The organism is Mesorhizobium sp. M0802, from assembly GCF_040320115.1.
GTDB lineage: Bacteria > Pseudomonadota > Alphaproteobacteria > Rhizobiales > Rhizobiaceae > Mesorhizobium.
The window spans coordinates 112,758-166,454 of sequence record NZ_JAMYOY010000001.1; the positions used below are offsets into that span (position 1 = coordinate 112,758).

A 53,697-nucleotide genomic window follows, 5' to 3' on the forward strand; every position below is an offset into this window, starting at 1 on the left:
CTGCGCGACAACATCAAGCTCGGCATGCCGGACGCGACCGAGGCCGAGGTGATCGCGGCGGCGAAGAAGGCCGAGGCGCACGAGTTCATATTGGGCCTGCGCGACAACCGGGACCGTACCGGCTACGAGGCTTTTGTCGGCGAGCGCGGCGTGAAACTGTCGGGCGGCCAGCGCCAGCGCGTCGCGATCGCCCGCGTCTTCCTCAAGGATGCGCCGATCCTGATCCTCGACGAGGCGACCTCGGCGCTCGATTCCGACATCGAGGCGGCGATCCAGGAGAATCTGGCCAGGCTGATGGAGAACAAGACGGTCATCGCCATAGCGCACCGGCTGTCGACCATCGCCGCGCTCGACCGTCTTGTGGTGCTGGACGGAGGCCGCATCGTCGAACAGGGCACGCATGACGAGCTGGTGGCGCTCGACGGGCTCTATGCGCGGCTGTGGAAGCGGCAGTCCGGCGGCTTCCTCTACCACGAGGAAAGCGTGCTGGAAGAGACACGGCCGGCGGAGTAGGGCATGGCAGCGTCGCCTGATATCGGCTACGTCCTCAAGCGGCTACGGCCAACCGCGCCGGCCTTCGATGCGCTGAAGGAGGAGAGCCGGCTGGAAGGCTACTGGATGCTGGTGCGGCTGGCGGATGGCTGGGCGGGCGGCCGCAACAAGTTCCTGAAACGAGGCGAGGCGCTGTTTGGTGCATGGCATGGCCGAGAACTCGCTGGTGTGTGCGGGTTGAACATCGATCCTTATTTCGAAGGCAGGGACCACGGCCGGGTCAGGCACCTGTTCGTCAGCGCGCGTCATCGCCGCAGCGGCATTGGCCGCATGCTGGTCGAGACCGTCATTGACAGGGCACGTCAGCATTTTGCCGTGCTGAACACCCGCGCGCCACAAGAAGCCTTTGGGTTCTATGAACGGCTTGGCTTCCAGCCGGTGGTGGGCGAAGAATTCGTCACGCACCGCATGATGCTCTCTCAAGACAGAAAAGGAGGCTGAGATGTCACTGCGTCCGCCATCCCTAGGCGCCTCGGCTGCCGAAGCCGCGTTCGACGCCCTCGGCCATGAGATACTGGCTGAAAAGGCCGCAGCGCTCGGCCGTGCCGGCCAACGGGTCGAGGAAACGCTGGCCAAGCTCCGTCAGAACAACGACGACGAGGAGCAGCGACTGCGGCTGCTCAAGGAGGCTGCCGCAGCGGTGCACGCCTATTTCATCCAGCGTGAACTCTGCGGCCTGCGCCGGCATGAGTCGGTCATCCGCGAATACGATATCCCAAGGGCCGTGCTGGTCAGGCTCGGTGCAAGCTAGAGGTCATCAGCCGGCAACAATCATTCCAGCCATTCGGTGATGAAGCTGCCGTTTTCGTGGATGTCGGTCGTTTCGAGCGGGCCTGGGCCGAGATTGGTGAATTTGTGCGGCGTATCAGGCGGCACGATCAGGATCTGGCCGGCCGTGGCCTCGATCTGCTGGTCGCCGATCGTGAACAGGCCGGTGCCTTGCCGGATGATGAAGATTTCACAATAGGGATGCGTGTGCAGGCGCGGGCCGCCGCCAATCTCTTCCTGATAGTTGAAAATCAGGCAGGAGTTGGAGTCGTAGGCGCCGCATTGCAGTTCGCCCTGCCAGCGGCCGGGCGTCCTGGTCCAGGTCTCGCGGTCGATGATGTGTGCCATAGCCTCTAACCCTTCGTCGGTATCCAGGGGTTGAAAAGCTTCACGCCGGTGCCTTCAAAATCCTTGGTGTTGCGGGTCACGACTGTCAAGTTTTTGACGAGCGCGGTAGCGGCTATGAGGGCGTCGCGCTCCGGCTTTGGATCGGGAACGTGAAGGTTTGCGCAACGCACGACAACAGCCTTGTCTATGCTCAATATCCGGTCGTCAAACTGTGGAATGAGTGTCTGATCCAACCACTCACGGTACATGGTGGCCTGGCGAGTATCCTTCCTCGACAAGAGCAATGTTCCGATTTCGAGTTCCAGGATCGAAATGACCGACATGAAAAAGCTGGCGATGTCGTGGGTCTCTGACCAGGCCAAAACGTTGCGATCGGCCTTGTCCCGACGACGCAGATTCGAAACGACATTGGTGTCAAGAATGAACATCAGTCGAGTTCGGGAATCTTGAAAAACGGTCCTTCCAGGCGAGGTGGTTCCCAGTCGAAATCTGCTTCGGGGCGATCATCGGCAATCGCGTCCGCGAGGCTTCTCGGCTTCTTCTCTAAACGCTGATATTCCTCCATCGACATCAGCACATGGGAGGGCTTGCCGCGGTCGGTAATGATGACCGGCCCGTTCTTGGCTGCCCGTTTGGCATGCGCCGTGTCCTGGTTGAATTCACGGCTCGACATGATGGTTATCGTCTTCGTCGAGATATTCATATCAACACCTCCATCCGGAAGATGTAGACATATTGCTACATTCGGCCAAGCTCGTCAAATTTCTCTTCGTGCGGAACGCCCGCGACAATCTGCCCTTGTGGCCTCAGCCCGCTGGACAAAAACGGGCTTCACGCATAAACCGAAATCCAAATGCCGGAGGAATTCGCTAGCTTGTTCGCCATGCGCTGTCGGGCCGGCGCGATGGAGCGGGGACAAAGCTCGGCCGCCGGCTCGGAAGAGGCGAAAGGATCAGGCACCCGTGAGCGCAACCGACACCCAGGATCCCAACCGTCGTGATTTTCTCTACGTCGCCACCGGCATGGCCGCAGTGGTTGGCGCAGGCGCCGTTGCCTGGCCCTTCATCGACCAGATGCGCCCTGATGCCTCGACGCTGGCGCTGGCCTCGGTCGAGGTTGATGTCGCCTCGCTGACGCCTGGCATGTCGCTGATCGTCAAATGGCGCGGCAAGCCGGTCGTGGTGCGCAATCGCACCGAGCAGGAGATGAAGGACGGCGAAGCCGTGAACCTTGCCGATCTCAAGGATCCTATTGCCCGCAACGCCAATCTGCCCGCCGATGCGCCGGCGACCGATGCCAACCGCACCACGCCCGGCAAGGAAGCCTGGATGGTGATGGTGCAAGTCTGCACGCATCTGGGGTGCATTCCGCTTGGCCACGAAGGCGATTTCGGCGGCTGGTTCTGCCCGTGCCACGGTTCGGTGTACGATACCGCCGGCCGCATCCGCAAAGGCCCGGCGCCGGAAAACATGGCCGTGCCGGTATTCAAGTTCATTTCCGATACCAAAATCCTTATCGGTTGAGGCAGGGGATAATTCGATGAGCGAGGGACACTCGACCTATACGCCCAAGACCGGTATCGAACGCTGGTTCGACGCCCGCATGCCGCTGCCGCGCATGATCTATGACAGCTTCATCGCTTATCCGGTGCCGCGCAACCTCAACTATGCGTGGACCTTCGGCGGCATCCTCACGATCATGCTGGTGGCGCAGATCCTGACCGGTATCGTGCTCGCCATGCACTATACCGCCGACACCAATCTCGCCTTCAATTCGGTCGAGAAGATCATGCGCGACGTCAATTCCGGTTGGCTGTTGCGCTACATGCATTCCAACGGCGCCTCGTTCTTCTTCGTCGCCGTCTACATCCACATCTTCCGCGGGCTTTATTACGGCTCCTACAAGGCGCCGCGCGAGCTGCTGTGGATCCTCGGCTGCATCATCTATCTGCTGATGATGGCGACCGGCTTCATGGGCTATGTGCTGCCCTGGGGTCAGATGAGCTTCTGGGGCGCCACCGTCATCACCGGCTTCTTCAGCGCCATTCCGCTGGTCGGAAACTGGATCCAGGAACTGCTGCTCGGCGGTTTCGCCGTCGACAACCCGACGCTCAACCGCTTCTTTGCGCTGCACTATTTGCTGCCGTTCATGATCGCCGGCGTCGTCGTGCTGCACGTCTGGGCGCTGCATGTGGTCGGCCAGTCGAACCCGACCGGCATCGAGGTGAAATCGAAAACCGACACCGTTGCCTTTACGCCCTATGCGACCATCAAGGATGCATTCGGCATGATCGTGTTCCTGTTCTTCTTCGCCTATTTCGTCTTCTACCTGCCGAACTTTCTCGGCCATCCGGACAATTACACGATCGCCAACCCGCTGAAGACGCCGGCCCACATCGTGCCGGAATGGTACTTCCTGCCGTTCTACGCGATCCTGCGCGCGATCACCTTCAACATCGGGCCGATCAACTCCAAGCTCGGTGGCGTGCTGTGCATGTTCGGCGCCATCGTCATGCTGTTCCTGGTGCCGTGGCTCGACACCTCCAAGGTGCGCTCGGCGGTCTACCGGCCCTGGTACAAGCTTTTCTTCTGGCTGTTCGTCGCCGACGCTGTCCTGCTTGGCTGGCTTGGCTCGCAGCCGGCGGAAGGTGGCGGTCTGTTGACCCTCCTGATAGGTGAGGTCTCGGGCAACTACGTTGGCTACGCTCAAGCGGCGACACTGTTCTACTTCGCCTTCTTCCTCGTCATCCTGCCGGTGCTTGGCCTGATCGAGACGCCACGCAGACTGCCGAATTCGATCACCGAGGCGGTGCTGGAGAAGAACAAGGGTGCCGGAGGGGGACATCCGGCCGGTGCGACCGCGGCGCCGGAAACCAAAGGCTGAGTGAGAATCTAAGGGGATTTGGCATGAAAAAGATTCTCACCTCGCTCGCCCTGCTAGGCGTGTTTGCCGCTGGCATCGGAGCCGTCGGCAGTGTGGCGATCGCCGCTGAAGAGGCGCACAACGCGGCGGCACCGACGCATTTCCCGATCCACGAGCCGAAGGAGATGGACTGGACTTTTGCCGGTCCGTTCGGCACCTACGACAAGGCGCAGCTGCAGCGTGGCTTGAAGGTCTACAAGGAAGTCTGCTCGGCCTGCCACTCGATGAATTTGGTGGCGTTCCGCACGCTGGAGGACCTCGGCTATTCGGAAGCGCAGATCAAGTCGCTGTCGGCTGAGTACACCATCCATGATGGACCCAACGATGCCGGCGACATGTTCGACCGCCCGGGCAAGCCGTCCGACCATTTCCCGGCGCCGTTCGCCAATGAGGAGGCGGCTGCCGCTTCCAACGGCGGCGCTGCCCCACCGGATATGTCGCTGCTGGCCAAGGCGCGCGGCGTCGAGCGCGGCTTCCCGCGCTTCGTCTTCGACATCTTCACGCAATATGCGCAGGGCGGCCCGGACTACATCCATTCGCTGCTGACCGGCTACGACGAGACGCCACCTGCCGGCATGGTGATCCCCGAAGGCACCCACTACAATCCATACTTCATGTCCGGCGTGTCGCTGAAGATGCCCAAGCCGCTCTCCGACGGCCAGGTCACCTACGATGACGGTTCGCCGCAGACGATCGACCAGTATTCGCGCGACGTCTCGGCGTTCCTGATGTGGGCGGCCGAGCCGCATATGGAAGACCGCAAGAAGACCGGCTTCCGCGTTCTGGTGTTTCTGCTTCTGTTCGGCGCGCTGATGTATCTGACCAAGCGCAAGGTGTGGGAAGGCGTGGCGCACTAAGCCGCATCTTATTCCTCGGAAATGGAAAGGGCGTCTTCGGACGCCCTTTTTGCTTGCCAAACCGGGCATGGTTCGCATCTTGGCGCAGCAGCCGTCCAGTAAGAAGTCCGTTGGCACGGCGCCATGCGATTGGTATTGCACGCGCGCCCGGCGGATCGCCGGCTAAAGGGGCATTTGGGATCGATGATGCGGCTACGCGACTGTCACAACTTTTCCGATTTCCGGCGCATGGCCCAGCAGCGGTTGCCGGGGCCAATCTTCAACTACATCGATGGCGCGGCCGACGACGAGGTCACCTACCGCCGCAACACCGAGAGCTTCGAGCGCTGCGACCTCGTTCCCAACGTGCTGCGCGGGGTAAGCGAGATCGACATGTCGGTGACGGTGATGGGCCAGAAGCTGGCCATGCCCGTCTATTGCTCGCCGACCGCCTTGCAGCGGCTGTTCCATCATCAAGGCGAGCGCGCGGTGGCCAAGGCTTCGGCCAAATTCGGCACGATGTTCGGCGTGTCCTCGCTCGGCACTGTCAGTCTTGAGGAAGCGCGCAAGATCAGCAGCAGCCCGCAGGTCTACCAGTTCTATTTCCACCGGGATCGCGGCCTCAACCGGGCGATGATGCAGCGGGCGAAAGCGGTTGGAGTCGAAGTGATGATGCTGACCGTCGACAGCATCACCGGAGGCAACCGCGAGCGCGACAAGCGCACCGGCTTTGCCATCCCCTTCAAGCTCAACCTTGCCGGCATGCTGCAGTTCGCGCTGAAGCCGGGCTGGGCGATCAACTATTTCACCCATGAGGGGTTCAAGCTGCCGCAGCTCGACGAGCATGTCGACATGGGCGGCGGCACGATGTCGATCAGCCGCTACTTCACCGAGATGCTCGATCCGTCGATGACCTGGGACGATGTTGCCGAGATGGTCAGACTGTGGGGAGGTCCGTTCTGTCTCAAGGACGTCATGTCGGTGGAGGATGCCAAGCGCGCCGTCGAGATCGGCTGCAGCGGCATTGTGCTGTCCAACCACGGCGGCCGGCAGCTGGACGGCTCGCGGGCGGCGTTCGACCAACTGGCCGAGATCGTCGATGCCGTCGGCGACAGAATAGACATCATCATGGATGGCGGCGTGCAGCGCGGCACCCATGTGCTGAAGGCGCTGTCGCTCGGCGCCAAGGCTGTTGGCGTCGGCCGCTATTATCTGTTCCCCCTGGCGGCGGCCGGACAGCCGGGCGTCGAGCGGGCGCTGGAGCAGATGCGGATCGAGATCGAGCGCGGCATGAAGCTGATGGGCTGCAGTTCGATCGAACAATTGTCGCGCAACAACCTCCGTTTCAGGTAATCTCGACCCATGAAATCCTCGCTCGAAGACACGCTGCTCGCCGCGATCCGCACCATTCCGGACTACCCCAAGCCCGGCATCCTGTTTCGCGACATCACCACTTTGCTCGGCAATGCGCGCGCCTTCCGCCGGGCCATCGACGAGCTGGTGCATCCCTATGCCGGGCAGAAGATCGACAAGATCGCCGGCATTGAGGCACGCGGCTTCATCCTCGGCGGTGCGGTCGCGCACCAGCTTTCGGCCGGTTTCGTGCCGATCCGCAAGAAGGGCAAGCTGCCTTACGAGACGGTACGCGTCGCCTACAGCCTGGAATACGGGCTGGACGAGATGGAGATGCACAAGGACGGCGTTGCGCCGGGCGAGAAGGTGATCCTGGTTGACGACCTGATCGCGACCGGCGGCACGGCGGAGGCGGCGGTCAAGCTGCTGAGGCAGATCGGCGCCGATATTCTTGCCGCGTGCTTCGTCATCGACCTGCCGGATCTCGGCGGACGGGCGAAGCTCGAAGCGCTGGGCGTGCCGGTGCGGACGTTGATCGGGTTTGAGGGGCATTAGGGAGTAGGGAGTAGGGAGTAGGGACTAGGGAGTAGGGAGTAGGGAGGGAAGCTCCGCATTCCGTGCAAGGAGCAGCACCCACTGCTGCCTAATCCCTACTGCCTAAAACCTACCCCCTACCCAGCCTTCACCAGCACCGCGCTGTCGAACTCCAGCACCTTGTCGCCCGTAGAATCGAATCCTTCCGAGCGCAGCGCGAGCAGCCGCCAGCCGGGGCGGGTGGCGAGCGGGCGGTGGGACAGGGCCGTGCGCATGAAGGTGACGGTTTCTCCGGCATAGACCGGCTTTGGCCATTTCAGGTTCCTGAAGCCGGGGGAGGGGCCGAATTCTGGTACCGGGCCGGGTCCGGTCCATTGAGAAGCGTCCATAGGATTTTTGAGATTGAGCTTCATCCAGGTGGCCGCGGTGTGCCAGCCTGAGGCGCAGAGGCGGCCGAACACGCTTTTCTTTGAGGCCTCCTCGTCGACATGAAAGACCTGTGGATCGTATTTGCAGGCGAACGCCTTGATCGCCTCGGTTTCGAATGTGTGCGAACCGAGGTTGATGGTATCGCCGATGCGGAAGAACGCGTCGAGGCTCATGCGCCGGCCTCGCGGGTCAAGAACATGACAGTGTTCTCAAGTTCGAAGACGCTTTCACCGCGCTGGTTGAACAGTTCGCTGCGCAAGGTGACGAGGCCGAGCTGAGGCCTGGATTTCGACAGGCGCCTGGCAAGCACGCTGGTGCTGCCGGCCAGTGTGTCGCCGGCCAGCACCGGCTTCTTCCATTTGACCTGGTCGATGCCGGGCGCGCCTTGCGCGGTCGAGTCGAGCAGGAAGGCGTCGCACAGCATGCGCATGAAGATCGCGCAGGTGTGCCAGCCGGAGGCGGCCAAGCCGCCAAGGATGCTGGCCTTGCCGGCGGCTTCGTCGAGATGCATCGGCTGCGGGTCGAATTCGGTGGCGAATTCGATGATTTCGGCCGCACTCACCTGCTTGGCGCCGAGGTCGATCGATGCGCCCTCGGTGAAATCCTCGTAGGCCCAGCTTTTTGCGGTCATGATCCCAATCCGGTTGTACGATCACCGGGCATCCGGATGCCGTCCGGGCGGCGTTTGGTCAAGCGAATTCTATTGGGCCTACAACCAGCCGCGGCGGCGGAAATACCAGAACGGCAGGATCGCCGACAGGATCATCAGGCCGATGGCGAAGGGATAGCCGAGCTCCCATTTCAGCTCCGGGATGACGTCGAAATTCATGCCGTAGATCGAAGCCACCAGCGTCGGCGGCAGGAAGATGACGGCGGCGACCGAGAAGATCTTGATGATGGCGTTCTGCTCGATCGAGATCATGCCGAGCGTCGCGTCGAGCAGGAACGAGATCTTCTGCGACAGGAAGGTGGCATGGTCGGCGAGCGACAGCACGTCGCGCGATACTGTCTTGATGCGGGCGCGGACGTCCTTGCTCATCTTGATCTGGGTCGCGACGTGGGCAAGGAAGCCGGTGAGGCGCTGCAGCGAGATCAGGCTGTCGCGGATCGAGGAGGCAATGTCTTCCTTGCGGCCGATGGCCTTGAGCAGTTCCTGGAAGTCGCGATTGCGCTTGTTCACCTTGGTCGACCGCGCTTCGAAGATATCGCGCGAGATCGTCTCGATGTCACGGCCAGCGCGTTCGAGAATATCGGCTAGGCGATCGACGATCGCCTCCAGCAGGCCGATCAGGATGGTGTTGCCGGTGGTGCAGCCTGTCGCCACCTTCTCGGCGCGCAGGGGAAAGGTCTTGAACGCCTTCGGCTCATGATAGCGGATGGTGACCAGTCTCGGGCCGGCAAGCACAAAGGTAACCGGTGACATCAAGGGATCATCGATCTCGGTCTGCGCCGGCAAGGTGGCGGTCATGAAGTAGGCGCCGTCCTCGATGTAGAGGCGGCTCGAAATCTCGATCTCCTCCATCTCCTCGCGCGTCGGGATGGCGACGCCGAGCCAGGTCTCGATCGCTGTTTCTTCTTCCTTGGTCGGGTTGAGAAGGTCGGCCCAGACGACGTGATCGCCATTGGCCACGAGATCGTCGGCGGGGCGCAGGCGGTCATTGTCGACGACGAAGGCCTTGATCATCGCCGCTCTCCATTGGTTGAGCCCAAGAGGTTCCGTTCGATAGCGATGGGTCTTGCACGCGCGGCAGTTCCCACGGCCACGGCCAGTCGGATGCAGAGGGCCTTAGACCCGGTGCCAAAGGCAGTCAAGCGAAGCGGCAGGCTGGCTCCTCCACTTGACGCAGCTGTGATCGGCCGCCGTCAGCGCGCGAGCCGCGAGATGCCTCGGCGTCTCAGGTGTTGAACTTGAACAGCAGCACGTCGCCGTCCTGGACGACATATTCCTTGCCTTCGTCGCGCGCCTTGCCGGCCTCCTTGGCCGCCACTTCGCCGCCCAGCGTGACGTAGTCGTTATAGGCGATGGTCTGGGCGCGGATGAAGCCGCGCTCGAAGTCGGTGTGGATGACGCCGGCGGCCTGCGGGGCCTTGTCGCCCTTGTGGATGGTCCAGGCGCGCGTCTCTTTCGGCCCGGCGGTGAAATAGGTGATGAGATGCAACAGATCATAGCCGGCGCGGATGACCTTGTTGAGGCCGGGTTCGTCGAGACCGAGCGACGACAGGAACTCCATCTCTTCTTCGTCCGAGAGCTGGGCGACTTCGGCCTCGATCGCGGCCGAGATTACGACGGTGCCGGCGCCCTGCGCTGTCGCCATCTTTTCCACGGCCTTGGTGTGCTCGTTGCCGGTGGCGGCGTCGGCTTCGGCGACGTTGCAGACATAGAGCACGGGGTGCGAGGTCAACAGGTTCAGCCCCTGCAGGATGCGCAAATCCTCGGCTGAAATGCCCTTGAGCAGGATGCGGGTCGGCTTGCCGGCCTGCAGCAGCTCGAGCGCTGCCTCCATCATCGGCAGCACGGTGGTTGCTTCCTTGTCCTTGCTGCCGGCGCGCTTGCGGAACTGCACGATGCGGCGCTCGAGGCTGTCGAGGTCGGCGAGCATCAACTCGGTCTCGACTGTATCGGCGTCGGCGACAGGGTCGATCTTGCCCTCGACATGGGTGATGTCGTCATCCTCGAAGCAGCGCAGCACGTGGACGATGGCGTCGACCTCGCGGATGTTGGCGAGGAACTGGTTGCCCAGCCCTTCGCCCTTGGAGGCGCCGCGCACCAGGCCGGCAATGTCGACGAAGGAGATGCGGGTCGGGATGATCTCTTTCGACTTGGCGATCGCGGCGATCTTCTGCAGCCGCGGGTCAGGCACTGCCACCTCGCCGGTGTTCGGTTCGATGGTGCAGAACGGATAGTTGGCGGCCTGCGCCGCCGCCGTCCTGGTCAACGCGTTGAAAAGCGTCGACTTGCCGACGTTGGGCAAGCCAACGATACCGCATTTGAAACCCATGTTCGTCCGGTCCTATCGGGAAACTAGAAATTTGATGAGGGCTATGGGCGATAGGGGTAAGGAACGTCAAGCCCTGCGGTCCCGATCCTATCGAAGCTCAGTCCTTCTTGCCGAACAGCTTCTTCAACATCGCCGCCATCGGGCCGCTTTCCGGCAGCTTGGTTGGCGCCTGCTGCGGTCGGGCCTGGCGGATGTGGCTCTGGGCTTTCGGGCTCTGCGTGTTCGGCGCCTTGGGCGGCGGGCGGTCGTCGTCGCTGGTCGGCACGAGCTTGTCGCGAAGCGCCAGCGTGATGCGGTTCATGAAGGAACTGTCTTCGCCCTTGGCCAGCAGTCCGGCATCGTCGGCGATGGTGTCGAGCAGCACGTCCAGCCACCCGCGGTCGGCCTTGGCGAAGTCGCCTAGGACATGGCCGTGCACCATTTCCGGGACACCGGGGTGGCCGACGCCGATGCGCACGCGGCGAAAGTTCTTACCGACATGCTGGTCGAGCGAGCGGATGCCGTTGTGTCCGCCGGCGCCACCGCCGACCTTGACCCGCAATTTGCCGGCCGGCAGGTCGATCTCGTCGTAAAAGACGGTCAGCGCCTCGGGGCCGAGCTTGTAGAAGCGCAGGGCTTCGCCGACCGGCTGTCCCGACAGGTTCATGAAGGTCTGCGGCTTGATCAGAAGAATCTTTTCGCCGGCAATCGTGCCTTCGGCGATCAGGCCCTGGAACTTCTTCGACCAGGGCGAAAACGAATGGCGGCGGGCAATTGCGTCCGCCGCCATGAAGCCGACATTGTGCCGGTTATCAGCGTATTTCGCGCCCGGATTGCCGAGGCCTGCAAAGACAAGCATCGTGAACTCCGGGCCCGAAAATTACTTCTCTTCGGCAGCAGGAGCCGCCGCTTCGGGGGCTGCCGCTTCCGCCGTCTCTTCCGTCTCCGGCTTCATCGCCGAGGAGCCGGCAATGGTCGCGATGGTGAAATCGCGATCGGAGATCACCGGCTTGACGCCGGCCGGCAAGGTAACCGCCGAGATGTGGATCGAATCGCCAATGTCGGCGCCGGTGAGATCGACGGTGATGAATTCCGGGATCGCATTGGCCGGGCAGTGGAACTCGACTTCGTGACGCACGATGTTGAGCACGCCGCCGCGTTTGATGCCGGGCGACTTGTCTTCATTGATGAAGTGGACGGGCACGTCGACGTTGACCTCGGTGTCCTTGCCGATGCGCAGGAAGTCGACATGGACCGGGAAATCCTTGACCGGGTCGAGCTGGAAATCCTTGGGCAGAACCTGGATTTTCTTGCCGTCGACATCGATCGTGGCGATCGTGGTCAAAAACCCGCCGCCATGGATTTTGTAGAAGACGTCCTTGTAGTTCAGCGCAATCGCCAGGGGAGGCTGTCTGTCGCCGTAGATAACTGCAGGCACTTTACCGTTGCGGCGAACTGCACGGGCGGACCCCTTACCGACCTGTTCGCGCGCTTCGGCCTTGAGCTCGTAAGTATCGTGGCTCATGGCATTTCCTTTCGCGTTTTATGGAGCGTTTGCGGTGGCAGTGTGCCTGGACCGTAAACGTCGAAAGCCGCCAGGCCTGGATGTCCGAATGCCAGAAACCGCATACGCGGAGCTTTGTTCGGGATCACAAGGGAAGGCAGCCTTCCGCCGCGTTGCCTCCAAGGGTGTCTACGCGGGTGGCGGCTCTATAGCGGAAGGCGGGCAGGCGTGCAAGCCATGGCGGGCAAGGGCGGCCGATGCCTGCGTTGGGCGCGCCGCATTGCGCTCAGGCCGGCAGGTCGGTGGGCGGATTTGATCCGTTTCCCTTGGCGCCACCCAGCGTGGACAGAGCGCTCAGCAGTTTCGTCCGGTCCTTGCCGATCATGAGCACGCCGCTGTCGGGCGCCAGCAGCGCCGAGAACGGAAGCATGGCAGCGCCGATCGAGGAGGCCTCAGGGCCGAATTGCCCCGACACGATCTCCGGCGCCACGATGCCGATTGCGCTGGCCTGGTTGAACTGGGTCTGCACCCTTGCCAGCAGTTCGAGATGGATCGGCCTGGGCAGGATCGAGTCGAGAACGATGGCCTCGATGTCGATGATGGAGGTGATGGCGATGATCGCCTCGACCAGCGCGCTCGCACAATCGTCGATCCATTCGAACAGCGGCACGCGCGCTTCGGCTGGCAACGGATCGAGTTCCCGCACACGATTGATCACCACGCCGCGCGACCTCAGGTGATTGACCAGCACATAGATCGAGGCGCGATGCAGCAGGCTCTGGTAGCGCGCAGGCTTCGCCGCCACCGAATCGAGGCTTGAGGGCGAGACCGGCAAGGGTCCGAGGGCAGCGCTGTTGCCATGCGGCCCGGTATGGACCCTGCCGCCTTGCACCAGGCCGCCGCCGACAAAAGTGTCGATCGAGATGTGCATGAAATCGCGAAAGCGGGCGCCGGCGCCCTGGACAAGTTCGGCCAGCGCCGCCGACGTGGCGTCGTTTTCCACGAACACCGGCGTCTTCGCCGGAGTGGCAAAGCAAGTCGTCAGGTCGATCGCCTCCCAGCGGCTGCCGAGATCGTCGGGAAAGCCGAGTTCCTCGCTCCAGCCGCCGAGGAAATAGGGTGAGGCAATGCCGACGCCGACGATGCTGGCATCGCCAAGCCCATCCACCAGCTTTTCGAAGGTGGCCAGCGCCATGTTGCCGGCCTTCAGCACCAAATCAGGATCGGGGAAGCGGTATTCGTGCGACTCTCTTGCGCGGATTTCACCGGCGAAGTCGACCAGAACGGCTTCAAGCGCACGCCGGCCGATCTTGATGCCGACGCTGTAGATGCGCTCCGGCGTCAGCCGGTACAGCGTGGAGGGCGAACCGCGCTGCCCGAACCTTTTTCCCACTTGCTTTACGAATCCGGAAGATTCCAGGCCGTCGACGATGGCAGCGACGGCCGCCGGCGTCAGGCTTGCCGCGCGCGCCAGATCGGACTTGGAGGCTTCCTTGAGGCGACGGATGGCGTCGAGCACGAAACGCTCATTATAGTGCCGAACTTTGACAGAATTGCTGCCTTTTCCTGACAAAACCCGCACACTCCCCAAATGTCCCGTTCCCGGCGCGAAGCCCGCAAACCACCTGCGGCCGAGCGCACCCTGCGGTGCCTATGTAGGCGGCGACAGTGCGCGTCGGAACCATGGAAGTCAATTTTGCCGTTGCGCCTTTGCGCTATTTAATATAGCAAATTGAAAAAATAACTAGTCAAGGAGGAGACGTGCTGCACTCGGGCACACAAAGCGAAGCCGACGCTGCGGTGGTGCGGGCTGTTCCTGTTGCCCTGGTTCAGGCGACGAAGGCTTTCGGCGGCACGATTGCGCTCAAGGACGCCTCCTTCGAATTGCGCTCCGGCGAGGTGCTGGCGCTGCTTGGCGAAAACGGCGCCGGCAAGAGCACCTGCGTGAAGCTTCTGGCCGGTGTGCATTCTCCCACCAGCGGTCATGTCGAGGTTGACGGCAAATCAGCCGTCTTCCATTCGCCGCATGACGCGCAGGCGGCCGGCATTGCGGTCATGCACCAGCATCCTGGCCTGTTTCCCGATCTGTCGGTGGCGGAGAACATCTATCTCGGCCACATGCCGCGCGACCGCTTTGGCGGCATCGACAATGCCGCCATGCTGGCCGGCGCCCGCAAGGTGCTGGCTACCGTCGGGCTCGACGTGCCGGCGGCAACGCGGCTGGGAACACTGCGTACCTCTGAACAACAACTGGTCGAGATCGCCCGCGCGCTGTCGCTGGATGCCCGCGTGCTGATCATGGACGAGCCCACGGCGGCGCTGTCACAGCGCGAGGTCGAGCGGCTGTTTTCCGTCGTTGCCGATCTCAGGCTGCATGGCGTGGCGATGATGTTCGTCGGCCACCGCATGGATGAAATCTTCCGCATCGCCGACCGCATCGCCGTGCTGCGTGACGGGCGCCTGATCGGCGTCAAGCCGAAGGCCGAGCTTGGCCGCGCTGCCGCCATCAGCATGATGGTCGGGCGTGAAGTCACCGACCTCTATCCCGAACGGCGCCATGCCTCAGGCGCGCTGGTGCTGGAGGGGAAGGGACTTTCGCGCGCCGGCGGGTTTGCCGGTATCGACCTCAAGCTTCACGCCGGCGAGGTGCTGGGGCTTGGCGGCCTGGTCGGCAGCGGACGCACCGAGATTGCGCGCGTGCTGTTCGGTATCGACCGGCCCGACGCCGGCGAAATCCTGATCGACGGCAAGCCCGTGCAGTTCGCCTCGGCGCGCGACGCCATGGATGCGCGCATCGCCTATGTGTCGGAAGATCGCATGGGCCAGAGCCTGGTGATGGATTTCTCCATCCTCGACAATGCGGTGCTACCTGTTCTCGACAAGGCCGCACAACGCGGTCTCTACGGCACCGACCGCGCCATCGGTCTGGTGGCGGACTGGCTGAAGCGCATGAAGCTGCGCTTTTCCGGCTACGGGCAGCCGGTGAAAGAGTTATCCGGCGGCAACCAGCAGAAGGTGGTGCTGGCCAAATGGCTGCGCACCGAGCCGCGCGTGCTCATCCTCGACGAGCCGACGCAAGGCATCGATGTCGGTACCAAGGCGGAAGTGCATGCAATGATCGCTGACCTTGCCGCGCAAGGCATGGCGATCCTGCTGATCTCGTCAGAGATGCCCGAGCTGATCGGCATGTGCGACCGCATTATCGTGCTGCGCGAAGGCCGCCAGACTGCTGAGTTTTCGCGCGGGCAAGCCACGCAGGAAAAGGTACTGGAATCGGCGACCAGGACCGATGAACGTGCCGGCCAGGCAGCGCAGATAGAACGCGCCGCCGAGGAGGAAAAGGCAAAAGGACCGTTCGATTTTCTGAAGCGGCGGGAATTCGGCCTGCTTGCGGCGATGCTCGCCGTCGCCATTCCGGTCACCATCATCAACCCGCGCATGGTGAGCGCGGCGAACCTCACCGCTGTGTCGATGGACGCGGCCTTGCTGATTGTCGCCGCACTGGCGCAGATGCTGGTGCTGATCACCCGCAACATCGACCTGTCGATCGCAGCTGTGATCGGCCTCTCCGCCTATATGGCGGCCAGCATGGTTCAGGCCTATCCCGGATTGGACATCGGCATCGGCCTGATCACCGCCTGCGCCGTCGGCGGCTTTGCCGGACTGCTCAACGGCCTTGTCGTTACCAGGGGAAAGATCCCGGCCATCGTCGTTACGCTGGCTTCGATGTCGATCTTCCGCGGTTTCAACTCGATCTGGGCGGCGGGCGACCAGGTCAGCGCCGACGAAGTCACGCAAGCCTGGCTCGACATGACCGGGCTGAAGATCGCAGGCGTGCCGCTGATCGTCATCATCGCTATTGTCATCCTGTGCGCCGGCTATGTGCTGCTCTATCGCACCGCAACCGGGCGCGAGCTGTTTGCCACCGGTTCCAACCCGGACGGCGCAAGGCTGATCGGCATTCCGGTCGACCGGCGCATCCTGCTGGCCTTCGGCATGGCCGGCCTGCTAGGCGGCCTGTGCGGCGCCCTGTGGGCTTCGCGCTACGCCACCATCGATGCCCGCGTCGCGCTCGGCTTCGAACTCACGGTGATCGCCTCTGCGGTGGTCGGCGGCGTCGCCATCCGCGGCGGCTCGGGCACGCTGCTCGGCATCATCCTTGGCGCGCTCACGCTCTTGGTCATCAAGAACGGGCTGACGCTGGTGCGTGTCGACCCGCTCTGGCTGCAGGGCGTCTATGGCCTGGTGATCCTGGTTGCCATCGGCATCGACACCTTCATCGCGCGGCGTGCCGAACAGGCAAGACAGGCGAGGGCGAGATGAAAAAGTTTATCCGCTCGATCGACTTCTGGGATCTGCTGCTGGCGACCGCCTGCCTCGCTGTCTTCGTCTATGCGGCGGTCTTCGTGCCGAATTTCGTTTCCGGCTTTAACCTTTCTCAGCTGGCGGCGAGCGCCTCGGAAAAGGCGTTGCTGATCCTGCCGATGACGCTGCTCATCATCACCCGCGAGATCGACCTGTCGATCGCCTCGGTGCTGGCGCTGACATCCGTGGTGTTTGGCCTGCTCGTCCAGGGCGGCGTGCCGACGCTGGCGGCCATTCCGCTGACGCTGGTCTTCGGCGGCCTGCTCGGCGCTTTCAATGGCTATCTGGTTTCAGGGCTGGGGCTGCAGTCGCTGGTGGTGACGCTCGGCACCATGGCGCTCTATCGGGGCATTGGCTACATCCTGCTCGGCACCGGTTCGGTCAACATATTGCCGCCGGCGGTCGTCGATTTCGGCATCAGCAATCTGCCGGGCACACAAATCCCGTGGACCATCGTGCCGTTCCTGCTGCTGGCGCCGATCTTCGCGGTGGTGCTGCAGAAGACGCCGACCGGCAAGCGCATCTATGCGCTCGGCGGCAGCCCCGAAGTGGCGCGTTATTCCGGCATCGATACGCGCAAAATGGTGCTGAAGCTGTTCGTCGTTTCGGGCATGGTCGCAGCCATCGCCGGCATCGTCTACACCGCGCGCCTCTCCAACGCCCGCGCCAACAATGCGCTCGGCATGGAGCTCGATGTCATCACCATCGTGCTGCTCGGCGGCGTCAGCGTCTTCGGTGGTAAGGGGCGGCTCACGGGGGTCATGCTGGCGCTGCTGTTGATCGCCATCATCCGAAATGTGCTGGCGCTCAACCAGATCGGCGGCGACGCTCAAGGCATGATCATCGGCCTGCTTCTGATCGGCTCGCTGCTGGTCGGCAATTACTGGCGCTCCCTGGAGGAGCGGCTGTCAAGATCGCGCGTCCTGCGCGAAACCAAGGGGTGATCTCGGGCCCCTTTCTTCAAGCCCGAATTCTGACGGAGGAGACACAATGAAAGCGTTTAGAATAGCCCTGCTCGCATCCGCGGTTCTGCTTGCGCCGGCCTCGCTGGCCTACAGCCAGGAATGCGCCAAGGAACCGGTGACCGTCGGCTTCCTGCCCAAGCTCGACACCGATCCCTACTTCAAGGTGGCTTTCGGCGGCGCCGAAGAGGCGGCGAAGGAAATTGGCGGCACCGCCACCCAGGTCGCCCCGTCGCAGGCGACGGCCGAGGCACAGATCGAATTCATCAACAGCCTTGTGTCGCAGAAGGTCGGCGTCATCGCTATCGCCGGCAACGACGCCAATGCCGTTGCGCCTGCGCTGAAGCGCGCCGTTCAGCAAGGCGTCCGGGTGATCTCGTACGATTCCGACGTCGCGGCCGATGCGCGCGCGGTGTTCGTGAACCAGGTGAAGGGCGACAGTCTGGCCGAAATGATGCTGGAAAGCGCATTCAACCTCAGCGGCGGCGAAGGCGAGTTCGCCATCCTGTCGTCGACGCCGACGGCGACCAACCAGAACGCCTGGATCGACTTCATGAAGGCGAAGATGGCGGCAGAGCCGAAATACGCCAAGATGAAACTGGTGCAGGTCGCCTATGGCGAGGAGAGCGAGCAGGTCAACCAGCAGCAGGCCTTGGCGCTGGTGCAGGCGTTTCCGGATCTCAAGGTGATCATCGTGCCGGCAGGCATAGGCCTTCCGGCGGCCGCGCGCGCACTCGAGGAAGCCGGTATGATCGGCAAGGTCAAGCTGACCGGCCTTGCGCCGGCCACTTTGATTTCGAAATACATCAAGGATGGCGCTGCCCAGGATATCTGGTGGAATGTCACCGATCTCGGCTACCTGACCTATCAGGCGGCCCAGGCGCTGGCGCAGTGCAAGATCACCGGCAAGGAAGGTGAGAAGTTCACGGCAGGCAGGCTCGGCGAGTACACGATCGGCGCCAGCGGCGAACTGATCCTTGGCCCGGCCAAGATCGTGACGCCGGAAAACCTGGCCGAGTTTAAGTTCTAAGCCTCCCAAGGCCCGGCGGGCGCCGGTTCAAGCCGGCGCCCGCTCGTTCAATTGTCAGTCGAAAAGCGTGAGGGCGACGATGAAACTCTTGCTGGCAGGCGAGACCTTCGCGGCGACGACGTCGGTCGCTGCCGGCGGCGACGTTCTGACAAGTGCGACATGGGTGAATGGCGCGACGGCCTTCAATGCCGCCCTTGCCGCAGAGCGCATAGCGGTGACGCAGATCGGTGGCGATCGCTGCGCGGCCGAATTTCCGTATGACCTCGACGCGCTGGCCGAATACCAGGCGGTGGTGATCTCCGATGTCGGCGCGCTGACCTTGCTGGTCACGCCGGAGGCCCGCGCCGGGCGCATCGGCGTCAACCGCCTCGACGTCCTCAAGGCCTATGTCGAAGGCGGTGGCGGGCTGATGCTGGCCGGCGGCTATATGGGGTTCCAGGGCATGTTCGGCACGGCGCGTTTCCACGACACCCCGGTCGAGGACATCCTGCCCGTGCGCTGCCTGCCATTCTCGGACGGGCTGGAAGTGCCGCAAGGCCTGCAGCCGTCGATCCTTCAGGCGTCGCATCCGATCCTTGCCGGTGTCGCGGGCCCGTTGCCGCCGATCCTCGGCATGAACAAACTCGATTTCAGGCGCGATGGCTCGTCCCAGCTGCTGGCGACCTGCCATTATCGTGGCACGGACTGGCCGCTGCTTGCTGCTCGCAGCGTTGGCCACGGCCGCACCGTCGCCTGGGCGACGGATATCGGCCCGCACTGGCTGTCGCAGGACTTTCTCGGCTGGCCGCTCTACGGCAAGCTGATGGGCAACGTCGTGCGCTGGCTGGCCGGCAAGGATTAAGCCTGGCGTGTTTGTAGGGCAGCTAGTCCGGCTTGCTGCTCAACGCTTCGCGCAGCGCCTGGATCCGCCGATTCAAGGCATCGAGATCAGCCATCGTCATGCCCGAGCGTTCGATCAGGGTTTCGTTGAGGCAGTTGCACTGGACGAGCAGCGCGCGGCCGGCAGGCGTCAGGTCGACCTGCACTTGGCGCTCGTCCGTCTGGCTGCGCTGGCGGGTGACGAGACCGGCCTGTTCCATGCGCTTCACCAGCGGCGTGATGGTGCTCGATTCCAAAGCGAGCCTGTGCGCAATCGAGCCGACCGACATCCCGCCGGCTTCGGCAAGTGCGTTCAGCACGAGATATTGCGGATAGGTGATGCCCATCTCGTCCAGCATGGGCTTGTAGGTGCGATTGATTGCCATGCTGGTGGCGTAAAGCGTGAAGCAGAGCTGGTTGTCCAACGGGAGAGGCACGAGGCATTCCTTTGCCGACTGAGCACATCAATATGTACCACGAAAAATGATATCGCGATACATATTTTCTGTAGACAAGGATTTGGACCTGCGCTAGTCGTATGGTTATCGCGATATTGATTATCGCGGAAGCAATCAATGGAGAGCGAGATGACCAAGCCCGGCAGCAGCACGATCACCACCAAGGACGGCACCGAAATTTTCTACAAGGATTGGGGAACGGGACAACCCATCGTCTTCCATCACGGCTGGCCGCTGAGCAGCGACGACTGGGACGCCCAGATGCTGTTCTTCCTGTCCAAGGGCTATCGCGTCATTGCCCATGACCGGCGCGGCCATGGCCGCTCCACCCAGACCGATACCGGCAACGAGATGGACACCTACGCCGCTGATGTCGCGGAGCTTGCGGCGCATCTCGACCTCAAGGACGCGATCCATGTCGGCCATTCCACCGGTGGCGGCGAAGTGGCCCGCTATGTCGCGAAGTACGGTTCCGGTGGCCGTGTCGCCAAGGCCGCACTGCTCGGCGCGGTGCCGCCGATCATGCTGAAGACGGCGGCCAATCCGGGTGGCCTGCCGATCGAGGTGTTCGATGGTTTCCGCTCCGCCCAGGCAGCCAACCGCGCCCAGTTTTTCCACGATATTGCGGCCGGCCCGTTCTACGGCTTCAACCGCCCCGGCGCCCAGGTATCGCAGGCTGTCGTCGAGAATTGGTGGCGCCAGGGCATGATGGGCGGCACCAAGGCGCATTATGATTGCATCAAGGCGTTCTCGGAAACCGACTTCACCGACGATCTGAAGGCCATCGACGTGCCGGTGCTGGTCATGCATGGCGACGACGACCAGATCGTTCCGATCACCGACTCCGCGCTGCTGGCTGTCAAGCTCCTCAAAAAGGGCGAGCTCAAGGTCTACAAGGGTTTTCCGCACGGCATGGCGACCACCCACGCCGATGTGATCAACGCCGACCTGCTGGCGTTCTTCAAGGCGTAGAATCGTTCAGTTGAATAGACATCGTCCAGTTGGATAGGCAAGGCACCCGCCGCCGGGCGGGTGCATTTGCTTTCGTCGAAATGTCAGCGGGACAGTGCCTATTTATCGAGAAAACCAGTGATCAGTTTGACGGTGTCGTCGGGGTTTTCCTCCATGATCCAGTGTCCGGAAGCGGGCACGATGCCGCCCGTGACATCGGTCGCAACAAGCCGCAGGAGATCGGCCTGCGTAGTGCCAGCGGATTTTTCACCGCCGACAGCCAGTACCGGCATGGTCAGTTTGCCGCCGGCGGCAAGCATCGCCTGGTTGTCGATCGCGTCCTGGTCAAACGCCTTGAACTGCTCGAAGGCGTCATGCATCGCATGCGGGCGGGCATAGAGTTTGGCGTAGTGCCTGCGCGTCGCCTCGTCGATCTTCTTGGGGTCAGCCGACAACTCGTTATAGAAGCGGTCGAGATAGATGCGCTCGCGCCCCGCGACCAGCCGCTCCATATCAGGGCCGCGGAAGTTGAAGTGCCAAAGCAGCGGGCTTTGCTTGATCTTTTCCCAGTCGCCTATGCCGGGCAGCGGCGCGTCGATGATAACCCATTTGGTGATGCGCTTGGGATACTGAGCGGCGAGCGCATAGCCGACCATGTTGCCGATGTCGTGGGTGACGAGATCTGCCTTGTCGATCTTCAGGGCATCCAACACGCCGGCGATGTCGACGGCCTGGTTCTTCTTGGCGTAGCCCGCTTCCGGGTGGGCCGACAGACCCATGCCGCGCAGGTCCGGCACGATGACGGTGTGGTCCTTTGCGAGGGCGATGGCCGCGGCGCCCCACATGTCTCCGGTATCGGCAAAGCCGTGCAGCAGCACGACGGCGGGACCCTTGCCGCCAACGCGCACATAGAGTTTGGTGCCGTTGGTTTCGACGGACTGCGTCTTGAAACCCGGCGGAAAGGGAACGATGCGTGCCGTCGCCGGCAAGGTAACAAGAAGCACACCCAATACGGCCAATACGATCTTGCGCATGTCATCCCCCAGAGACGTCGAAGGCCCCAAGCCTTCGTTGATGACTATCTCTAGCAGGCTTTTCAACCAGCGCATGGTGAAAGAATCACAGAGGGCGCAGCAATGCCGCGCCCTGCGTCAAATCCGCAAAATCGACCGGTTTTATCTGGCCGCCGCTTGCGCCTTCCTGGCTTCCTTCATGTTGGGCAGGAACACCGTCAGCAGGCCGAGCAGCGGCAGATACGAGCAGATCTGGAAGACGAAATCGATGCCCTTCATGTCGGCGACGACGCCGAGCACGGCGGCTGCAATGCCGCCCATGCCGAAGGCGAAGCCGAAGAAGATCCCGGCGATGGTGCCGACACGTCCCGGCACCAACTCCTGCGCAAACACGACGATGTTGGAGAAGGCCGAGGACAGGATCAGGCCGATCAGCACCGTCAGCACCATCGTCCATTCGAAATTGGCGTAGGGCAGCGCCAGCGTGAACGGCAGCACGCCGACGATCGAGAACCAGATCATCGCCTTCTGGCCGTAGCGGTCGCCGAACGGTCCGCCGAGCAGGATGCCCAGCGCCGAGGCGCCGAGGAACAGGAACAGCATGACCTGGCTCATCTGCACCGACACGCCGAACTTATGGATGGAATAAAAGGTGTAGTAGCTGGAGAGCGAGGCGATGTAGGCGTTCTTGGTCAGCACCAGCAGCGTCAGCACCGCCAGCGCTCCCATCACCTTCTTGCGCGGGAAGGGGGAGACGAAGCTTGCCGCCTTGCGATTGCCCTGCGCGGCGCGCATCCGGCTGTACCAGCCGCCGACCCGCGACAAAACGATGATGCCGATCAGAGACCCGACGGCGAACCATGAAATGCTGGTCTGGCCGAAGGGCACAACGATGAAGGCAGCGAGCAGCGGCCCCATCGACTGGCCGAAATTGCCGCCGACCTGGAACAAAGATTGCGCCAGGCCAAAGCGGCCGCCGGAGGCAAAGCGGGCAATGCGCGAGGATTCCGGATGGAAGATCGCCGAGCCGATTCCGATCAGCGAGGCGCCGACCAGAAGCAGCGCATAGTGGCCGGCATAGGCCAGAACGATCAGGCCAATCAGCGAGGACGCCATGCCGTAGGGCAGCGAATAGGGCATTGGCCGCTTGTCGGTGATCATGCCGATGACCGGCTGCAGCAGCGACGCCGTGACCTGGAAGGTGAAGGTCAGAAGACCGATCTGCCAGAAATCGAGACCGTAATTCTCTTTCAGCAGCGGATAGATCGCCGGCAGCAGCGATTGCATGATGTCGTTGATGCCGTGGCAAAAGCTCACCGCCAGAATGACGGTGAAGGCGGTCGCCTGGGCTGAAGGGAGGCTGGCGCTTGGCTGCGGTGCAATGCTGGTGGCTGTCGTATCGGTCAAGGCAGGCTCCGAGGTCTTTTTGGCGGGTGTTTGCCCGCGGGCAGGCTTGGCGGCCGCTCCCGCGGACCGCCTTAAGGACGCTCGTCTGAAGCGCTTGGGCGACGCCCCTGCGGAGCGCCTTGGGGATGGCTGCCTTATAAGCCGCTTGCGAGGCGACTTCTTTCGTGGTTTGGTCCAATAGTTTCGCAAGCGGGCCATAGCCGATGCCACATGGCAGGGACATCTTCCGCGCCGGCAATGCCGATCTCGGCCGATTGCACGAAAGCCGCTGGCAGTGGCTGGAGGAGGTTTCCGGGCCGGCGGTGGCTTTGCCGACCGAATATCCCGACGGTTACCTCGTGCCGCAACACCGCCACAGCCGCAGCCAGCTGCTGCATGCGCTGGTCGGTGTCGTGCTGGTGACGACCAGGTACGGGCGCTGGATGGTGCCGCCCGACCACGCAATGTGGATACCGGCCGGCACCGAGCATTCTGTCGAAATGCTGGGCGATGTCTCGATGCGCTCGGTCTATGTCATGCCGGGCGCTATCCCCGGCCTGCCGGAAGGTTTGCGCGTCGTCGGCATCACCGAGCTGATGCACAGCCTGATCGTCGAATCGGAAAAGCTGCCGCAAGGCGGCGAACTGGAAGGCCGCGGCGGGCTGATCATGAACCTGTTGCTGCACGAGATCCCGACCTTGCCGGAACGGCCGCTCGGGCTGCCGTTCCCGTCCGACCCGAAGCTGGCGGCGCTCTGCCGACGCTTTGTCGCGGCACCTTCGCCGCACGCCACGATCGACGAGTGGGCGGATGCCGCAGGCATGAGCCGCCGTTCGTTCACCCGCGCCTTCCAGCGCCAGACCGGACTGTCCTTGTCGACTTGGCGCCAGCAGGCCTGCCTGTTTGCGGCCCTGCCCAGGCTCGCCGATGGCGAGCCGATCACCAGGGTGGCGCTCGACCTCGGTTATGACAGCGTGCCGGCATTCATAACCATGTTCAAGCGCATGCTCGGCGCCTCGCCGCGCGGCTATATGCGCGGCGCCCGCGACGAAGGCATGCGGCGGGCTCAGCCTCGACTTGAGGCCCCGGCGCCGTAGCGCCAGGAAAAAGCCCGCAGCACTTTGTCGTAGGCCCTAGTCCAGCTGAACGCCGCTGGCCTTGACGATCGGTTCCCATTTGGCGAGTTCGGCCTTCACATGCGCTCCAAGCTCTTCCGGGGTGGAGGCCACTATCGAGGCGCTGAACTGGGCCATGCGGGCGATCACATCAGGGTCTTTCAGGGCTTCAACTGCCGCCTTCTGAAGAACGGCGACGACCTCCGGCGGCGTGCCTGCGGGCGCGAACAGAGCGTTCCAGCTGTAGGTTTCATAGCCGGGAATGGTTTCGGCAATGGCCGGTATGTCGGGGAAGGAGGGAACGCGCTCCTTGGTGGTGACGCCAAGCGCTCTCAGCGTCCCGCTCTTGATATGGCCCGATGAAGAGGGGAGGTTGTCGAACATCATCGGCACCTGATTGCCGATAACGTCGTTCAAGGCCGGTCCGGCGCCCTTGTAGGGAATGTGCTGCATACTGACGCCGGCCATCGTCTTGAAAAGCTCGCCGGAGAGATGCAGCGGGGTGCCATTGCCTGATGAGGCGTAGGCATATTTGTCCGGGTCCTTCTTCAGCATCTCGATCAGTTCCTTGACGTCCTTGGCGGGGAATTCAGGGTTTACGACCAGGACGTTTGGCACCAGCACGAGCAACGATATCGGCGCAAAATCCTTCTCCGCGTCGTAGGGCTTTGTCTTCAGGATCAGCGGGTTGAGCGCGTGGGTTGCGACCGTGCCCATCAGGATCGTGTAGCCGTCCGGTTCGGCTCGGGCGACCTGGGCAGCGCCGATGCTGCCCCCGGCGCCGCCGACATTTTCGACGACAATCTGCTGGCCCAGCTTTTCGGACATCTTGTTGGCGACTAGGCGCGCGACCAGATCCGTCGAGCCACCGGCGGAAAAGGGGACAACCATGGTGATGGTCCGGTCCGGAAAATCGGCGGCCCAGGCCGCCGGTGCTGAAAGGGTGGCTGCGATGGAAACCGCGAGCCCGAGCAAAGTCCTACGCCGCATCTGCTACTCCTCCGTTGATTGGAGGGGCAGTATGGCCATGGTGAACTCCTCGCACAATGCAACCATGGACTGACTGCCCGCCTCAGGAGATCGGGCTTGACACCGATGCTTCGGTTGGCGTGCGCGAGAACGCCTCACCCCTCAGTTCAATCAGCCTTGGTCCAGCTGAAAACAAGCCATTTGTATCGTGACGTCTCTTCAGGCTCGGCCGTGTAGGTCATCTGCATGTCGCCGCCCTCGGCGTAGATGTCGAGCCTGGGCGCCGTGTCCAGTTCGAGCCACAGGGATTCGTTCTTGAACGACCATGTCCCGCACCAGACGCAAGGCCCCGATGCCGGGTCACCCGGTTGGTGAAAATCGTAGCGGCCGTCCGCCGTGATCTCCAGATAGTCGAAGGCGCCATAAAAGGCGGTCACAGTCTGCTGAAATTCGGTCGCAGCCGCTTCCTGGTCGGGCTTCGCCGGCTCTTTCAGATCACGCGGTGGCCGGATTGCGGACCCTGCGATGCTCCATTTGCCGATGAAATCCTTTTCGGTGGGAAGATATTCCGTTTGCGCCTGCGCGGTCGAAACCGGAGCGATTGTCGGCGCATAGGCCGCGCTCGCGATGCCGATTGCGAGAAGCATTCCTGCGATGCCTGCAGCCTTGATTCGATTGCGCATCAGTTGCGCTCCTTTCACGACGGTTTGGGGCAGATTCCAAAACGAGATTACCCCCGAGCTAGGCCCGTGGGCACGCTTTTGGGCAACATGGATTAATCGAACAGGCTCGACACGGACTCTTCGGTCGCTGTGCGCGAAATCGCCTCGCCCATCAGGTCGGCGATGGAGATGACGCGGATATTCGGGGCGTCGAGCACGCCTTGCGTCGGCTGGATGGAATCGGTGATCACCAGTTCCTGCAGCTTCGAGCCGCTGATCCGGGCGACCGCACCGCCCGACAGCACGCCGTGGGTGATATAGGCGGTGACGCTGGTAGCGCCGTTGGCGAGCAGCGCATCGGCGGCGTTGCACAGCGTGCCGCCGGAATCGACGATGTCGTCGATCAGCAGGCAATCCTTGCCGGCGACCGCGCCGATGATGTTCATCACTTCGGATTCACCGGGACGTTCGCGGCGCTTGTCGACGATGGCCAGTTGTGCGTCGAAGCGTTTGGCGAGCGCGCGGGCGCGCACCACGCCGCCAATATCGGGCGAGACGACGACGACATTGGCAAGCTGTTTGTATTTTGCCTTCACGTCGCGGGCCATCACCGGCACCGAGAACAGATTGTCGGTCGGAATGTCGAAAAAACCCTGGATCTGGCCGGCATGGAGGTCGAGCGTCAAAACGCGGTCGACGCCAGCGCGGGTGATCATGTTGGCGACCAGCTTGGCCGAGATCGGTGTGCGGCCCGAGGCCCGGCGATCCTGCCTGGCGTAACCGAAATAGGGGATGACCGCGGTGATGCGCTTGGCCGAGGAGCGCATGAAGGCATCGATCATGATGAGCAGTTCCATCAGATGATCGTTGGTCGGGAACGAGGTCGACTGCAGGATGAAGACATCCTCGCCGCGCACGTTTTCCTGGATTTCGACGAAGATTTCCTGATCGGCGAAGCGTCTGACGCTGGCCTTGCCCAGCGGGACATTGAGATAGCGGGCGACCGCTTCGGCCAGCACCCGGTTGGAATTGCCCGCGAAAAGCTTCATGCACCGTTCCTGGCGAAGGATGGGGAGGTCCTCTTAATCGGGCTTGTAGCGAGCCGTGCCGGTATTGCAAGCCTCGTTGACGGGAATCCGCCGGCTAATCTCAAAAACATCAACAGTGAACGGAAGCCGGTAACAGGCGGATCAGCCGGCGCTGCCGCCGAGCCAGGCCGCGAACTGGTCGATCGTCTGGTCGGCGATCGCCTGCATGGTAGCGGGTGCAACCGCGGGCCAGCCTTCGGCGGCATTGACCGAGGGCGCCTTCTGCTGGCCATTGATGCGGTGTAGCCGGTTGCCAGCGGGGTCATAGACGTCCCAGACATAGATAACGGTGGTATCCTTGCCTTCCGTCATGGTCGAGAAGTAGCCCTTCAGCACATGGGTGGCGGCCTGGTCGGCGCTGCCGGCAAGGGTGATGCCGCGCTGCTTGGCGCGTGTCTGCAGTTCGGCCGTCAGCGGCGTTGCCGCTTCCACGGAGGCGCCGACGATCGGCGCGATCTGCAGCCGGGTCTTCGACAAAGCGGCGGCGCTCTGCGCGGGGTTGGCGGGTGTCGTGGCGCCGACGGCCGGCGCTGGTGTGGCGGCGGGCGCGATGCCCGGGGCAGCCAAGGGCTGAGCCGGTTGGGCCGAGGCTGCCGGCGGCGTGATGGCGGACGGCTCAAGGACGTCCTTGGCATTGGTGCAAGCGGCCAGCACAAGCGCTGCGAGCAATGACACGGTCGTCACATGCGATCGTCTCATCTGCCCGAAAACTCCTTAGTCGCGAACGCCCCCGCGTGGACCAACCATTATGGATTCACTGTACGATCAAGTCGAGATCATGGCGTGAAAGCGGCTTCGGCTGGGATTCGGTGGTCAGGTAGGTGCGGCCAAGCGTCATCGCCGTCTCGGTTTCGGAGTCCATGATGATCATGTGCGCGAACAATGTCATGTTGGGCGCGATCGGCTCGGGATTGCCCTGGTAGAACATCGGCATATCCATCCAGGACGGGGTGAAGCGGGCGCCGACGGAATAGCCGCAGGCGTTCAACCGATGCTTGGTCAGGCTGTGCGCCTCCAGCGTGCGGGCATGCGCGTCGAAGACGTCGCCGAAGGTGTTGCCGGGCGTCATCGCCTTCTCGACCGCCAGAAGAGCCGCGCGGGCGGCGTCGAACAGCTCCTGATGGCGCTTCGACGCCTTGCCGGTCAGCACGGTGCGCATCATCGGCGCGTGATAGTGATGGAACACGCCGGCCCATTCGAGCGTCAGCTGATCGTTCTTGGTCAGCTTGCGGCGCCCGGCCTTGTAGCGGCAGAGCAGCGCGTCGATGCCCGAGCCGATGATGAATTCATTGGCCGGATAGTCGCCGCCGCCGGCAAACACCGCGCCCTGCATGGCGGCAAGGATCAGCGCTTCGTCGCCGCCCTGCTTGATCAGCGGCAGGGCCGCGTCGAGCGCGTCGTCGGAAAGGTTGGCGGCCTTTTCGGCCTTGGCGATTTCAGCCGGGCTCTTGAACAGGCGCAGACGGCCGACAATACCGGAGGCGTCGGCGATCTGGCCGAAGGTCTGCAGCTGCTCGTCGACGCGGCGGCCATTGAAGGCGGTCAGGCCATGGGTGTCGTATTCGACGCCGATGCGGGCGCCGAGGAGATTGAGGTCGTTGAGCAGGTTGCGCAGGTCGACCGCCGGGTTGGCGCCGTCGCGGTCGGTCCACAGCACGATGTTGTCGATGATCGATGTGTGGCGCGCCTGGCGCAAATCGGCCGAGCGGGTGAGCAGCACCATCGAGCCGTCAGCCTTCACAACCAGGCACTGGAAGAAACAGAAGCCGAACGTGTCGTAGCCGGTTAGCCAGTACATGCTCTCCTGGGCGAAAAGCAGTACAGCATCGAGCTTCTTTTCCGTCATCTCCATCATCAACCGGTCACGCCGGGCGTCAAATTCCGACCGTTCGAAATGCAGCGCCATTATCCGTTCTCCAAAACAATTGCCGAAACCTGCCGACCGTAGTCCGGTTCCTTGCGATGCGTCGCGCGCCGGTAGGAAAAGAAGAGATCCTCCTCGGCATAGGTGCAGCGGCCAAGCCCCTGCGCGGTCACGCCAGCCTTCTTCAGCCGGTCGACCGTATAGAGGTTGAGATCGAACATTGCATGCGCCGGATTGGCCGAAGGCGCGAAATAGCCGATGTTTTCGGCATCGGCTTCGACGAAACGGGAGACGAATTCCGGCCCGACCTCGTAATTGTCGGGGCCGATCGAAGGACCGAGAACCGCAATGATGCGCTCACGGCGGGCGCCGAGGCTTTCCATCGCGGCAATGGTGTTTTCAAGCACACCGGTGAAAGCGCCCTTCCAGCCGGCGTGTGCAGCGCCAATGATGCGCGCTTGAGCATCGGCGAACAGCACCGGGCCGCAATCGGCCGTCGAGGCGCCGATGGCGATGCCCGGCCGGTCGGTGACGATGGCGTCGGCCTTGGGCCGCGGGCCGGGAAAGGGTTCCCTGGCAATAACGACATCGGGCGAGTGGACCTGATGCGCGGTCAGGAGATGGCTGGCCGGCACACCCATCCAGGCAGCGACGCGGCGGCGGTTCTCGGCGACCAGCATCTGATCGTCATCCGACCCGGTGCCGATGTTAAGTCCCTGATAGATGCCGCCGGAGACGCCGCCGATACGGGTGAAATAGCCATGGCGGATACCTCGCGGCTTGGCCGCTTCCAGCAGCGGCGAGCGAACAGGATCCGGTTTGGTCTGATTCAGCATGGATGGGTTTGTTGTCCGCGCCGGCGTTTTCGTCAAGGCGAAGTTCGGCCGAGTGATTGCGACAGTGCTGCTGCGTCGACTTTGCATTGGCCAAAAGCAGGCATGCGACCATAGGCGGCGTCGCGGGACGGCTTGTAACGATCTCTGAGGGTCAGACTGGCTGATGCGGCAGGATTTTCAGGATTTTGAACAGCGTGCCCATGCCGTCGGGTCCGGCCAGGCGCTCGACGGCATCGGCAATGGTTTGTCGTGCCTCTTGGCTTGCCTGGCTGCCCAACTGGCCAGCTCGCTCAAGCAATCCCATGCCAAGCAGAAAGTCGCCCTGCGTCGCCAATTCCACATCGAGGCCATGCGCCCGCACGACGGCGGCCAGTGCAGCGAAGTCGACATGGGCGGTGAGATCGGCTTCGCCGGGATTGGCCAGCACATCTTCGGGGGCGTGCCTGCGCACGGCCTGCAATGTGTCGCCGAAACCGGGCTGGAGATGGCCGTAATCGGGGAACAGCCCGGCGCCGCCGTGGTCGGCTATGCGTTCGGCAATGGTCGCCATCAGTGCCGCGCGGGCCGGTGCTATTTCGAAAATAGAGCCTTGTGGCGCCTCGGTGGCGTCTTCCGGCAGCAGCGTCGCCTCGACCGAGCCAGCGCCGGCGAAGAAGCTCAACTCGTCTGAGACATCGAGGCCGATCACCCGTTCGCGCCAGCCGACGCCGGCGCGGATGAACTGGCGGATCGGCACGGCATCGAACAATTCGTTGCCGACGATCAGCAACGGCGCCTGCGGTAGCGTGGCGATGGTTTCGTGCCAGCCGAGCTCAACCGAACTTTCGGCAAGCGTCTGCTTCTGGATTTCGGTTAGCCGCGGGCTGGTCTCGACCAGAGCGAAGGACGCTCCGGCGGCGATAGCCGGATCGAGCCGCGTCAGGGTGCGAAGCATGTCCTTCATCAGCGTGCCGCGGCCAGGCCCGATCTCCGCGATGGTGACCGGCAGCGGTCGGCCGATCGCCAGCCAGGCCTGATAGAGCCAGACGGCGACGAGTTCGCCGAACATCTGGCTGATCTCGGGTGCGGTGACGAAGTCGCCGGCGGCGCCGAACGGCTCGCGCGTGGTGTAGTAGCCGTCGCTGGGATCGAAAAGGCAGAGCGCCATGTACTCGTTGACGGGGAGGGGCCCGAGCGCGCCGATCAGGTCGACGATGCGGGTCTTCAGCCGTGTCATGCCGGCTGTGGTTGCGGCGCCGGTTTGGCGGTGGCCATCGCCCAGATGCCGGCCAGCACCATCGGCAGCGACAGCACCATGCCCATGGTGAGCCAGCCGCCGAGGAGGTAGCCGAGCTGCTGGTCGGGCTCGCGGAAGAACTCGACGAAGATGCGTGACAGGCCGTAGCCGCAAATGAAGGCGCCGCCGACAAAGCGCGACGTCTTCAGCTTCAGCCGCGAATGGGTGAGGAAGCGCAGGACCAGGAACAGCACCGCGCCCTCGAGCAGCGCTTCGTAGAGCTGGCTCGGATGGCGAGGCTCCAGGCCCGCGACACAACCCGCCACGGTCTGCTGGAGACGCTCGTTGCAGAAGACGACGCCCCACGACACGTCGGTCACGCGACCCCAGAGTTCGGCATTGACGAAGTTCGCGATGCGGACGAGGCCGAGCCCGACCGGCACGCCGGCTGCCACCACGTCGAACAGCGTCCAGGTGCGGATGCCGCGCTTGAGGGAAAACAGCGTCATGGCGAGGATGACGCCAAGCAGGCCGCCATGGAACGACATGCCGCCCTGCCAGACGGCGAAGATGTCGAGCGGGTGGTCGATATAGCGCTTTAAATCGTAGAAAAGCACATAGCCGGTGCGTCCGCCGAGCACGACGCCGACGGCGGCCCAGACGATGAAATCGTCGAGGTCGATCGGCTTCATCGGCAAGACGCCATCAGGCCACAGCCTTGTGTTGGTGACGAGCCGCTTGGCGTACCACCAGGCGAACAGGATGCCGACGATATAGCCGATGCCGTACCAGTGCACAGCCAGCGGGCCGATCTGAACCAGGATCGGGTCGATGTTGGGGAAGGACAGCGACGCCATCGGCAGCGGGAAATAGTCGTTCAACAGGATCTCCTGGGAGGGCTCGCGTTAGGGCGCGGACCATGCGGCAGGGTTTTGGCTGGGTCAAGGCAAGGTGACGACAGCCTGATCGTCAGAGATAATGGGCTCAACCCTGCGGCTTGCCGGCGACCAATTGCCTGAGCGCATCGTTGATCCTGTCTTGCCAGCCGGGGCCATCTTCCTGGAAATGGTCGAGCACGGCGCGATCGATCCTGATCGAGACAAGCTCGCGAACGTTTGGTGCGGCGGAGGGTTCGCGAATGGGAGGCGCGGGTTTCTTGACCGGCTTGAAGGCCGCTTCAGCGGCTTCCATCGGATTGGTCGGTCGGCGCGGGGGCGTTGCCATTGGTTGATCCTGAATGAGAGTGACTCTTGCCTGAGCAAGTCGTGAGGAAAACTAGGCCGCTGGTCTGCGAAGACCAGTAACTTCACTTGGTTCTCTCTGCCATTGCCCTGTATTTGGCTTCAAGCCTGTCCAGCACCTCGTCGCCAGGCTTGACCCGGCCCGCATCGGCATCCGAAATGCCCTTTGCGAGTGCTGCATCGAGTGCTGCAAAGCGCTTCTCCAAGTCCGCACTGTCCGTCACGGCAACCGTCGTTCCAAGAATCCATTTGCGATAATAGCAATCTGTCGGCCGGACCGTGAGCCAAATCGCGTCCGACATGAAGCCGCACCAGCTTCAACGTTCTTGCATTCCGCAGGCAGTGCCACTACGTCAATTCGAGCAAGCGAGGATTTGCCATGTCAACCGGACCGAACCGCATTCTCGATGAATTCGCCAAGCTGATGACCGATGCTGCGGGTGCCGCACAAGGCGTGCGCCGCGAGGTGGAGACTGCCTTCAAGGGGCAGGCCGAGCGCATCCTCAACACCATGGATGTGGTGCAGCGCGAGGAGTTCGAGGCTGCCCGCGACATGGCTGCCAAGGCCCGCGAAGAAAACACCAGGCTGGCCGCCCGCATCGACGCGCTCGAGGCCAGGCTTGCCGAATTGACCGGACAGGCCGCACCTGCGGCTGCGGCAAAGCCCAAAGCAAAAAAATAAAATTTAAACTTTTCCACAAAGCACAATCCGAAAAAGTGCTTTGCCGTGAATCGTTTACCGGCAATGCATGAATCTTTGTGACAGCGCCTTTCCACATGCTGATGACGCAGTGCGAAAAATTAGGCTGTTCACGCGACTCCCGATCAATAGACTGAATTTGTTGCATGATTCGGAGCAGGGTCATGCGGCCGGGCGGTGGGGTCCGGTCCGGGGTCTTTGTGTCGTGAAGTCCTGGCCGTCCGAGTTCAAGACAAATTGTTCGTCGTGTGTGCCCCGCGGAGCGTGTGGCGCTCCCCTGAACACAGGAAGCATTCCATGGAACTTCTCGAACTCGAATTCTCCCGCGAAATCCATCCGGTGGATGTCATCGAGCAGGTCGCCCATAACAATGACTGGTCCTTCGAACGGGCCGGCGATGACGAAATCTCGATCTCGGTTGCCGGCAGCTGGACCGACTATCACGTCTCCTTCTCATGGATGGAGGATTTCGAGGCGCTGCATCTGGCCTGTGCTTTCGACATCAAGGTGCCGGAAGCCCGCGCGCTGGAAGTGATGCGGCTGTTGTCGCTGATCAACGAGCAGATGCTGTTTGGCCATTTCGATCTCTGGGAGCAGGAGGGCGCGATCATGTTTCGCCAGTCGCTGCTGCTTGCCGGCGGGGTCGAACCGTCGAGCCAGCAGGTCGAGGTGCTTTTGTCGTCGGCGCTTGAAGCCTGCGAATGCTATTTCCAGGCCTTCCAGTTCGTTGTCTGGTCGGGAACCTCGGCCAAGGATGCGCTGGCCGGTGTCCTGTTCGAGACCTATGGCAACGCTTGAGCTTCCATGAGTTCGAGCAGCGCGCGCAAGCCCGAGATCAGCTTTGCCGATTTTGATCGTGTCGACATCCGTGCCGGCACGATCGTCGAGGCCGAGCCTTTCCCCGAGGCGCGCAAACCCGCCTTCAAGCTGAAGATCGATTTCGGCCCTGAGATCGGCGTGAAGAAATCCTCGGCACAGATCACGAAATACTATGCGCCGGAAACGCTGGTGGGACGGCAGGTGTTTGCGGTGGTGAATTTCCCGCCGCGCCAGATCGGTCCGTTCATGTCCGAAGTGCTCACGCTCGGCTTCCCTGATGAGGAAGGCGCCGTGGTCCTTGGCGCCATCGAGCGCAAGGTGCCGGACGGCGGCAGGTTGTTTTAGGAAGATTGCGTCAGGCGGCCAGCTTGCGCCTTGTGCTCAGCGCCTCTTCGACCGTGTCCATGAACATTTCGGCGCAGGCTTTCCAACTGTAGCGCATGGCGCGTTCGCGCGCCTCGGCGCGGTCGACATTGAGCGCGGCGAGCGAGGCCTCGCGCAGATCGGTCGACACCGCGCCGCCGATGCCGTCGCCGACAATGTCGATCGGTCCGGTGACCGGATAGGCGGCCACCGGCGTGCCGCTGGCCAGCGCCTCGATGATGACGTTGCCGAACGTGTCGGTGCGGCTGGGGAAGACGAAAACATCAGCCGAGGCGTAGATCTCGGCCAGCTCATCGTTCGGGCGATGGCCGAGGAAATGCGCCTGCGGGTACTTCGCCCTGAGCCTGGCCAGTTCCGGTCCTTCGCCGACGATCACCTTGCTGCCGGGCAAGTCGAGATCGAGGAAGGCGCTCAGGTTCTTCTCGATGGCGACGCGGCCGACGCACAGGAATACCGGGGCAGGGAAGCCGAGGTCCTTCTTCTTGTCGGGGCGGAAGTGATCGGTGTCGACGCCCCGCGTCCACGGCCTGAGCTTGGTGAAGCCTCGCGACGCAAGGTCCTCCGCCAGCGACTGGGTGGCGACCAGCGTGCCTTGTCCGGAATTGTGGAAATCACGCAGCCAGCGATAGGCCCAGCTCTCCGGCACCGGCAGGCGGGCGCTGAGATATTCGGGAAAGCGGGTGTGATAGCTGGTGGTGAAGGGACGGCCGGCATTGCGGCAATAGCGCCGCGCCATGATGCCGAGCGGGCCTTCGGTGACGATATGGATATGGTCGGCCTTGCGAGCCTCGATCAGCCGCGCGACATGGCCGGGCGTGGTCAGCGCCAGCCTGATGTCGGGGTAGGTCGGCAACGGCAAGGTGCGAAAGATGTTCGGGGTCAGGAAGTCGACCGCAACGTCGAAGGTTTTCAGCGTTTCGGTGAGCCGCTCCAGCGTGTGGACGACGCCGTTGACTTGCGGCCGCCAGGCGTCGGTGACCATCAGGATGCGCATGGCGGTCCTTTGCTCGGGTCGACGGTTGCCTTGATGCGATAGCGGTACGGCCCGGCTGCCCTCGCTTCGCTCCACCGCACCCGGGCAGGCACGAGGTCGAAGTAAGGCGGCTGAGCCGAATCAACTGAGGTCGCGCGCTTCATGCGCGCTCTTGACCATGGTTTCATGACGCGCGGATGAAGGTGGTTTTTGGCCGAGCCCGACTTCCAGATCATGCTTTGGTCAGGCGGGCACTTTGATCACCGCCCGCAGGCCGCCGAGCGGGCTGTCTTCCAGCATGATGTCGCCGCCATGGCTGCGGGCAATATCGCGGGCGATAGAGAGACCAAGGCCGGTGCCGCTGGCGTCGAGGTTGCGCGCCTCGTCGAGCCGCACGAACGGTTTGAACACGTCCTCGCGCTTTTCCGGCGGGATGCCCGGACCGTCATCGTCGATGGTGACGACGAGTGAGCCGCGGCCGTGATCGGCGCTGATCTCCACCGTCTTGGCATAGCGCAAGGCATTGCCGGCGACATTGGACAACAGCCGGGCGAAAGCGTGCGGGCGCACATGCACGTCCGGATCACCGGCAAGCACGGTCGATAGCTTGCGCTTGTGCAGCGACGCCTCCTCGCCGAGCTTTTGGAAATAGGCCTCGAGATCGAAATGGCCGGCATCTTCCGACGCTTCGCCGCGGGCAAAAGCGATATAGCCTTCCAGCATCGACTGCATGTCGTCGATGTCCTGGTTGAGCGCGGCCTTGGTCTCGGGCTTGCCGCCGGCCAGCGCCAGCTGCAGCTTGAAGCGGGTGAGGATGGTTCTGAGATCGTGGCTGACGCCGGTCAGCATGGCGGTGCGCTGTTCCAGCTGGCGTTCGATGCGCTCGCGCATCTGGATGAAGGCAAAGCCGGCCCGGCGAACCTCCTCGGCGCCGCGTGGGCGGAAATCGCGCGGCATCGGCCGGCCCTTGCCGAAGCTTTCGGCGGCCTCGGCCAGAGACAGGATCGGCCGGATCTGGTTGCGAAGGAAGGGGATGGCAATCGTCAGCAGCACCAGTGACGTCCCGACCATCCAGATCAGGAAGATGTGGGTGTTGGAGGCATAGGCCTGGCTGCGGCGCACGAAGACGCGCAGCACCTTGCCCTCGAGCTGGATGCGGACCTCGACGATGTTGGAATTGCCGACCGTGTCGATCCAGAACGGGCGGTTGATCTGGCGGGTGATCTCGGTGGAAAGGACGTCGTCAAGGATCGAGAAGAAGGGCTTGGGTCCAGGCGCCGGCAACGGGTCGGGCGGCAAGAGGTCGACCTTCAACTGCATGCGGTCCTGGGCGATGCGGATGATGTTCGCGTAGTCGCCATCGTGCGGATAGGTCTCGATCATGTCGATGATCGCGGCGATGTCGCGCACGGTGGCCTGCGACAGGCGCTGCGTCACGGTTGCCCAGTGGCGTTCCATGAAGTCGAAGGCGACGACCGACTGCAGAAGGATCATCGGCGCGATGACGATGATCAGCGAGCGGGCATAAAGCCGCTTGGGCATATAGAACGCAACCAGCCGCCAGAACCGCTTCCAGGCACGCGGCATTGCTTTCAGCGCGCGTGATACGCGCGCGCCAAAGCCGCCCTGTTCCGGCCGTTCCAGTTGCGTGGTCGCCATTTGTCCTTTCGCTGGGTCAATGGCCGCTGGTCGATGCCGCTGGTCGATGGCCACACATCTATGGCCAAGGGCGGCCGTCAGCGGCATTCTATTCCACGCTGAGCCGATACCCAATACCGCGCACCGTCTGCAGCCAGACCGGATTGGACGGATCGCGCTCGATCTTGCGGCGCAGGCGGTTGATCTGGACGTCGATGGTGCGCTCGCCGACTTCCGAATCGTCGCCGACAAGCTCGTGACGCGGGATCGTTTCGCCGGCCCGCGCGGCAAAGATCGCCAAGATCTCCTGCTCGCGGTCGGTCAGCTTCAGCGCCTCGCCGCCCCGCTTCAGCTCGCGCCTGGCGATCTGGAAGGTGTAGGGGCCGAAGACCAGCTGCTCGACCTTGGGCGTCGTCGCCGGGCCGCCGCGGCGCAGAATGTTATTGATGCGCAGGATCAGTTCGCGCGGGTCGAAGGGCTTGGGCAGATAGTCGTCGGCGCCGGCCTCGAGCCCAGTGATGCGGCTGTCGGTTTCCGATAGCGCGGTGAGCATCAGGATCGGTACGTTCTTCTCCGCCCGCAGCGCCTTGGTGAGGTCGACGCCGGTCTCTCCGGGCATCATGACGTCGAGGACAAGGAGGTCGAAGTCGAGTCCTGCAAGCTTTCGCCTGGCCTCGCCGGCATTTCCGGCGACTGTGACGCGAAAACCATTTTCGGTCAGATACTGCTTGAGCAAATTGCGAATGCGGGTGTCGTCGTCGACCACAAGCAGATGCGGCGCGTCATCGTCCGGCGCCGTCGGCTGGTCCACCCTCTCAATGGTCTCCATGGCTTTTCCCTGACATGTTTGCAGGCACAATGTCGATCTGCGCCCTTAGTTCCGGATTGACCATGGCTTCCAGGAATCGTTCGATCAAGGGACGCTCGCTGGCTCCGGAATCTTCCAATGCAGCACGGATGCGGCGTGACTGTGGCCGCGCCAGGGCCAGCGCCAGGGCGCGCCCCTTGGCTGTCGGATAGAGCTCCCGCTGGCGGCGGTCGCGCGGACCCTGCAATTGCACGATATGGTCGGTGTCGATCAACTGCTTGAGCACCCGCGCCAGGCTCTGCTTGGTGATCTTGAGCACGTCGAGCAGTTCAGCGACCGTCAGTCCCGGCCGGCGGTTGACGAAATGCAGCACCCGGTGATGGGCGCGGCCAAAGCCGTAATCGGCCAGGATCTGGTCCGGATCGGAAGTGAAATCGCGATACGCAAAGAAGAACAGTTCGATGATGGCGAAGTCGATGCCGTCCTCGTCGGTGATCGGCGTCTTGATCGGTTTTCCGGCAGCTGGGCTTCGATCCGTCATCATTTCTCCGTCCATAGAGGGAAATTATGTCAGTACTATTGACGTAATTTCCCCGCAATGGTAATTTTTGACAAGCTTTTCGGCTGAATGCGAACGAAAAGGCAAGGGAGTGCGGTTTTTCCGGAACTTCCTGAGTTTGCCAGAGTTCGATTCTCCGCTTACGCTTCAAGGGCCGCCCGACGCGGCTGTCGCGCAACAAGAACAACACTAATGATGTGCGGGTCGCCGCCCGCGGGAGGTTTCCATGGCATCCGTTCCCTTCGACCAACTGGACGGCTTCATCTGGATCAACGGCGAGTTCGTCAAATGGGCCGATGCCAAGATCCACGTGCTGACCCACGGCCTGCACTATGCCAGCGCCGTCTTCGAGGGCGAGCGCGCCTATGGCGGCGCCATCTTCAAGCTCAACGAGCACACCGAGCGTCTGCATGAATCGGCGCGCCTGCTCGGCTTCAATATTCCCTATTCCGTGGCCGAGCTCAATGACGCCTCGACCACGCTTCTGAAGAAGCAGGGTTTCCAGGACGCCTATGTCAGGCCGATCGCCTGGCGCGGCAGCGAACAGATGGGGGTGTCGGCGCAGAACAGCCGCATCAACTGCGCCATCGCCATCTGGCAATGGCCGAGCTATTTCGACCCGGCGCAGAAGCTCAAGGGCATCCGTCTCGATCTGGCGGAATGGCGCCGGCCCGATCCGCGCACCGCGCCGTCGAAGTCGAAAGCCGCCGGCCTCTACATGATCTGCACCATGTCCAAGCATGCCGCCGAGGCCAAGGGCTATGCCGATGCCATGATGCTCGACTGGCGCGGCCAGGTCGCCGAAGCAACGGGCGCCAACATCTTCTTCGTCAAGGATGGCAAGATCCACACGCCGAAGCCCGATTGCTTCCTCGACGGCATCACCCGCCGCACCGTCATCGGCCTCGCCAAGGACCGCGGCCTTGAAGTCGTCGAGCGCGCCATCATGCCTGAGGAACTCGAAGGCTTCGAACAGTGCTTCCTCACCGGAACGGCAGCGGAAGTGACGCCGGTCTCCGAGATCGGTCCGTACCGATTCGAGGTCGGCGAGATCGCCAAGACTTTGATGAACGACTATTCTGCTGCGGTGCAACCTAAGCATGCGATAGCCGCAGAATAACGAAAGTCACAGCTTTTTTCGCAAGCAGGGGCGGTTTTGAGGCCGGCCCCTTTATTTCAGCATCTGTGCATTTGACTTTCGTACAATTCAGCGTCTCATGATGGTGTCGGCCCGGGAGGCTGGCAGCTATGGAGGGACTAGGTACATGGATACGAATACGCTCATTGCGCTCGTTGTACAGGTAATTGCAGGTGTTGTCGGTGGTCAGGCGGTCGGCGTTGCGCTGAAGAATGCGGCGATGGGCCAGTTGACCAAAATCCTCGGCGGCGCGGTTGGCGGCGTCGGCGGGGCGGCGATCCTCGGCAGCCTGCTCGGCGGCACGGCCGACCCGGCAGCGGCTGCAACGGCAGCGGGCGGATTGGGCGATACGCTGAACCTCAAAAACCTGCTCGGCGGCGCCGGCGGCGGCGCCATCCTGACCGGCATCATCGGTGCGGTCATGGGCGCGATGAAGAAGTAAGCCTCTAGATCATTCACCGTTTCACGGCGAATGATCTAGTTTGTTGTTTTACCCAATTCCGGACGGAAAACCGCTTTACACTTTTCCTGGAATTGCCCGAGACTCAGGCTTCGTCAAATGGGCGGCCGTTGGGCCGCCCATTTCTGTTTTGGGACGGACTGTTTGCCTTTCAGCAGTGGACGGCCTTCGCCCGCGCCTCTACATCACGCTGGAACAGCGAAAGGACAATCATGGGTCAGCTCAATGCCGGCATCGTGCCGGTCACGCCTTTCCAGCAGAACTGCACCATCCTGTTCGACATGGATGACAAGCATGGCGTCGTCGTCGATCCGGGCGGCGACATCGACAAGGTGCTGGCGGTGCTGAAGGACAATGCGATCACCGCCGCTGCGATCTGGATCACCCATGGCCACATCGATCACGCCGGCGGCGCCATGGAGCTGAAGGAAGCACTCGGCATCGAGATCATCGGCCCGCACGAAGCCGACAAGCTATTGCTCGACAATCTCGAGAACCAGGGCCAGCGCTACGGCATTGCCGGGGCGCGCAACTGCGTGCCCGACCGGTTTCTCGCAGAGGGCGAGACGGTTTCGTTCGGCTCACATATGTTCGAGGTGCTGCACTGCCCCGGCCATGCGCCCGGCCATGTCGTATACTACAATCGCGCGGCGAAGTTCGCTCATGTCGGCGACGTGCTGTTTCGCGGCTCGGTCGGGCGCACCGACCTGCCGGGCGGCGACCATGCGGCGCTGATCGCCTCGATTAAGAACAAGCTTTTGCCGCTCGGTGACGAGATCGGCTTCATCTGCGGCCACGGCCCGGGTGGCCGCTTTGGCGAGGAGAGGCGGACCAATCCCTTCCTGACTTAGCGATGTCTTTCTGCCAAAAAAAAGCGCTGGCCTTGCGGTCAGCGCTTTTTGTGGGACAGGGAAGCTCAATTCGCGACGCAGAAATGCTGCTCACCGTCATTGCCGGTGAACGTGCCGCTGCGGGCATTGAAGCTCCGGTAGCGGTCCGAGCAGTATTCGTACCAGTCGCGGGTCCACGGCTCGGCATAGCGGTCGGCATAGACGACCCGCGGTTCGGCATAGTAACGGCGCACCGGCGCCGGCCGCACTTCGCGGTAGTCGTAATCGTCATCATAGCTGCTGTAGCGCGGCTGCGGGTTGCTCAGCGCACCGGCGATCAGAGCGCCGGCCGCAAGGCCGACGACACCGGCCGCAAGCGCGTCGCCATTATGATGACGACCATGGCCATGATGCCAGCGGTTCCAGTCCTTGGCATTGGCGGCAGGCAAGGTGGCGAGGGTGGTCGCGGCGAGAGCGGCGCCCAGGATGGCGGTCTTGAAAATGCGATTCATTTTGGTCTCCTTCGTGCCGGCCCGGATAGTTTTCGGGGATGCGGTCCAGCCTAGGGGACGATTAATAGAAGACCGTGGCTGAACGGGGGCTGAACGGAATTGGCTGATACGATCCAGTTCTTGCGGCAAAACCAAGCGCGTACGCAAGGCGCTCCGCCTCGTCAATCTCCGTCCGGACTGTCTTGAGCCGGCTTAGCCGACCGACAGGTTGACGGCCTTCGGACCCTTGCCGCGCTTGTCCGGCTCGGTGTCGAATGTCACTTTCTGTCCATCCTCCAGACCGGAAAGACCCGAAGCCTGCACGGCCGAAATATGAACGAAGACATCCTTCTGCCCGTCGTCGGGTGTAATGAAGCCGAAGCCTTTGGCATGATTGAAGAATTTGACGGTGCCGGTCTGCGGCATGGGAAGCTCCCTTTGATCCCATAAAGTCCAGTTTCGGGCCGGCAAATGCCCGAAGGGAAATTTGTCCTTTATTTTAGCGCTATCGGCAAGAGAAAGTTTTGGCCAGGGCGGCAACGCTGAAGGCTGGTCAAATAGATTGTTGCACCGAAGGCAATTCGCGCCAGACGATTGCTCCGGCGATCAGCCACGCCATGGACCGGTAGAGCGTCCTTTGCCTGCGGCGACGGCGGACATGAAAAAGGCGCGACCAGAAACGTCGCGCCTTCGAAACTCTGGACGGCTGACAAAGCCGGTTCAAACACGCTTGAGGTGCTTTTTCGAGCGCCCTGACGGGCGCGCGGGCACCGCCGGTTCAGGCCGCGCGGAGGTTGACCGCCTTCGGACCCTTGCCCATGCGGTCGGGTTCAACGTCGAAGGTGACCTTCTGGCCGTCGACGAGGGTACGCAGGCCCGAGGCCTCGATCGCGGAAATGTGGACGAACACATCCTTGGCGCCGCCGTCGGGCGTGATGAAGCCGAAGCCTTTGGTCGCGTTGAAGAATTTAACGGTGCCGGTCTGGGCCATTGGGGAAACTCCTTCACCCGTGTCAGTCTTATGGTTTGCCCGCCGCCTGGCATCGTGGGCAAGTCCCGGTGGTTGCTTCGGCAGTCCTGCATTTGCGCATGGTAAAACCCCCCGCCGAAAACGGGGCCGTCAGAGATTCACAGTATCGGGGAAAGGTCGTCCAAAACGTTCCGCTCTCCGGGTCGCAAATGCCCGAACACAAAATTTATCGCACGGAAACGTGATCGTTGCAAGATAGCGCCGCGGGCCGCGTCCATCGACGCATCCCAACGAAGGCGCTTCGATAAACCTGGGTTCTTAAGAGTTCATCAGCCAGAGCCCGGCCACGCATGGTCCAGCGGTCTGGTCCAGGGCCAAACCAATGCGCGGGCCGGGCATCGCATGGCTCCCGCGCCGCAAACGGGGGTTGCATTTGGCAAGGCAATGGCGAGGATCGACAGGCGCGTTTTGCGCCGGGGACGGGGGTCTCGAGGGAGGCATATTCATGAGATTTCTTGCGACGATCTTCTCGCGCCAGGGTTTTACTATTCTCTTCCTGTCGGGTCTTCTTGCGGCCTGCACCGTCGTCGTCGATGACGGGCCGGGACCACGTCCGCGCCCGCCACGGCCGGAACCGGAATTCTGCACCAGGCAATACGAGCCGGTCTGCGCGCGGCGCGGCGGTGACCGCCAGACCTTCGCCAATGCCTGCCTTGCCGAACGGGAAGGCTACCGCATCGTTCGCGACGGCCCTTGCCGCGACGGCGGCGGTGGTGGCGGTGGTGGCGAAGAGCCGACATTCTGCACGCGCGAATACGCCCCGGTCTGCGCCCGCCGCCATGGCGAGCTGCGCACCTTTCCCAACGCCTGCGAGGCCCGTGCCGCCGACTACCGCGTCGTCGAGGACGGCCCCTGCTGATTTTTCCTTCTCCCCTGTCGGGTGAGTCCGCCGGAGGCGAATTCACCGTCCCACTGACACGATAAAAAAGGCGGCGAATGCCGGGACCCTGCGAAGCAGCGGGGACCGGGCGGGTGGACCGGACCACCCTTGGTCCTTCGCAGGCTCAGGGCGTTCGAAACTCGAAAAGCCAACAATTGGCTTTTCGTCTGCTGCGCGGACCGCTTCTCACCTCCAAGGGAAGAAGGCAAGGTCGCGGATCGGAGTGGTTGCCTACGCCGAATACGCCCCGTCGGCCGGGCCGGCATAAAGCTCTGCGCCGTCCTCGTCGCAAATGCGCAGACGGTCGGGGATCTGCGGCATGGCGAGGCTGTGGAACAGCGCGGTGGCGCCCTGCAGGGCGGCGCGCAGGTTCGGCGCGTCCAGCGATACCTTGTCGAGCGTGGCTTCGTCGACGTCGCGCGAGCGGCTCGACGAAGAACGTCAAGCAAGCCTCCGTTGCAGAGTTTTGCGCGAGATCGTCAGTCCGAGATCGTCAGTCCATTGCCGGCAGGTGCGCCAGGCGCGCCCTGCCTGGTCAGCCCTTCGACTTCGGCTTCAGGCTGCTCTCGGCTTGCTTGACCGAGGAACCGAACGGGGAGGCGGCCTTGGCCACCACCTTGTCTTTCCTGGGCTTGCGCGTTTCGCGATTGCTGCGCTGCTGACCCTTGGCCATCTGTCTGCTCCTTCGTACGTGCTGGGTGGGTGCGGTGTCAGACGGCCGGGCTGTCGGGGACAGCCGGGGCGTCCGCCACTTCGAGGTTGTCTTCCGTGGTGACCCGCTCATAGGTCTCCTGCTCGCTGCGGATGCGATATTGCGGCGAGCCATCCTTGACCGGCAATCTGCTCTTGATCTGAAACAGCTCGGCGGTCTTCTGGGCGAGCCCGCTGCGGCTCTTCATGCGCACGGTCTGGCCGACGGCGAAGAGGTGCGAGGGCGTGTCGGTGCGCGGACGCGCATTCTGCTGGAAGCGGATCATGCTGCGTTCTCCTGGTCGCGCCTCAGCGCTGTTTCGAGTTCGAGGTAGTCGATGGCGACAAGCTGGCTGGTGGCCGGGTTCTTCACCGCCCTTGCCGGCAAATGGATGAAGGTGGCGACGCGACGCCAGGCAAGCCGCGACATGCCCTCGATCAGCTCTTCGTCGTGATCGATGTCATAGTCGCCGGCCGGCAGTTGCCCTTCCAGCCCGCTAAGCACGAAGGGTGCCGCGAAATGGGCGATGGAACGGGTGGTGCGATCCGGCATTGGCTTGGCTCTGGTTCGTCGATGCTTTCCGGCATCAACCGGGAACTCAACCATCGGCGATTGGAATGAGTTTGGCGGGTCGAGTATCTCCGACGCCGCTATATGCCAAGCTTGACCCAAAAAACGATCTCAGATCAATAATCCGAAATTGTTGGCTATTCAAGCTGATTTCCGCCACGGCTCGACCGGTATAAAAAATTTCTCGTATAAACCCCTAATAAATCTGCTATCGTGGAACAATATCAGCCAATTTCTTATTTAGAGCGCATCGGAATAATTATTCCGGTGCCCCTAAGATTATTTTTTACGAAAGGCAAAAATATATGAGATTCATGAAAACGCCGGATCGTCCGACCGCAACAATCGAGCCAATCGTCCTCTTCCCCAAGGCAATGTCAGTGCGCCTGACGATAAGAAGCGACGAAGCGGCACGGCGCAAGATTGCCGACACCGACGGCACGCAACGGCGGGAGCGCCGGCTCGCCGAGAGCAACCGGCTGATTTGAACGCTACATTTTCCTGGAATTCCTCTAGAGTTTCGAAGAGGTCCGCGCCCTTGGCGAGCCCACTCTTCCCTTGAACCTGCAGCGCCGATGGCCTAGATCGCGGCAAGCGGACAAAACACGGCAGGTTTCCCATCAACAGAGATCAGAGAAGAGCGGCGGGTGCTGGAGCTGGCGGACAGCCGCCGCTGGGCCTCGACCAATATGTGCAGCAGGCGCTGCAGCTGCATCAGGCCGGGCGCCGGCAGGAGGCCGAGACGCTGTACCGGCAGGTGCTGGCGCGCAAGGCCAATCACCCGGCAGCGGCGCATTTCCTGGGCCTGTTGCTGCACCAGACCGGGCGCAGCCCCGAAGGGCTGGAGCTGATCGAGCAGTCTGTGCGTCTGCAGCCGAAGAATCCCGATTTCCTCAACAATCTCGGCACGGTGATGCGCGATCTCGGCCGCGTTGCCGCGTCCGCCGATTTCTTCCGCGGCGCGGTCGATCTCAAGCCCGACCAGCTCGCGGCACGCGACAATCTGGGTTCGGCGTTGAAACAGCTCGGCCAGTTCGAGGCTGCGGAGGACATCTATCGCGGCACAATCGGGCGCAATCCCTTCCATGTCCGCGCCCGCATCGGGCTTGCCGAAACGTTGCAGGAAGCCGGTCGTCTGGATGAGGCGCTGGCGACCTTTCGCGAGGCGCTGACGATCCGGCCCCGGGATGCCGACCTGTTGCATGGGCTCGGCGTCGGGCTGATGGAAAAAGGCAAGCTCGATGAAGCGGCAGACCTGTTTCGGCAGGCGTTGGCGATCACGCCAGGCATGGCAAAGGCCTGGCTGATGCTGACGCAGGTCAAGCGCCAGAAGGAGCGCGACGCCGAACTCGCCGGCATGGAGGCCCAGCATGCCAAGGCGCCGGCCGACAGCCTGGCGCGCATGCAGCTGTCCTTCGGTCTCGGCAAGGCCAATGACGATTTGAAGGACTACAACAGGGCCTTCGACTATTTCGCTGAAGGCAATGCGATCCGCCGCAAGGGCATCGATTATGATCCGGTCAGGACGCGGGCCGAATTCGAGGCGATGAAGACGGTGTTCAACGCCGGCTTTTTCGAAAAGCACAAGCCAAGTGCAATCTCCGACGACACCCCGATTTTCGTCGTCGGCATGCCGCGCTCCGGCACCACGCTGGTCGAACAGATCATCGCCAGCCATCCACAAGTCTATGGCGCGGGCGAGCTCAGCATGTTGAAAACCGCGGTCGGCAAGCAATTTCCGCTGACCATGCCGGGAGGTTTCCCCTGGGGACTGGTCGATGTATCCGACGCGGAGTTTGCGGAGGCGGGCCAAGCCTATCTCGACATGCTGCATGAGCGCTATCCCAACTTCAGGCATGTCACCGACAAGATGCCCGGCAACTTCCTGCTCATCGGCTTCATCCATATGATGCTGCCGAAAGCCAAGATCATCCATTGCGCGCGCGATGCGGCGGCGACCTGCCTTTCGATCTACAAGGTGCATTTCCGCGGCGACAACCACCGCTACGGCTATGATCTGGGCGAGCTCGCCGATTTCCACAATATCTACACCGACATCATGGCGCATTGGCACGATGTTCTGCCGGGCGTCGTGCATAACGTGCGTTACGAGGATTTCGTGGCCGACCAAGAGGGACAGACGCGGGCGCTGATCGGGCATCTCGGCCTGTCCTGGGACGACAAGGCGCTGTCGTTCCACGAGACCGACCGCCCGGTGCGCACGGCCTCGGCCGCGCAGGTGCGCCAGCCGATGTATCGGGGCTCGGTCGATCTCTGGAAGCGCTATGGCGACAGGTTGAAGCCGCTGCTGGACAAGCTGGCCTGAGCAGCGGCTAAAGCTCGATGAAGGGCTGGAAGCCGCCGAAGATCATGCGCTTCATATCGAAGGGCATAGGCCCCAAATCGGGCGTCAAACGCGGATCGGCCATAACCTTGGCCATTACCGCGTCGCGGCTTTGCCTGGATGAATAGACGGCCCAGGCGAAGACGACGATCTCGTCGTCTTTTGCCTGAACGGCACGCGGAAACGAGGTCAACTCACCATAGGGCACATCGTCGGCGATACATTCGACATAGGCGAGCGCTCCGTGTTCCTTCCATATCGGGCCTGCGAGGTTGGCCAGCTTCTTGTAATCATCGATATTTGCCTTCGGCACGGCGAGCACGAAACCATCGACATAGGACATCAGGTTCTCCTTGGAGTATCTCACAAAGCTCCTTACCGGCGTCAGCCGGTGAGGAGCTTTGTCAGCGGTGGTCAGTCTTTCTTCGCCGGCGCGTTCATCGCCCATTCGACCCCGAAGGGATCGCGCATGTTGCCCCACTGGTCGCCCCAGAACATCAGCTGCAGCGGCACTGCGACTTCGCAGCCGGCATCGACCGCGCGCTTCCACCAGCCATCGATCTCGTCGGCGCCGAGATGGAGCTGCATGGTATAGCCCTGCGGCTTGACGGCAGGCATGCCGTTTTCGGGGTAGAAATCGGAAATCATCAGCGTCGAGCCGTTGATGTGGAGATGGATGTGCATGGTGCGGCCCTGCTCATCGGGCGGATAGAAGAACACCTGCTCGGCGCCGAAGGCCTTCTTGTAGAATTCGGCGGCCTTGAAGGCGCCGTCCAGCTGCAGATAGGGGGTCAATCCACCGAGAACTTTCGCGGCCGGCTGAATGGGGGTCTGGTCGGTCATGTCTTGTTCCTCTTTGGGTTTGGTCTGGGCGCTTGGTCTGGCCTTTGCGAACCTCAGGACGAACGAGGCGGCGGCAATCCTACATGTCTGATGCGATTTTTTGGGCCGATGCGATTTTTGGGTGAAATGAACTTGCGTCGGCGGCGCACAATCAGAGCGCAATCCTCGCTGTCAGCAGGCTAGAAAGGGGACCGCTTCTTCAACCCGCTGAGACGACAATGATCCTCTATTACCAGACCCATTCGCCCTTTGCGCGCAAGGCGCTCGTCTTCGCCCATGAGGTCGGGCTTGCCGACCGGCTCGAGGTCATTCATCACGAGACCAGCCCGACCTTGCGCAATGCCCGTGTCTACGCCGAAAACCCGCTCGGCGAGGTGCCGGTGCTGCTGCGGCCGGATGCGTCGCCGCTCTTCGATTCCGATGTCATCTGCGCCTATCTCGATACGCTGCATGACGGCCGCAAATTGCTGCCGCAGGACGGCGAAGCGCGCTGGCAGGCGTTGCGGCTGCAGGCGGTCGCCCAAGGCCTGGCGCAGACGGGCATAGGCCTGCGCTGGGAGACGGAAAGGCGGCCCGAACAGTTGCGCTATGCGGCGCTTGCCGAAGGCTACCGGGAAAAAATCGAGGCCAGCTATGACTGGATCGAAAGCGCGCTGGACGACGAGACATCGCTCCATATCGGCCATATAGCGCTTGCCACCACGCTGTCGTGGATGGCGTTCCGCCAGCTGCCGTCCTTTCGCGCGCGGGCGCGGCTGACGCGCTGGTTCGAGGCGTTCGAAAAGCGCCGATCGATGCAGGCGACGCCGCTGTCTGGCGATACGCATGACTGAGCAACGGTCGCCCCGCGGCGGCCTGCATCGATCTTTCCCGACCCATGGTCAGGGCGCCCTGCAGATCCGCGGGCCGTTTTGCGCGTCGATGAGGATTTCCGGCCAGCCGATATCCTTGCGCAGTTCGATCGGCAGGGCCAGAAGCTCGCGCTCGCTGCGATAGCGGGCGCGGTTCTGTGCGTAACGGGCGGCGACGCGGCCTATGGATGACAGGATGGACATGATGCGTTCTCCTCAGATGAAGCCGGCATCATCGTGTCGGCATCCCAAGGACGCAGCAGGTTCAGGCGATCCGACAGAGCGCTGAAAATATTCTGGGAGATGTGAAACCATGGGCCGCAACACAGTGCGGCCCATGGTGGTAGTTCCTCAGCCCGCCGTTTCAGCCACTGAGCGGAAGAAATCCTCGGGGTCTTCGACTTCGGTCAGCTTCCGCTTGTCGATCAGCCAGAAGCGGTTGCCGATGGCGCGGATGAAGGAACGGTCGTGCGAGGCGAGCACACAGCTCGCCTGGTGCTTGAGCAGTTCCTCCTCCAGCGCTTCCTGGCCGTCGATGTCGAGATGGTTGGTCGGCTCGTCGAGCAGGTAGAAGTTGGGGTTGGCGAGTCTCAGCGCCAGCATCATCAGCCGCGCCTTCTGGCCGCCGGACAGCACGCCGATCTTCTTCTCCTGCATCTCAATGACAACGCCGGCGCCGGCAAGCAGCGAACGGGCGCGCTGCTCGCCGACATCGTAGCGGCGCGAGACCATGGCCAGCGGCGTGTCGTCGCCACTGATGCCGGCCAGCGCCTGGTCGCTGTAACCGAGCGCCGTCGACGGCGTCACTTTGACGTTCGGCACCGTGTCAGGCTCGGAGATGGCATTGCGGATCAGGTTGACGAAACGCGACTTGCCGACGCCGTTGCGGCCGAGCAGCACGATGCGATCGCCCTGGCAGATGTGGCGCTTGCCGGTCTTGAACAGCAGCATGCCGTCCGGCGTTTCCACCGTGGCGTCGTCCAGCGTAATCAGCACCTTGGCATGGGTGCCGCGGTTGGCCAGCCGGATCGCGCCGGCTGATTTCTCGCGATGCGCCGATACCGCGGCGTCTTCCAGCTTCTCCGCCCGTTCCCTGAGTTGCTTGGTCTTCACCGTCAAAAGGTCGCTGCCGGAATTGATGCCGATGTTGTTGAGCTCGGCGGCCTGCTTGCGCAGTTGCTGCGCCACCTTCATGTCGCGCTCGAACCGGCGCGCCGTCGAAGCGTCCAGGTCGTCGAGCGCTTGCCTCGCCCTGGAATAGGGCAGTGCAAACACCGGCGAGTCCTCCGGGCGCAAGAACAGCGTGCGGTTGGTGACGGCGTCGAGAAAGGCGCGGTCGTGACTGGCGATGACCACCGGCACCTCGCGAGGCAGGGCGTTCAGCCAGCTTTCCAGCTGGCTGATCTTGGCGAGGTCGAGATGGTTGGTGGGCTCGTCGAGCAAAAGCACATCGGGGTCGGTGACCCAGACGCGGGCAATCAGCGCCAGCCGCTGCCATCCGCCGCTCAGCGCCTGCATCGGCCGTTCGCGCATCGGCTCGGGCACGTCGAGCGAATCCAGCGCCACGTCGACCCGCCACATCTCGCTGTCGGCCTGCCCCGCCGGCAAGGCGTCGGCCACCACCTGGTGGAAGCTGCGGCCGAGAAGGGCAGGAGGAACGGATTGTTCGACATGGCCGACGCGCAGGCCGCGCGTGCGGGAAATGTCGCCGGAGGTCGGCTCCATTGCGCCGGTCAGGCACTTCAGCAAGGTTGACTTGCCACGGCCATTGGCGGCAACGATGCCGAGCCGGTCGCCGGTGCCGATGGTGAGGTCGAGGTTGGAAAACAGCGGCGCACTCATGGTGACGCCGAGGGATTTGAGGCTGATCAGGGCCATTGTGATTTCTCTGGTCTTGCCGCTGTCCGGCTCAATGCACTTTGACGGTGCGCGTGCCGGCCATCAGGCTCAGCTTTGCGCACCACGAAGGGCAGACCAAAAAAATCGAAGCGGGAAAAAACCCGTGATGTCCCTGGTCAGCCCTGCAAGCGAACTCGCAGGGCAGAAATCGGGCCACGCTGACGATGGTGATCGATAGACACGCAGCCCTCCTTTCAAGACAAAACTTTGAGTGTGTGGAGCGATTACACCAAAGGCGGGGGTGGAGGCAAGTGGGCGACGGATGCGGCGGTGGTGGAGCGCTCTTCCCTTCTCCCACAAGGGGAGAAGGGAAGAGGTCTATTTCCCCGGCCGTCCCGTCTTGCCCGGCCGGCGCTTTTCGCGGCGGGCGTCGCCTGGGTCTTCGTAGGAGCCGATGCCGGCGCGCTGGCGAATCATTGGCTTGGCGTCGCGATCCTTCGCGCCTGTCCCGCCGGACATCTCCCCCAGCTGGGGGGAGATTGGCTGGGGCTTGGCCGGCATTTTTCCTTCGACCGGCTTTTCGGTCCGCCGAACCGTCATCTCGTCCAGTGAGTTCTTCTTGAACAGGGGCCTAGTCGCGTCGCCCGGAATGCCGAAGTCGGAGCCGTGCGCTTCCTGCGCCGACTGTTTCTTGAACAGCGAGCGCGACACCGCGCCTGACGGCGTCGGCATGTCGGTACCAGGCCCCATATCGTCGATCGACGGCTTGGCAAATAGCGGCTTCTTCACCGGCACGGCGCCCTCGGCACCCATTTCGTCGAGCGCCGGCTTGCGGAAGAGGTTGGACCGGGCAGCCCTGGCCGCCTCTTCAGCCGCGCGTGCGTCGTCGAACTTGCGGAAACGCTCCTGTTCCTCAGCCGTACGGTGCTTGGCCACGCCCTTGTTGTGCTTGCCCTTCTCGCGGCCGGAGACCGGGCTTTCCATGTCGGCGTATTTGGCCAGCGGGTCTTCCGAGATGGACAGTTCCATCTCGCGCAGCCGCTTGATCTCGTCACGGATGCGGGCGGCCTTCTCGAAGTCGAGATTGGCGGCGGCGTCGCGCATCTGCTTTTCCATGGCGTCGAGATGAGCCTTGAGATTGTTGCCCATCATCGCACCGGCGCCGTCGGTGAACTGCGAGATATCGGCGCGGACATGGTCCTTCTCGTAGACCGAGTCCAGAATGTCGGAGATGCGCGACTTCACCGATTCCGGGGTGATGCCGTTGGCCGCGTTCCATTCCATCTGCTTTTCGCGGCGGCGGTTGGTCTCGGCCATCGCCCGCTCCATCGAGCCGGTGACCTGGTCGGCATAGAGGATGACCTTGCCGTCGACGTTGCGGGCGGCGCGACCGATGGTCTGGATCAGCGACGTCTCGGAGCGCAGGAAGCCCTCCTTGTCGGCGTCGAGGATGGCGACGAAACCGCATTCAGGAATGTCGAGGCCTTCGCGCAGCAGGTTGATGCCGACCAGCACGTCGAAAGCGCCGAGGCGGAGATCGCGTAGAATCTCGATGCGCTCCAGCGTGTCGATGTCGGAGTGCATGTAGCGAACGCGCACGCCTTGCTCATGCAAATATTCGGTCAGGTCTTCGGCCATGCGCTTGGTCAAAACGGTGACCAGCGTGCGGTAGCCGGCGGCCGTGGTGTCGCGGATTTCGCCGACGACATCGTCGACCTGGCTTTTCGCCGGGCGGACTTCGACCGGCGGATCGATCAGGCCGGTCGGGCGGATGACCTGCTCGGCGAACACGCCGCCGGCCTGTTCCATCTCCCAGGCGCCGGGTGTCGCAGAAACCGCGACGGAGAGCGGACGCATGGCGTCCCATTCCTCGAAGCGCAACGGGCGATTATCCATGCAGGAGGGCAGGCGAAAACCATACTCCGCCAGTGTCGCCTTGCGCCGAAAGTCGCCACGATACATGCCGCCGATCTGCGGCACGGTGACGTGGCTTTCGTCGATGAAGACCAGCGCGTTGTCGGGGATATATTCGAACAAAGTCGGCGGCGGATCGCCCGGCTGGCGTCCCGTGAGATAGCGCGAATAGTTCTCGATGCCGGCGCAGGAGCCGGTGGCTTCCAGCATCTCAAGATCGAAGCGGCAGCGCTGTTCGAGCCGCTGTGCCTCCAGCAGGCGGCCGGCGCGCTCGAGCTCGACCAGCCGGTGCTTGAGCTCCTCCTTGATCGACTTGATCGCCTGGTTGAGCGTTGGACGCGGCGTCACATAGTGCGAGTTGGCGTAGATCTTGACGCTCTTCAGCTCGCCGGTCTTCTGGCCGGTGAGCGGATCGAATTCGGTGATCGCCTCGATCTCGTCGCCGAACATCGAGATGCGCCACGCCCGGTCTTCAAGGTGAGCCGGGAAGATTTCGATCGTGTCGCCGCGCAGGCGGAACGAGCCGCGGACGAAATTGATGTCCTGGCGTTTGTATTGCTGGGCGACGAGATCCGCGAGCAGAGCCCGCTGGTCGAGCCGGTCGCCGATCTGCATCTGGAAGGTCATCGCCGTGTAGGTCTCGACCGAGCCGATACCGTAGATGCAGGACACCGAGGCGACGATGATGACGTCGTCGCGCTCGAGCAGCGAACGCGTGGCCGAATGGCGCATCCGGTCGATCTGCTCGTTGATCGAGGATTCCTTCTCGATGAAGGTGTCGGTGCGCGGAACGTAGGCTTCCGGCTGGTAGTAGTCGTAGTAGGAGACGAAATACTCGACCGCATTGTCGGGGAAGAATTTCTTGAACTCGGAATAGAGCTGCGCGGCCAGCGTTTTGTTGGGCGCCAGGATCAAAGCAGGGCGCTGCGTCTGCTCGATCACCTTGGCCATGGTGAAGGTTTTGCCGGAGCCGGTGACGCCGAGCAGCACCTGAGTGCGATCATTGTTGTCGACGCCCTCGACAAGATCCTTGATGGCGGTCGGCTGGTCGCCGGCCGGCTCGAAATCCGACACCATCTTGATGGCGATGCCGCCTTCGGATTTTTCCGGGCGGGCAGGGCGGTGCGGCGTCCACAGCACGCCGTCCTTGTCCAGCGGGTTGCCGGATTCGATCAGCGCCGACAGCGCCGCGACCGTCGCGGTGACGCTGCCCGAGGCCATCGTCTCGGCGTCTTCCAGCGAGATGTCGAGACCGGCGACCGGGTTGAGGCCGGCGGCGGTGCGCTCGCGGGCCGTGGCCGCGCCGCCCATCGAGGTGCCGCGCGAACTGCGGCCGGGGGAGGTTGAGCGTTCCGGAATCTTCTTCGCCACCTTCGGCGGCTTGGCGCCGCCGGAACTACGCCCTTCCTTCTCGGCCTCCTGCTCTATCTGCTCTGCCCAGTCGGCAATCGAGCCGCTCAGCGGCGTGCCGGTGAAGTCGGCCTGCGGCGCCTCGGCGAAGCCGCCTCTGTGCAGAGGCTCCGAGGCATCGAGGAAATCGGTCAGCGGGCTGCGCCGCTTCGGCGGCGAAGCGCCGTTGTCACCCGCCGGAGACGGTGTCTTTTTGTCAGGGAGTTTGGCCATGCCCCAAATATGGGCAGAGTCCGCCAAAATGGAAAGAGTGCAGTGGCGAAGGGCGCTAAGCGGCTCGAAGCTCC

62 protein-coding genes (1 of these 62 cut by a window edge) are annotated in these 53,697 nt (G+C 62.8%); 24 read left to right on the forward strand and 38 right to left on the reverse strand.

Features of this window, described 5'->3' with window-relative positions; translation table 11 throughout:
- The 3 genes in view from NKI10_RS00525 to NKI10_RS00535 are tightly spaced (at most 3 nt apart) and all read left to right on the forward strand, a layout consistent with a single transcriptional unit that may run on beyond the window.
- Nucleotides 1–513 carry the 3' portion of an ABC transporter ATP-binding protein gene (locus NKI10_RS00525; protein ID WP_023705914.1) on the forward strand. It extends 1,371 nt beyond the left edge of the window, so only the last 513 of its 1,884 coding nucleotides appear in the window; its start codon lies off the left edge, out of view; it ends in the stop codon at nt 511–513.
- A gap of 3 nt (nt 514–516) precedes the next feature.
- On the forward strand, nt 517–993 hold the full coding sequence (locus tag NKI10_RS00530; protein ID WP_023691590.1) for a GNAT family N-acetyltransferase: 477 nt from the start codon (nt 517–519) through the stop codon (nt 991–993).
- 1 nt (nt 994) lies between these two features.
- A complete protein-coding gene (locus tag NKI10_RS00535; RefSeq protein ID WP_023691589.1) occupies nt 995–1,303 on the forward strand; it encodes a DUF6665 family protein in 309 nt (102 codons plus the stop codon).
- Between the two features lie 20 nt (nt 1,304–1,323).
- On the opposite strand, the gene NKI10_RS00540 is transcribed toward NKI10_RS00535, so the two are convergent.
- The 3 genes from NKI10_RS00540 to NKI10_RS00550 are packed head-to-tail and all read right to left on the reverse strand — an operon-like array spanning nt 1,324 to nt 2,371.
- Nucleotides 1,324–1,668 (reverse strand): cupin domain-containing protein, encoded by a 345-nt coding sequence (locus tag NKI10_RS00540; protein WP_023683696.1) that lies wholly within the window; start codon nt 1,666–1,668, stop codon nt 1,324–1,326.
- 5 nt (nt 1,669–1,673) lie between these two features.
- Nucleotides 1,674–2,096 (reverse strand): type II toxin-antitoxin system VapC family toxin, encoded by a 423-nt coding sequence (locus NKI10_RS00545; RefSeq protein ID WP_023691588.1) that lies wholly within the window; start codon nt 2,094–2,096, stop codon nt 1,674–1,676.
- Complete coding sequence (locus NKI10_RS00550; protein ID WP_023701566.1) at nt 2,096–2,371, reverse strand: type II toxin-antitoxin system Phd/YefM family antitoxin; 276 nt, start codon at nt 2,369–2,371, stop codon at nt 2,096–2,098. The genes NKI10_RS00545 and NKI10_RS00550 overlap by 1 nt, the downstream gene beginning before the upstream one ends.
- A 259-nt stretch (nt 2,372–2,630) precedes the next feature.
- Between NKI10_RS00550 and petA the strand changes: the two genes are divergently transcribed.
- From petA to NKI10_RS00575, 5 genes are all read left to right on the forward strand, one after another.
- The gene (gene petA / locus NKI10_RS00555; protein WP_352857982.1) at nt 2,631–3,191 is read left to right on the forward strand and encodes a ubiquinol-cytochrome c reductase iron-sulfur subunit; all 561 of its coding nucleotides are present in this window, start codon (nt 2,631–2,633) and stop codon (nt 3,189–3,191) included.
- A gap of 16 nt (nt 3,192–3,207) precedes the next feature.
- Entirely contained in the window at nt 3,208–4,551 is a 1,344-nt protein-coding gene (locus tag NKI10_RS00560) for a cytochrome b (protein ID WP_023683697.1), read from the forward strand.
- Between the two features lie 23 nt (nt 4,552–4,574).
- A complete protein-coding gene (locus NKI10_RS00565; protein ID WP_023670029.1) occupies nt 4,575–5,447 on the forward strand; it encodes a cytochrome c1 in 873 nt (290 codons plus the stop codon).
- Nucleotides 5,448–5,633: 186 nt separating this feature from the next.
- On the forward strand, nt 5,634–6,779 hold the full coding sequence (locus NKI10_RS00570) for an alpha-hydroxy acid oxidase (protein WP_352857985.1): 1,146 nt from the start codon (nt 5,634–5,636) through the stop codon (nt 6,777–6,779).
- 9 nt (nt 6,780–6,788) lie between these two features.
- A complete protein-coding gene (locus tag NKI10_RS00575; RefSeq protein ID WP_013529989.1) occupies nt 6,789–7,334 on the forward strand; it encodes an adenine phosphoribosyltransferase in 546 nt (181 codons plus the stop codon).
- Nucleotides 7,335–7,450: 116 nt separating this feature from the next.
- Here NKI10_RS00575 and NKI10_RS00580 read toward each other — a convergent pair whose 3' ends face one another.
- The 7 genes from NKI10_RS00580 to NKI10_RS00610 form a co-directional block, all read right to left on the reverse strand.
- Entirely contained in the window at nt 7,451–7,915 is a 465-nt protein-coding gene (locus tag NKI10_RS00580) for a MaoC family dehydratase (RefSeq protein ID WP_352857988.1), read from the reverse strand.
- Nucleotides 7,912–8,373, reverse strand: coding sequence for a MaoC family dehydratase (locus NKI10_RS00585; RefSeq protein WP_023670033.1), 462 nt, complete (start codon nt 8,371–8,373; stop codon nt 7,912–7,914). The genes NKI10_RS00580 and NKI10_RS00585 overlap by 4 nt, the downstream gene beginning before the upstream one ends.
- 78 nt (nt 8,374–8,451) lie before the next feature.
- Nucleotides 8,452–9,426, reverse strand: coding sequence for a magnesium/cobalt transporter CorA (corA, locus tag NKI10_RS00590; RefSeq protein ID WP_023695808.1), 975 nt, complete (start codon nt 9,424–9,426; stop codon nt 8,452–8,454).
- A gap of 211 nt (nt 9,427–9,637) precedes the next feature.
- On the reverse strand, nt 9,638–10,741 hold the full coding sequence (gene ychF, locus NKI10_RS00595; protein WP_023695807.1) for a redox-regulated ATPase YchF: 1,104 nt from the start codon (nt 10,739–10,741) through the stop codon (nt 9,638–9,640).
- Between the two features lie 97 nt (nt 10,742–10,838).
- Nucleotides 10,839–11,579, reverse strand: coding sequence for an aminoacyl-tRNA hydrolase (pth, locus tag NKI10_RS00600; RefSeq protein ID WP_352497573.1), 741 nt, complete (start codon nt 11,577–11,579; stop codon nt 10,839–10,841).
- A gap of 21 nt (nt 11,580–11,600) precedes the next feature.
- On the reverse strand, nt 11,601–12,245 hold the full coding sequence (locus NKI10_RS00605; RefSeq protein ID WP_023686131.1) for a 50S ribosomal protein L25/general stress protein Ctc: 645 nt from the start codon (nt 12,243–12,245) through the stop codon (nt 11,601–11,603).
- A 265-nt stretch (nt 12,246–12,510) separates the two neighbouring features.
- The gene (locus NKI10_RS00610) at nt 12,511–13,743 is read right to left on the reverse strand and encodes an ROK family transcriptional regulator (RefSeq protein WP_023701572.1); all 1,233 of its coding nucleotides are present in this window, start codon (nt 13,741–13,743) and stop codon (nt 12,511–12,513) included.
- Between the two features lie 242 nt (nt 13,744–13,985).
- Here NKI10_RS00610 and NKI10_RS00615 point away from each other — a divergent pair, with 242 nt between their 5' ends.
- The 4 genes from NKI10_RS00615 to NKI10_RS00630 all read left to right on the forward strand — a co-directional run bounded on the left by NKI10_RS00615 (nt 13,986) and on the right by NKI10_RS00630 (nt 19,422).
- Entirely contained in the window at nt 13,986–16,547 is a 2,562-nt protein-coding gene (locus tag NKI10_RS00615) for an ATP-binding cassette domain-containing protein (RefSeq protein ID WP_352857993.1), read from the forward strand.
- A complete protein-coding gene (locus tag NKI10_RS00620; protein ID WP_023691580.1) occupies nt 16,544–17,533 on the forward strand; it encodes an ABC transporter permease in 990 nt (329 codons plus the stop codon). The genes NKI10_RS00615 and NKI10_RS00620 overlap by 4 nt, the downstream gene beginning before the upstream one ends.
- Before the next feature lie 46 nt (nt 17,534–17,579).
- Nucleotides 17,580–18,581, forward strand: coding sequence for a rhamnose ABC transporter substrate-binding protein (locus NKI10_RS00625; RefSeq protein ID WP_023701576.1), 1,002 nt, complete (start codon nt 17,580–17,582; stop codon nt 18,579–18,581).
- Nucleotides 18,582–18,660: 79 nt separating this feature from the next.
- Nucleotides 18,661–19,422, forward strand: coding sequence for a glutamine amidotransferase (locus NKI10_RS00630; RefSeq protein ID WP_352857996.1), 762 nt, complete (start codon nt 18,661–18,663; stop codon nt 19,420–19,422).
- 22 nt (nt 19,423–19,444) lie between these two features.
- Here NKI10_RS00630 and NKI10_RS00635 read toward each other — a convergent pair whose 3' ends face one another.
- Nucleotides 19,445–19,876: a MarR family winged helix-turn-helix transcriptional regulator gene (locus tag NKI10_RS00635; protein ID WP_023670043.1), complete on the reverse strand. Its 432-nt coding sequence runs from the start codon at nt 19,874–19,876 to the stop codon at nt 19,445–19,447.
- Nucleotides 19,877–20,026: 150 nt separating this feature from the next.
- On the opposite strand from NKI10_RS00635, the gene NKI10_RS00640 reads away from it, so the two are divergent.
- A complete protein-coding gene (locus NKI10_RS00640) occupies nt 20,027–20,869 on the forward strand; it encodes an alpha/beta fold hydrolase (RefSeq protein ID WP_155923213.1) in 843 nt (280 codons plus the stop codon).
- 98 nt (nt 20,870–20,967) lie between these two features.
- Here the strand turns inward: NKI10_RS00640 and NKI10_RS00645 are convergent, their stop codons facing one another.
- Together NKI10_RS00645 and NKI10_RS00650 are read right to left on the reverse strand one after the other, a co-directional pair.
- Complete coding sequence (locus NKI10_RS00645; protein WP_023817450.1) at nt 20,968–21,882, reverse strand: alpha/beta fold hydrolase; 915 nt, start codon at nt 21,880–21,882, stop codon at nt 20,968–20,970.
- A gap of 141 nt (nt 21,883–22,023) precedes the next feature.
- On the reverse strand, nt 22,024–23,268 hold the full coding sequence (locus NKI10_RS00650) for an MFS transporter (protein ID WP_023670046.1): 1,245 nt from the start codon (nt 23,266–23,268) through the stop codon (nt 22,024–22,026).
- A gap of 203 nt (nt 23,269–23,471) precedes the next feature.
- Between NKI10_RS00650 and NKI10_RS00655 the strand changes: the two genes are divergently transcribed.
- Nucleotides 23,472–24,344, forward strand: coding sequence for an AraC family transcriptional regulator (locus NKI10_RS00655; protein WP_023733350.1), 873 nt, complete (start codon nt 23,472–23,474; stop codon nt 24,342–24,344).
- Between the two features lie 36 nt (nt 24,345–24,380).
- Here the strand turns inward: NKI10_RS00655 and NKI10_RS00660 are convergent, their stop codons facing one another.
- The 10 genes from NKI10_RS00660 to NKI10_RS00705 form a co-directional block, all read right to left on the reverse strand.
- Nucleotides 24,381–25,352, reverse strand: coding sequence for a Bug family tripartite tricarboxylate transporter substrate binding protein (locus NKI10_RS00660; RefSeq protein ID WP_023691573.1), 972 nt, complete (start codon nt 25,350–25,352; stop codon nt 24,381–24,383).
- Nucleotides 25,353–25,498: 146 nt separating this feature from the next.
- Nucleotides 25,499–26,014 (reverse strand): hypothetical protein, encoded by a 516-nt coding sequence (locus tag NKI10_RS00665; protein ID WP_352521346.1) that lies wholly within the window; start codon nt 26,012–26,014, stop codon nt 25,499–25,501.
- Nucleotides 26,015–26,106: 92 nt separating this feature from the next.
- Entirely contained in the window at nt 26,107–27,042 is a 936-nt protein-coding gene (locus tag NKI10_RS00670) for a ribose-phosphate pyrophosphokinase (protein WP_023686119.1), read from the reverse strand.
- 141 nt (nt 27,043–27,183) lie between these two features.
- On the reverse strand, nt 27,184–27,780 hold the full coding sequence (locus NKI10_RS00675; protein WP_023686118.1) for a hypothetical protein: 597 nt from the start codon (nt 27,778–27,780) through the stop codon (nt 27,184–27,186).
- A 55-nt stretch (nt 27,781–27,835) separates the two neighbouring features.
- Nucleotides 27,836–28,987, reverse strand: coding sequence for a M24 family metallopeptidase (locus NKI10_RS00680; RefSeq protein WP_352858001.1), 1,152 nt, complete (start codon nt 28,985–28,987; stop codon nt 27,836–27,838).
- The gene (gene pgeF / locus NKI10_RS00685; RefSeq protein ID WP_352858004.1) at nt 28,987–29,781 is read right to left on the reverse strand and encodes a peptidoglycan editing factor PgeF; all 795 of its coding nucleotides are present in this window, start codon (nt 29,779–29,781) and stop codon (nt 28,987–28,989) included. Before pgeF ends, NKI10_RS00680 begins: the two co-directional genes overlap by 1 nt.
- A 151-nt stretch (nt 29,782–29,932) precedes the next feature.
- A complete protein-coding gene (locus NKI10_RS00690; RefSeq protein WP_352858007.1) occupies nt 29,933–30,997 on the reverse strand; it encodes a class I SAM-dependent methyltransferase in 1,065 nt (354 codons plus the stop codon).
- Nucleotides 30,994–31,878, reverse strand: a complete 885-nt coding sequence (lgt, locus tag NKI10_RS00695; protein WP_023713942.1) for a prolipoprotein diacylglyceryl transferase — start codon at nt 31,876–31,878, stop codon at nt 30,994–30,996. Before lgt ends, NKI10_RS00690 begins: the two co-directional genes overlap by 4 nt.
- 103 nt (nt 31,879–31,981) lie before the next feature.
- Complete coding sequence (locus NKI10_RS00700) at nt 31,982–32,221, reverse strand: BrnA antitoxin family protein (RefSeq protein ID WP_023683720.1); 240 nt, start codon at nt 32,219–32,221, stop codon at nt 31,982–31,984.
- Nucleotides 32,222–32,303: 82 nt separating this feature from the next.
- Nucleotides 32,304–32,462, reverse strand: a complete 159-nt coding sequence (locus tag NKI10_RS00705) for a hypothetical protein (RefSeq protein WP_245259839.1) — start codon at nt 32,460–32,462, stop codon at nt 32,304–32,306.
- Between the two features lie 155 nt (nt 32,463–32,617).
- On the opposite strand from NKI10_RS00705, the gene NKI10_RS00710 reads away from it, so the two are divergent.
- The 3 genes from NKI10_RS00710 to NKI10_RS00720 all read left to right on the forward strand — a co-directional run bounded on the left by NKI10_RS00710 (nt 32,618) and on the right by NKI10_RS00720 (nt 34,102).
- Nucleotides 32,618–32,920: an accessory factor UbiK family protein gene (locus NKI10_RS00710; RefSeq protein ID WP_023711152.1), complete on the forward strand. Its 303-nt coding sequence runs from the start codon at nt 32,618–32,620 to the stop codon at nt 32,918–32,920.
- A gap of 315 nt (nt 32,921–33,235) precedes the next feature.
- On the forward strand, nt 33,236–33,736 hold the full coding sequence (locus tag NKI10_RS00715) for a type III secretion system chaperone family protein (protein ID WP_006202532.1): 501 nt from the start codon (nt 33,236–33,238) through the stop codon (nt 33,734–33,736).
- Between the two features lie 6 nt (nt 33,737–33,742).
- Complete coding sequence (locus NKI10_RS00720) at nt 33,743–34,102, forward strand: tRNA-binding protein (RefSeq protein ID WP_023672028.1); 360 nt, start codon at nt 33,743–33,745, stop codon at nt 34,100–34,102.
- A 10-nt stretch (nt 34,103–34,112) separates the two neighbouring features.
- Here NKI10_RS00720 and NKI10_RS00725 read toward each other — a convergent pair whose 3' ends face one another.
- The 4 genes from NKI10_RS00725 to NKI10_RS00740 form a co-directional block, all read right to left on the reverse strand.
- Nucleotides 34,113–35,135 carry a glycosyltransferase family 4 protein gene (locus tag NKI10_RS00725; protein WP_352858012.1) on the reverse strand — a complete coding sequence of 341 codons (1,023 nt, stop codon included), beginning with the start codon at nt 35,133–35,135 and terminating at the stop codon, nt 34,113–34,115.
- A 222-nt stretch (nt 35,136–35,357) separates the two neighbouring features.
- The gene (locus NKI10_RS00730; protein ID WP_023672026.1) at nt 35,358–36,773 is read right to left on the reverse strand and encodes an ATP-binding protein; all 1,416 of its coding nucleotides are present in this window, start codon (nt 36,771–36,773) and stop codon (nt 35,358–35,360) included.
- 88 nt (nt 36,774–36,861) lie between these two features.
- Nucleotides 36,862–37,581, reverse strand: a complete 720-nt coding sequence (locus NKI10_RS00735) for a response regulator (protein ID WP_023672025.1) — start codon at nt 37,579–37,581, stop codon at nt 36,862–36,864.
- Nucleotides 37,568–38,101: a MarR family winged helix-turn-helix transcriptional regulator gene (locus NKI10_RS00740; RefSeq protein WP_023683723.1), complete on the reverse strand. Its 534-nt coding sequence runs from the start codon at nt 38,099–38,101 to the stop codon at nt 37,568–37,570. Before NKI10_RS00740 ends, NKI10_RS00735 begins: the two co-directional genes overlap by 14 nt.
- A gap of 244 nt (nt 38,102–38,345) precedes the next feature.
- On the opposite strand from NKI10_RS00740, the gene NKI10_RS00745 reads away from it, so the two are divergent.
- From NKI10_RS00745 to NKI10_RS00755, 3 genes are all read left to right on the forward strand, one after another.
- On the forward strand, nt 38,346–39,239 hold the full coding sequence (locus NKI10_RS00745) for a branched-chain amino acid aminotransferase (RefSeq protein ID WP_023672023.1): 894 nt from the start codon (nt 38,346–38,348) through the stop codon (nt 39,237–39,239).
- A gap of 145 nt (nt 39,240–39,384) precedes the next feature.
- Nucleotides 39,385–39,699, forward strand: coding sequence for a hypothetical protein (locus NKI10_RS00750; protein ID WP_023672022.1), 315 nt, complete (start codon nt 39,385–39,387; stop codon nt 39,697–39,699).
- 230 nt (nt 39,700–39,929) lie between these two features.
- Nucleotides 39,930–40,568 (forward strand): MBL fold metallo-hydrolase, encoded by a 639-nt coding sequence (locus NKI10_RS00755; RefSeq protein ID WP_023695789.1) that lies wholly within the window; start codon nt 39,930–39,932, stop codon nt 40,566–40,568.
- A gap of 65 nt (nt 40,569–40,633) precedes the next feature.
- On the opposite strand, the gene NKI10_RS00760 is transcribed toward NKI10_RS00755, so the two are convergent.
- The 3 genes from NKI10_RS00760 to NKI10_RS00770 form a co-directional block, all read right to left on the reverse strand.
- Nucleotides 40,634–41,059, reverse strand: a complete 426-nt coding sequence (locus NKI10_RS00760; RefSeq protein ID WP_023672020.1) for a BA14K family protein — start codon at nt 41,057–41,059, stop codon at nt 40,634–40,636.
- A gap of 192 nt (nt 41,060–41,251) precedes the next feature.
- Entirely contained in the window at nt 41,252–41,464 is a 213-nt protein-coding gene (locus NKI10_RS00765) for a cold-shock protein (protein WP_023672019.1), read from the reverse strand.
- Nucleotides 41,465–41,816: 352 nt separating this feature from the next.
- On the reverse strand, nt 41,817–42,029 hold the full coding sequence (locus tag NKI10_RS00770) for a cold-shock protein (protein ID WP_006202520.1): 213 nt from the start codon (nt 42,027–42,029) through the stop codon (nt 41,817–41,819).
- Between the two features lie 484 nt (nt 42,030–42,513).
- Here NKI10_RS00770 and NKI10_RS00775 point away from each other — a divergent pair, with 484 nt between their 5' ends.
- A complete protein-coding gene (locus NKI10_RS00775) occupies nt 42,514–42,927 on the forward strand; it encodes a Kazal-type serine protease inhibitor domain-containing protein (protein WP_023672018.1) in 414 nt (137 codons plus the stop codon).
- Between the two features lie 556 nt (nt 42,928–43,483).
- Here the strand turns inward: NKI10_RS00775 and NKI10_RS00780 are convergent.
- Genes NKI10_RS00780 through NKI10_RS00790 form a run of 3 tightly spaced genes read right to left on the reverse strand, consistent with a single transcriptional unit; the run spans nt 43,484 to nt 44,191 of the window.
- On the reverse strand, nt 43,484–43,621 hold the full coding sequence (locus NKI10_RS00780) for a hypothetical protein (RefSeq protein WP_023695786.1): 138 nt from the start codon (nt 43,619–43,621) through the stop codon (nt 43,484–43,486).
- Between the two features lie 37 nt (nt 43,622–43,658).
- On the reverse strand, nt 43,659–43,925 hold the full coding sequence (locus tag NKI10_RS00785; protein ID WP_023683726.1) for a hypothetical protein: 267 nt from the start codon (nt 43,923–43,925) through the stop codon (nt 43,659–43,661).
- Nucleotides 43,922–44,191: a hypothetical protein gene (locus NKI10_RS00790; protein WP_023701590.1), complete on the reverse strand. Its 270-nt coding sequence runs from the start codon at nt 44,189–44,191 to the stop codon at nt 43,922–43,924. Before NKI10_RS00790 ends, NKI10_RS00785 begins: the two co-directional genes overlap by 4 nt.
- A 323-nt stretch (nt 44,192–44,514) precedes the next feature.
- Here NKI10_RS00790 and NKI10_RS00795 point away from each other — a divergent pair, with 323 nt between their 5' ends.
- Both NKI10_RS00795 and NKI10_RS00800 read left to right on the forward strand, forming a co-directional pair.
- Entirely contained in the window at nt 44,515–44,697 is a 183-nt protein-coding gene (locus NKI10_RS00795; protein WP_023705895.1) for a hypothetical protein, read from the forward strand.
- A gap of 203 nt (nt 44,698–44,900) precedes the next feature.
- Nucleotides 44,901–46,535 (forward strand): tetratricopeptide repeat-containing sulfotransferase family protein, encoded by a 1,635-nt coding sequence (locus tag NKI10_RS00800; RefSeq protein WP_352858016.1) that lies wholly within the window; start codon nt 44,901–44,903, stop codon nt 46,533–46,535.
- A 7-nt stretch (nt 46,536–46,542) separates the two neighbouring features.
- Here the strand turns inward: NKI10_RS00800 and NKI10_RS00805 are convergent, their stop codons facing one another.
- Nucleotides 46,543–46,896, reverse strand: coding sequence for a DUF1428 domain-containing protein (locus NKI10_RS00805; protein WP_023683729.1), 354 nt, complete (start codon nt 46,894–46,896; stop codon nt 46,543–46,545).
- A gap of 71 nt (nt 46,897–46,967) precedes the next feature.
- On the reverse strand, nt 46,968–47,396 hold the full coding sequence (locus NKI10_RS00810) for a VOC family protein (protein ID WP_023705894.1): 429 nt from the start codon (nt 47,394–47,396) through the stop codon (nt 46,968–46,970).
- Between the two features lie 218 nt (nt 47,397–47,614).
- On the opposite strand from NKI10_RS00810, the gene NKI10_RS00815 reads away from it, so the two are divergent.
- Nucleotides 47,615–48,229: a glutathione S-transferase family protein gene (locus tag NKI10_RS00815; protein WP_352858019.1), complete on the forward strand. Its 615-nt coding sequence runs from the start codon at nt 47,615–47,617 to the stop codon at nt 48,227–48,229.
- A 48-nt stretch (nt 48,230–48,277) separates the two neighbouring features.
- Here the strand turns inward: NKI10_RS00815 and NKI10_RS00820 are convergent, their stop codons facing one another.
- The 3 genes from NKI10_RS00820 to uvrB form a co-directional block, all read right to left on the reverse strand.
- Entirely contained in the window at nt 48,278–48,451 is a 174-nt protein-coding gene (locus tag NKI10_RS00820) for a hypothetical protein (protein WP_023672009.1), read from the reverse strand.
- Nucleotides 48,452–48,598: 147 nt separating this feature from the next.
- Nucleotides 48,599–50,125: an ABC-F family ATP-binding cassette domain-containing protein gene (locus NKI10_RS00825; protein WP_352858022.1), complete on the reverse strand. Its 1,527-nt coding sequence runs from the start codon at nt 50,123–50,125 to the stop codon at nt 48,599–48,601.
- A gap of 339 nt (nt 50,126–50,464) precedes the next feature.
- Nucleotides 50,465–53,623 (reverse strand): excinuclease ABC subunit UvrB, encoded by a 3,159-nt coding sequence (gene uvrB, locus NKI10_RS00830; protein WP_352858024.1) that lies wholly within the window; start codon nt 53,621–53,623, stop codon nt 50,465–50,467.
- Between the last annotated feature and the right edge of the window lie 74 nt (nt 53,624–53,697).

What these genes read in the sequence shown, in the direction of transcription:
- NKI10_RS00530 (WP_023691590.1), top strand. Translation starts at nt 517, where the DNA reads ATGGCAGCGTCGCCTGATATCGGCTACGTCCTCAAGCGGCTACGGCCA.
- NKI10_RS00535 (WP_023691589.1), top strand. Translation starts at nt 995, where the DNA reads ATGTCACTGCGTCCGCCATCCCTAGGCGCCTCGGCTGCCGAAGCCGCG.
- NKI10_RS00540 (WP_023683696.1), bottom strand. Translation starts at nt 1,668, where the DNA reads ATGGCACACATCATCGACCGCGAGACCTGGACCAGGACGCCCGGCCGC.
- NKI10_RS00545 (WP_023691588.1), bottom strand. Translation starts at nt 2,096, where the DNA reads ATGTTCATTCTTGACACCAATGTCGTTTCGAATCTGCGTCGTCGGGAC.
- NKI10_RS00550 (WP_023701566.1), bottom strand. Translation starts at nt 2,371, where the DNA reads ATGAATATCTCGACGAAGACGATAACCATCATGTCGAGCCGTGAATTC.
- NKI10_RS00560 (WP_023683697.1), top strand. Translation starts at nt 3,208, where the DNA reads ATGAGCGAGGGACACTCGACCTATACGCCCAAGACCGGTATCGAACGC.
- NKI10_RS00565 (WP_023670029.1), top strand. Translation starts at nt 4,575, where the DNA reads ATGAAAAAGATTCTCACCTCGCTCGCCCTGCTAGGCGTGTTTGCCGCT.
- NKI10_RS00570 (WP_352857985.1), top strand. Translation starts at nt 5,634, where the DNA reads ATGCGGCTACGCGACTGTCACAACTTTTCCGATTTCCGGCGCATGGCC.
- NKI10_RS00575 (WP_013529989.1), top strand. Translation starts at nt 6,789, where the DNA reads ATGAAATCCTCGCTCGAAGACACGCTGCTCGCCGCGATCCGCACCATT.
- NKI10_RS00580 (WP_352857988.1), bottom strand. Translation starts at nt 7,915, where the DNA reads ATGAGCCTCGACGCGTTCTTCCGCATCGGCGATACCATCAACCTCGGT.
- NKI10_RS00585 (WP_023670033.1), bottom strand. Translation starts at nt 8,373, where the DNA reads ATGACCGCAAAAAGCTGGGCCTACGAGGATTTCACCGAGGGCGCATCG.
- corA (WP_023695808.1), bottom strand. Translation starts at nt 9,426, where the DNA reads ATGATCAAGGCCTTCGTCGTCGACAATGACCGCCTGCGCCCCGCCGAC.
- ychF (WP_023695807.1), bottom strand. Translation starts at nt 10,741, where the DNA reads ATGGGTTTCAAATGCGGTATCGTTGGCTTGCCCAACGTCGGCAAGTCG.
- pth (WP_352497573.1), bottom strand. Translation starts at nt 11,579, where the DNA reads ATGCTTGTCTTTGCAGGCCTCGGCAATCCGGGCGCGAAATACGCTGAT.
- NKI10_RS00605 (WP_023686131.1), bottom strand. Translation starts at nt 12,245, where the DNA reads ATGAGCCACGATACTTACGAGCTCAAGGCCGAAGCGCGCGAACAGGTC.
- NKI10_RS00620 (WP_023691580.1), top strand. Translation starts at nt 16,544, where the DNA reads ATGAAAAAGTTTATCCGCTCGATCGACTTCTGGGATCTGCTGCTGGCG.
- NKI10_RS00625 (WP_023701576.1), top strand. Translation starts at nt 17,580, where the DNA reads ATGAAAGCGTTTAGAATAGCCCTGCTCGCATCCGCGGTTCTGCTTGCG.
- NKI10_RS00630 (WP_352857996.1), top strand. Translation starts at nt 18,661, where the DNA reads ATGAAACTCTTGCTGGCAGGCGAGACCTTCGCGGCGACGACGTCGGTC.
- NKI10_RS00640 (WP_155923213.1), top strand. Translation starts at nt 20,027, where the DNA reads ATGACCAAGCCCGGCAGCAGCACGATCACCACCAAGGACGGCACCGAA.
- NKI10_RS00645 (WP_023817450.1), bottom strand. Translation starts at nt 21,882, where the DNA reads ATGCGCAAGATCGTATTGGCCGTATTGGGTGTGCTTCTTGTTACCTTG.
- NKI10_RS00655 (WP_023733350.1), top strand. Translation starts at nt 23,472, where the DNA reads ATGCCACATGGCAGGGACATCTTCCGCGCCGGCAATGCCGATCTCGGC.
- NKI10_RS00660 (WP_023691573.1), bottom strand. Translation starts at nt 25,352, where the DNA reads ATGCGGCGTAGGACTTTGCTCGGGCTCGCGGTTTCCATCGCAGCCACC.
- NKI10_RS00665 (WP_352521346.1), bottom strand. Translation starts at nt 26,014, where the DNA reads ATGCGCAATCGAATCAAGGCTGCAGGCATCGCAGGAATGCTTCTCGCA.
- NKI10_RS00670 (WP_023686119.1), bottom strand. Translation starts at nt 27,042, where the DNA reads ATGAAGCTTTTCGCGGGCAATTCCAACCGGGTGCTGGCCGAAGCGGTC.
- NKI10_RS00675 (WP_023686118.1), bottom strand. Translation starts at nt 27,780, where the DNA reads ATGAGACGATCGCATGTGACGACCGTGTCATTGCTCGCAGCGCTTGTG.
- NKI10_RS00680 (WP_352858001.1), bottom strand. Translation starts at nt 28,987, where the DNA reads ATGGCGCTGCATTTCGAACGGTCGGAATTTGACGCCCGGCGTGACCGG.
- pgeF (WP_352858004.1), bottom strand. Translation starts at nt 29,781, where the DNA reads ATGCTGAATCAGACCAAACCGGATCCTGTTCGCTCGCCGCTGCTGGAA.
- NKI10_RS00690 (WP_352858007.1), bottom strand. Translation starts at nt 30,997, where the DNA reads ATGACACGGCTGAAGACCCGCATCGTCGACCTGATCGGCGCGCTCGGG.
- NKI10_RS00700 (WP_023683720.1), bottom strand. Translation starts at nt 32,221, where the DNA reads ATGGCAACGCCCCCGCGCCGACCGACCAATCCGATGGAAGCCGCTGAA.
- NKI10_RS00710 (WP_023711152.1), top strand. Translation starts at nt 32,618, where the DNA reads ATGTCAACCGGACCGAACCGCATTCTCGATGAATTCGCCAAGCTGATG.
- NKI10_RS00715 (WP_006202532.1), top strand. Translation starts at nt 33,236, where the DNA reads ATGGAACTTCTCGAACTCGAATTCTCCCGCGAAATCCATCCGGTGGAT.
- NKI10_RS00720 (WP_023672028.1), top strand. Translation starts at nt 33,743, where the DNA reads ATGAGTTCGAGCAGCGCGCGCAAGCCCGAGATCAGCTTTGCCGATTTT.
- NKI10_RS00725 (WP_352858012.1), bottom strand. Translation starts at nt 35,135, where the DNA reads ATGCGCATCCTGATGGTCACCGACGCCTGGCGGCCGCAAGTCAACGGC.
- NKI10_RS00730 (WP_023672026.1), bottom strand. Translation starts at nt 36,773, where the DNA reads ATGGCGACCACGCAACTGGAACGGCCGGAACAGGGCGGCTTTGGCGCG.
- NKI10_RS00735 (WP_023672025.1), bottom strand. Translation starts at nt 37,581, where the DNA reads ATGGAGACCATTGAGAGGGTGGACCAGCCGACGGCGCCGGACGATGAC.
- NKI10_RS00740 (WP_023683723.1), bottom strand. Translation starts at nt 38,101, where the DNA reads ATGACGGATCGAAGCCCAGCTGCCGGAAAACCGATCAAGACGCCGATC.
- NKI10_RS00745 (WP_023672023.1), top strand. Translation starts at nt 38,346, where the DNA reads ATGGCATCCGTTCCCTTCGACCAACTGGACGGCTTCATCTGGATCAAC.
- NKI10_RS00750 (WP_023672022.1), top strand. Translation starts at nt 39,385, where the DNA reads ATGGATACGAATACGCTCATTGCGCTCGTTGTACAGGTAATTGCAGGT.
- NKI10_RS00755 (WP_023695789.1), top strand. Translation starts at nt 39,930, where the DNA reads ATGGGTCAGCTCAATGCCGGCATCGTGCCGGTCACGCCTTTCCAGCAG.
- NKI10_RS00760 (WP_023672020.1), bottom strand. Translation starts at nt 41,059, where the DNA reads ATGAATCGCATTTTCAAGACCGCCATCCTGGGCGCCGCTCTCGCCGCG.
- NKI10_RS00765 (WP_023672019.1), bottom strand. Translation starts at nt 41,464, where the DNA reads ATGCCGCAGACCGGCACCGTCAAATTCTTCAATCATGCCAAAGGCTTC.
- NKI10_RS00770 (WP_006202520.1), bottom strand. Translation starts at nt 42,029, where the DNA reads ATGGCCCAGACCGGCACCGTTAAATTCTTCAACGCGACCAAAGGCTTC.
- NKI10_RS00775 (WP_023672018.1), top strand. Translation starts at nt 42,514, where the DNA reads ATGAGATTTCTTGCGACGATCTTCTCGCGCCAGGGTTTTACTATTCTC.
- NKI10_RS00780 (WP_023695786.1), bottom strand. Translation starts at nt 43,621, where the DNA reads ATGGCCAAGGGTCAGCAGCGCAGCAATCGCGAAACGCGCAAGCCCAGG.
- NKI10_RS00785 (WP_023683726.1), bottom strand. Translation starts at nt 43,925, where the DNA reads ATGATCCGCTTCCAGCAGAATGCGCGTCCGCGCACCGACACGCCCTCG.
- NKI10_RS00790 (WP_023701590.1), bottom strand. Translation starts at nt 44,191, where the DNA reads ATGCCGGATCGCACCACCCGTTCCATCGCCCATTTCGCGGCACCCTTC.
- NKI10_RS00795 (WP_023705895.1), top strand. Translation starts at nt 44,515, where the DNA reads ATGAGATTCATGAAAACGCCGGATCGTCCGACCGCAACAATCGAGCCA.
- NKI10_RS00805 (WP_023683729.1), bottom strand. Translation starts at nt 46,896, where the DNA reads ATGTCCTATGTCGATGGTTTCGTGCTCGCCGTGCCGAAGGCAAATATC.
- NKI10_RS00810 (WP_023705894.1), bottom strand. Translation starts at nt 47,396, where the DNA reads ATGACCGACCAGACCCCCATTCAGCCGGCCGCGAAAGTTCTCGGTGGA.
- NKI10_RS00815 (WP_352858019.1), top strand. Translation starts at nt 47,615, where the DNA reads ATGATCCTCTATTACCAGACCCATTCGCCCTTTGCGCGCAAGGCGCTC.
- NKI10_RS00820 (WP_023672009.1), bottom strand. Translation starts at nt 48,451, where the DNA reads ATGTCCATCCTGTCATCCATAGGCCGCGTCGCCGCCCGTTACGCACAG.
- NKI10_RS00825 (WP_352858022.1), bottom strand. Translation starts at nt 50,125, where the DNA reads ATGGCCCTGATCAGCCTCAAATCCCTCGGCGTCACCATGAGTGCGCCG.
- uvrB (WP_352858024.1), bottom strand. Translation starts at nt 53,623, where the DNA reads ATGGCCAAACTCCCTGACAAAAAGACACCGTCTCCGGCGGGTGACAAC.